51 protein-coding genes and 1 pseudogene are annotated in these 55,325 nt (G+C 60.0%); 26 read left to right on the forward strand and 26 right to left on the reverse strand.

Features of this window, described 5'->3' with window-relative positions; translation table 11 throughout:
- Positions 1-167 precede the first annotated feature (167 nt).
- The 4 genes from WLY71_RS09725 to lnt are packed head-to-tail and all read left to right on the forward strand — an operon-like array spanning position 168 to position 4,036.
- Positions 168-1,172, forward strand: a complete 1,005-nt coding sequence (locus WLY71_RS09725; RefSeq protein ID WP_347803390.1) for a PhoH family protein — start codon at positions 168-170, stop codon at positions 1,170-1,172.
- Entirely contained in the window at positions 1,165-1,659 is a 495-nt protein-coding gene (gene ybeY, locus WLY71_RS09730) for an rRNA maturation RNase YbeY (protein ID WP_347803391.1), read from the forward strand. Before WLY71_RS09725 ends, ybeY begins: the two co-directional genes overlap by 8 nt.
- A 5-nt stretch (positions 1,660-1,664) precedes the next feature.
- The gene (locus tag WLY71_RS09735) at positions 1,665-2,504 is read left to right on the forward strand and encodes a CorC family transporter (protein WP_347803392.1); all 840 of its coding nucleotides are present in this window, start codon (positions 1,665-1,667) and stop codon (positions 2,502-2,504) included.
- Positions 2,505-2,512: 8 nt separating this feature from the next.
- Positions 2,513-4,036, forward strand: coding sequence for an apolipoprotein N-acyltransferase (gene lnt / locus WLY71_RS09740; protein WP_347803393.1), 1,524 nt, complete (start codon positions 2,513-2,515; stop codon positions 4,034-4,036).
- 124 nt (positions 4,037-4,160) lie between these two features.
- Here lnt and WLY71_RS09745 read toward each other — a convergent pair whose 3' ends face one another.
- Positions 4,161-4,922, reverse strand: a complete 762-nt coding sequence (locus WLY71_RS09745) for a YdcF family protein (RefSeq protein ID WP_347803394.1) — start codon at positions 4,920-4,922, stop codon at positions 4,161-4,163.
- Between the two features lie 108 nt (positions 4,923-5,030).
- Positions 5,031-5,351, reverse strand: coding sequence for a hypothetical protein (locus tag WLY71_RS09750; protein ID WP_095130744.1), 321 nt, complete (start codon positions 5,349-5,351; stop codon positions 5,031-5,033).
- Between the two features lie 279 nt (positions 5,352-5,630).
- Here WLY71_RS09750 and leuS point away from each other — a divergent pair, with 279 nt between their 5' ends.
- The 5 genes from leuS (at position 5,631) to WLY71_RS09775 (ending at position 11,742) form a co-directional block, all read left to right on the forward strand.
- Entirely contained in the window at positions 5,631-8,237 is a 2,607-nt protein-coding gene (leuS, locus tag WLY71_RS09755; protein ID WP_347803395.1) for a leucine--tRNA ligase, read from the forward strand.
- 88 nt (positions 8,238-8,325) lie between these two features.
- Complete coding sequence (locus WLY71_RS09760) at positions 8,326-8,931, forward strand: LPS-assembly lipoprotein LptE (protein ID WP_347803396.1); 606 nt, start codon at positions 8,326-8,328, stop codon at positions 8,929-8,931.
- A 39-nt stretch (positions 8,932-8,970) separates the two neighbouring features.
- Positions 8,971-10,008 (forward strand): DNA polymerase III subunit delta, encoded by a 1,038-nt coding sequence (holA, locus tag WLY71_RS09765; RefSeq protein ID WP_008152842.1) that lies wholly within the window; start codon positions 8,971-8,973, stop codon positions 10,006-10,008.
- A gap of 184 nt (positions 10,009-10,192) precedes the next feature.
- Positions 10,193-10,357 carry an alternative ribosome rescue factor ArfA gene (arfA, locus tag WLY71_RS09770; protein ID WP_056744572.1) on the forward strand — a complete coding sequence of 55 codons (165 nt, stop codon included), beginning with the start codon at positions 10,193-10,195 and terminating at the stop codon, positions 10,355-10,357.
- 62 nt (positions 10,358-10,419) lie between these two features.
- Positions 10,420-11,742, forward strand: coding sequence for a lytic murein transglycosylase (locus tag WLY71_RS09775; RefSeq protein WP_347803397.1), 1,323 nt, complete (start codon positions 10,420-10,422; stop codon positions 11,740-11,742).
- Between the two features lie 125 nt (positions 11,743-11,867).
- Here the strand turns inward: WLY71_RS09775 and WLY71_RS09780 are convergent, their stop codons facing one another.
- The 13 genes from WLY71_RS09780 to WLY71_RS09840 all read right to left on the reverse strand — a co-directional run bounded on the left by WLY71_RS09780 (position 11,868) and on the right by WLY71_RS09840 (position 24,439).
- Positions 11,868-12,818: a S66 peptidase family protein gene (locus tag WLY71_RS09780; RefSeq protein WP_347803398.1), complete on the reverse strand. Its 951-nt coding sequence runs from the start codon at positions 12,816-12,818 to the stop codon at positions 11,868-11,870.
- Positions 12,819-12,981: 163 nt separating this feature from the next.
- Positions 12,982-14,007, reverse strand: coding sequence for a lipoyl synthase (gene lipA / locus WLY71_RS09785; protein WP_010467371.1), 1,026 nt, complete (start codon positions 14,005-14,007; stop codon positions 12,982-12,984).
- Between the two features lies 1 nt (position 14,008).
- Positions 14,009-14,656, reverse strand: coding sequence for a lipoyl(octanoyl) transferase LipB (gene lipB, locus WLY71_RS09790; protein ID WP_046048710.1), 648 nt, complete (start codon positions 14,654-14,656; stop codon positions 14,009-14,011).
- Complete coding sequence (locus tag WLY71_RS09795) at positions 14,656-14,931, reverse strand: DUF493 domain-containing protein (protein ID WP_129440902.1); 276 nt, start codon at positions 14,929-14,931, stop codon at positions 14,656-14,658. Before WLY71_RS09795 ends, lipB begins: the two co-directional genes overlap by 1 nt.
- 80 nt (positions 14,932-15,011) lie before the next feature.
- On the reverse strand, positions 15,012-16,169 hold the full coding sequence (locus tag WLY71_RS09800) for a D-alanyl-D-alanine carboxypeptidase family protein (RefSeq protein WP_347803399.1): 1,158 nt from the start codon (positions 16,167-16,169) through the stop codon (positions 15,012-15,014).
- Between the two features lie 181 nt (positions 16,170-16,350).
- On the reverse strand, positions 16,351-17,364 hold the full coding sequence (locus tag WLY71_RS09805) for a septal ring lytic transglycosylase RlpA family protein (RefSeq protein ID WP_347803400.1): 1,014 nt from the start codon (positions 17,362-17,364) through the stop codon (positions 16,351-16,353).
- A complete protein-coding gene (gene mltB / locus WLY71_RS09810; RefSeq protein WP_347803401.1) occupies positions 17,364-18,374 on the reverse strand; it encodes a lytic murein transglycosylase B in 1,011 nt (336 codons plus the stop codon). The genes WLY71_RS09805 and mltB overlap by 1 nt, the downstream gene beginning before the upstream one ends.
- A gap of 17 nt (positions 18,375-18,391) precedes the next feature.
- On the reverse strand, positions 18,392-19,495 hold the full coding sequence (gene rodA, locus WLY71_RS09815) for a rod shape-determining protein RodA (RefSeq protein ID WP_283184636.1): 1,104 nt from the start codon (positions 19,493-19,495) through the stop codon (positions 18,392-18,394).
- 31 nt (positions 19,496-19,526) lie between these two features.
- Positions 19,527-21,422 carry a penicillin-binding protein 2 gene (mrdA, locus tag WLY71_RS09820; RefSeq protein WP_347803402.1) on the reverse strand — a complete coding sequence of 632 codons (1,896 nt, stop codon included), beginning with the start codon at positions 21,420-21,422 and terminating at the stop codon, positions 19,527-19,529.
- Between the two features lie 10 nt (positions 21,423-21,432).
- Complete coding sequence (gene rlmH, locus WLY71_RS09825) at positions 21,433-21,900, reverse strand: 23S rRNA (pseudouridine(1915)-N(3))-methyltransferase RlmH (RefSeq protein ID WP_007937439.1); 468 nt, start codon at positions 21,898-21,900, stop codon at positions 21,433-21,435.
- Positions 21,901-21,909: 9 nt separating this feature from the next.
- Entirely contained in the window at positions 21,910-22,404 is a 495-nt protein-coding gene (rsfS, locus tag WLY71_RS09830; protein WP_347803403.1) for a ribosome silencing factor, read from the reverse strand.
- A gap of 72 nt (positions 22,405-22,476) precedes the next feature.
- Positions 22,477-23,166: a nicotinate-nucleotide adenylyltransferase gene (nadD, locus tag WLY71_RS09835; protein WP_259696405.1), complete on the reverse strand. Its 690-nt coding sequence runs from the start codon at positions 23,164-23,166 to the stop codon at positions 22,477-22,479.
- Position 23,167: 1 nt separating this feature from the next.
- Positions 23,168-24,439: a glutamate-5-semialdehyde dehydrogenase gene (locus WLY71_RS09840; RefSeq protein ID WP_111451174.1), complete on the reverse strand. Its 1,272-nt coding sequence runs from the start codon at positions 24,437-24,439 to the stop codon at positions 23,168-23,170.
- A 189-nt stretch (positions 24,440-24,628) separates the two neighbouring features.
- Here WLY71_RS09840 and WLY71_RS09845 point away from each other — a divergent pair, with 189 nt between their 5' ends.
- Together WLY71_RS09845 and WLY71_RS09850 are read left to right on the forward strand one after the other, a co-directional pair.
- Positions 24,629-25,324 (forward strand): DNA-3-methyladenine glycosylase, encoded by a 696-nt coding sequence (locus WLY71_RS09845; RefSeq protein ID WP_347803404.1) that lies wholly within the window; start codon positions 24,629-24,631, stop codon positions 25,322-25,324.
- Positions 25,325-25,372: 48 nt separating this feature from the next.
- A complete protein-coding gene (locus tag WLY71_RS09850) occupies positions 25,373-26,689 on the forward strand; it encodes a bifunctional DedA family/phosphatase PAP2 family protein (protein WP_347803405.1) in 1,317 nt (438 codons plus the stop codon).
- A gap of 93 nt (positions 26,690-26,782) precedes the next feature.
- On the opposite strand, the gene WLY71_RS09855 is transcribed toward WLY71_RS09850, so the two are convergent.
- Genes WLY71_RS09855 through WLY71_RS09865 form a run of 3 tightly spaced genes read right to left on the reverse strand, consistent with a single transcriptional unit; the run spans position 26,783 to position 28,459 of the window.
- Positions 26,783-27,373 (reverse strand): LON peptidase substrate-binding domain-containing protein, encoded by a 591-nt coding sequence (locus WLY71_RS09855; RefSeq protein WP_347803406.1) that lies wholly within the window; start codon positions 27,371-27,373, stop codon positions 26,783-26,785.
- 10 nt (positions 27,374-27,383) lie between these two features.
- Positions 27,384-28,100: an LrgB family protein gene (locus tag WLY71_RS09860; RefSeq protein WP_347803407.1), complete on the reverse strand. Its 717-nt coding sequence runs from the start codon at positions 28,098-28,100 to the stop codon at positions 27,384-27,386.
- Positions 28,097-28,459 carry a CidA/LrgA family protein gene (locus tag WLY71_RS09865; RefSeq protein ID WP_129440876.1) on the reverse strand — a complete coding sequence of 121 codons (363 nt, stop codon included), beginning with the start codon at positions 28,457-28,459 and terminating at the stop codon, positions 28,097-28,099. Before WLY71_RS09865 ends, WLY71_RS09860 begins: the two co-directional genes overlap by 4 nt.
- 195 nt (positions 28,460-28,654) lie before the next feature.
- Here WLY71_RS09865 and WLY71_RS09870 point away from each other — a divergent pair, with 195 nt between their 5' ends.
- From WLY71_RS09870 to WLY71_RS09880, 3 genes are all read left to right on the forward strand, one after another.
- Entirely contained in the window at positions 28,655-29,110 is a 456-nt protein-coding gene (locus WLY71_RS09870; RefSeq protein ID WP_008152797.1) for a MaoC family dehydratase, read from the forward strand.
- 112 nt (positions 29,111-29,222) lie between these two features.
- Positions 29,223-30,941 (forward strand): C13 family peptidase, encoded by a 1,719-nt coding sequence (locus tag WLY71_RS09875; RefSeq protein ID WP_347803408.1) that lies wholly within the window; start codon positions 29,223-29,225, stop codon positions 30,939-30,941.
- A gap of 27 nt (positions 30,942-30,968) precedes the next feature.
- A complete protein-coding gene (locus WLY71_RS09880) occupies positions 30,969-31,610 on the forward strand; it encodes an oxidoreductase (protein WP_347803409.1) in 642 nt (213 codons plus the stop codon).
- 85 nt (positions 31,611-31,695) lie between these two features.
- Here the strand turns inward: WLY71_RS09880 and WLY71_RS09885 are convergent, their stop codons facing one another.
- The 4 genes from WLY71_RS09885 to WLY71_RS09900 form a co-directional block, all read right to left on the reverse strand.
- Positions 31,696-31,980: a YceK/YidQ family lipoprotein gene (locus tag WLY71_RS09885; protein WP_046055560.1), complete on the reverse strand. Its 285-nt coding sequence runs from the start codon at positions 31,978-31,980 to the stop codon at positions 31,696-31,698.
- Positions 31,973-32,605, reverse strand: a complete 633-nt coding sequence (ubiX, locus tag WLY71_RS09890; protein ID WP_046048695.1) for a flavin prenyltransferase UbiX — start codon at positions 32,603-32,605, stop codon at positions 31,973-31,975. The genes WLY71_RS09885 and ubiX overlap by 8 nt, the downstream gene beginning before the upstream one ends.
- Entirely contained in the window at positions 32,602-33,951 is a 1,350-nt protein-coding gene (mpl, locus tag WLY71_RS09895) for a UDP-N-acetylmuramate:L-alanyl-gamma-D-glutamyl-meso-diaminopimelate ligase (protein WP_347803410.1), read from the reverse strand. The genes ubiX and mpl overlap by 4 nt, the downstream gene beginning before the upstream one ends.
- A 117-nt stretch (positions 33,952-34,068) precedes the next feature.
- Entirely contained in the window at positions 34,069-35,982 is a 1,914-nt protein-coding gene (locus tag WLY71_RS09900; protein WP_347803411.1) for a sigma-54-dependent Fis family transcriptional regulator, read from the reverse strand.
- Between the two features lie 382 nt (positions 35,983-36,364).
- Here WLY71_RS09900 and exaC point away from each other — a divergent pair, with 382 nt between their 5' ends.
- The 12 genes and pseudogenes from exaC to WLY71_RS31710 all read left to right on the forward strand — a co-directional run bounded on the left by exaC (position 36,365) and on the right by WLY71_RS31710 (position 47,557).
- A complete protein-coding gene (gene exaC, locus WLY71_RS09905; protein WP_033054129.1) occupies positions 36,365-37,885 on the forward strand; it encodes an acetaldehyde dehydrogenase ExaC in 1,521 nt (506 codons plus the stop codon).
- A gap of 116 nt (positions 37,886-38,001) precedes the next feature.
- On the forward strand, positions 38,002-39,450 hold the full coding sequence (gene eat, locus WLY71_RS09910) for an ethanolamine permease (RefSeq protein WP_074871226.1): 1,449 nt from the start codon (positions 38,002-38,004) through the stop codon (positions 39,448-39,450).
- A gap of 51 nt (positions 39,451-39,501) precedes the next feature.
- Positions 39,502-40,896, forward strand: a complete 1,395-nt coding sequence (locus WLY71_RS09915; protein WP_347803412.1) for an ethanolamine ammonia-lyase subunit EutB — start codon at positions 39,502-39,504, stop codon at positions 40,894-40,896.
- An 8-nt stretch (positions 40,897-40,904) separates the two neighbouring features.
- A complete protein-coding gene (eutC, locus tag WLY71_RS09920; RefSeq protein ID WP_347803413.1) occupies positions 40,905-41,729 on the forward strand; it encodes an ethanolamine ammonia-lyase subunit EutC in 825 nt (274 codons plus the stop codon).
- Positions 41,730-41,847: 118 nt separating this feature from the next.
- Positions 41,848-42,309, forward strand: coding sequence for a GNAT family N-acetyltransferase (locus tag WLY71_RS09925; protein ID WP_347803414.1), 462 nt, complete (start codon positions 41,848-41,850; stop codon positions 42,307-42,309).
- Between the two features lie 233 nt (positions 42,310-42,542).
- Positions 42,543-43,199, forward strand: a complete 657-nt coding sequence (locus WLY71_RS09930; RefSeq protein WP_347803415.1) for a DedA family protein — start codon at positions 42,543-42,545, stop codon at positions 43,197-43,199.
- Between the two features lie 6 nt (positions 43,200-43,205).
- Positions 43,206-44,018: a M90 family metallopeptidase gene (locus tag WLY71_RS09935; protein ID WP_347803416.1), complete on the forward strand. Its 813-nt coding sequence runs from the start codon at positions 43,206-43,208 to the stop codon at positions 44,016-44,018.
- A gap of 113 nt (positions 44,019-44,131) precedes the next feature.
- The gene (gene ppa / locus WLY71_RS09940; protein ID WP_028620880.1) at positions 44,132-44,659 is read left to right on the forward strand and encodes an inorganic diphosphatase; all 528 of its coding nucleotides are present in this window, start codon (positions 44,132-44,134) and stop codon (positions 44,657-44,659) included.
- 222 nt (positions 44,660-44,881) lie between these two features.
- Positions 44,882-45,634, forward strand: a complete 753-nt coding sequence (locus tag WLY71_RS09945) for a S24 family peptidase (RefSeq protein WP_347803417.1) — start codon at positions 44,882-44,884, stop codon at positions 45,632-45,634.
- Positions 45,635-46,024: 390 nt separating this feature from the next.
- On the forward strand, positions 46,025-46,276 hold the full coding sequence (locus WLY71_RS09950; protein WP_347803418.1) for a type II toxin-antitoxin system RelB/DinJ family antitoxin: 252 nt from the start codon (positions 46,025-46,027) through the stop codon (positions 46,274-46,276).
- Between the two features lie 247 nt (positions 46,277-46,523).
- A pseudogene (locus WLY71_RS31705) lies at positions 46,524-46,906 on the forward strand (DUF1016 N-terminal domain-containing protein); the annotation flags it as partial.
- A gap of 30 nt (positions 46,907-46,936) precedes the next feature.
- A complete protein-coding gene (locus tag WLY71_RS31710; protein ID WP_489685666.1) occupies positions 46,937-47,557 on the forward strand; it encodes a PDDEXK nuclease domain-containing protein in 621 nt (206 codons plus the stop codon).
- Between the two features lie 63 nt (positions 47,558-47,620).
- Here WLY71_RS31710 and WLY71_RS09960 read toward each other — a convergent pair whose 3' ends face one another.
- Genes WLY71_RS09960 through WLY71_RS09975 form a run of 4 tightly spaced genes read right to left on the reverse strand, consistent with a single transcriptional unit; the run spans position 47,621 to position 55,261 of the window.
- Complete coding sequence (locus WLY71_RS09960) at positions 47,621-48,424, reverse strand: YfaP family protein (RefSeq protein WP_347803419.1); 804 nt, start codon at positions 48,422-48,424, stop codon at positions 47,621-47,623.
- A 3-nt stretch (positions 48,425-48,427) separates the two neighbouring features.
- Positions 48,428-50,047, reverse strand: coding sequence for a DUF2300 domain-containing protein (locus WLY71_RS09965; RefSeq protein WP_347803420.1), 1,620 nt, complete (start codon positions 50,045-50,047; stop codon positions 48,428-48,430).
- A 1-nt stretch (position 50,048) separates the two neighbouring features.
- On the reverse strand, positions 50,049-54,614 hold the full coding sequence (locus WLY71_RS09970) for an alpha-2-macroglobulin family protein (RefSeq protein WP_347803421.1): 4,566 nt from the start codon (positions 54,612-54,614) through the stop codon (positions 50,049-50,051).
- Positions 54,611-55,261 (reverse strand): DUF1175 domain-containing protein, encoded by a 651-nt coding sequence (locus WLY71_RS09975; RefSeq protein ID WP_347803422.1) that lies wholly within the window; start codon positions 55,259-55,261, stop codon positions 54,611-54,613. Before WLY71_RS09975 ends, WLY71_RS09970 begins: the two co-directional genes overlap by 4 nt.
- Positions 55,262-55,325: the final 64 nt, after the last annotated feature.

Raw genomic sequence — 55,325 nt, forward strand, 5'->3', positions numbered from 1 at the left:
ACTTAAATGTTGAATGTCAGACCGTCATCGTCGGATCGCCGCCCGGACCAAGCTCGCTCCCACAGGGGTAGGTGTTCAACATTGGTCTGTATAAGACCTTTCGCACCCAGGCCACTGGCGTTATCCTTGATTTCATCTTAATTGCCCCAGGGCGGCTAAATACGACCTTGAACGCACCCATAGAACCACATCGTTTTATCCTCGAGCCTTTTGAAGCTCGCCGCTTCGCCAATCTGTGCGGGCAATTCGACGAGCATCTGCGCTTGATCGAACAGCGCCTGACCATCGAGATCCGCAACCGCGGAAACCAGTTCGAACTGATCGGCGACCCCAAGCACACCACCTCCGCGGAAAACCTCCTGCGCCGTCTGTACCGGGAAACCAAGGGTACCGAGCTGTCGCCGGACATGGTTCACCTGTTCCTGCAGGAATCGGCCGTCGAAGAGCTGGACAACGTCTCCCCCTCCGAACCTTCCGTCGCCCTGCGCACCAAAAAAGGCATGATTCGCCCTCGCGGCTTGAATCAGTTGCGCTACGTGAAGGAAATCCTCGGAAACGACATCAACTTCGGCATCGGCCCGGCCGGTACCGGCAAGACCTATCTGGCCGTTGCGTGCGCGGTAGACGCGCTGGAACGCGAGCAGATTCGCCGCATCCTGCTGGTGCGTCCGGCGGTTGAAGCGGGCGAAAAGCTCGGCTTCCTGCCCGGCGACCTGTCGCAGAAGATCGACCCGTACCTGCGCCCGCTCTACGACGCACTCTACGAAATGCTCGGCTTCGAACACGTCGCCAAGCTGATCGAGCGTCAGGTGATCGAAGTTGCACCGCTGGCCTACATGCGCGGTCGCACCTTGAACAACAGTTTTATCATCCTCGACGAAAGCCAGAACACCACCGTCGAGCAGATGAAGATGTTCCTGACCCGGATCGGCTTCGGCTCCACGGCAGTCATCACCGGTGACATCACCCAGGTCGACCTGCCGAAAGGCACCAAGTCCGGGCTGCACCATGTGATCGAAGTGCTCAAAGACGTGCCGGGAATCAGCTTCACTCATTTCAAGCCCAAGGACGTTGTGCGCCATCCGCTGGTGCAACGCATCGTCGAAGCCTACGAGCGTTACGAAAACCGGGTGACCGATGAAGCGCCAAAGGATAGCCGCCGCGATGCTTGAGCTTGATCTGCAACTGGCTACCGAAGCGCCTGCCCCAAGCGAAGCCGAGTTCCGCCAATGGTGCGAACTGGCGCTGCGCCAGCGCACAGCCGACTCCGAAATGACCATCCGTTTGGTCGATGAAGAGGAAGGTCGCGAGCTGAACCACACCTGGCGGCAAAAGGATTACGCCACTAACGTCTTGTCGTTTCCTGCCGATGTGCCCGACGAGTTTCTCGACATCCCGCTGCTGGGCGATCTGGTGATCTGCGTGGCGGTGGTCGAGCGCGAAGCAGCCGAACAAGGCAAGGCACTCAAGGCCCATTGGGCTCATCTGGTCATTCACGGCTGCTTGCATCTGTTGGGTTACGACCATATAGATGACGATGAAGCCGAAGAAATGGAAGCACTGGAACGAACGTTGCTTGCAGAGTTGGGCTATCCCGACCCGTATGCGGACGACGAAACAGACACATCCCCTATCGTTACAACAAAGGATTCAGAGTAATCGCTATGAGCGAAGATCGATCGAGCAACGGGCAAAAGTCATGGCTGGGTAAGCTCACCCAGGCTTTTGCCCACGAGCCGAAGAACCGCCAGGAGCTGCTGGAGCTGCTGCGCGATGCACACCAAAACAAGTTGCTGGACAGCGAAGCGCTGGCCATCGTCGAAGGCGCTATCCAGGTTGCTGACCTGCAAGTACGGGACATCATGGTCCCGCGCTCGCAGATGATCAGCATCAAGGCGACCCAGACACCCCGCGAGTTCCTGCCTGCCGTGGTCGACTCGGCCCACTCCCGCTACCCGGTGATCGGCGAAAGCCACGATGACGTGATGGGCGTGTTGTTGGCCAAGGATTTGCTGCCGTTGATCCTCAAGGAGAACGGCGACAGCTTCAACATCAAGGACCTGCTGCGCCCGGCCACCTTCGTGCCCGAGTCCAAGCGTCTGAATGTGCTGCTGCGCGAGTTTCGCGCCAACCACAACCACATGGCCATCGTCATCGACGAATACGGCGGTGTGGCGGGTCTGGTGACCATCGAAGACGTGCTGGAACAGATCGTCGGCGACATCGAAGACGAGCATGACGTCGAAGAAGACAGCTACATCAAGCCGCTGCCCAGCGGTGACTTCCTGATCAAGGCCCTGACGCCGATCGAGAACTTCAACGAGTTCTTCGACAGCCAATTCTCCAACGACGAATTCGACACCGTCGGCGGTCTGGTGATGAGCGCGTTCGGGCACTTGCCAAAACGCAACGAAATCACTGAAATCGGTCCGTATCGCTTTCGCATTTTGAACGCCGACAGTCGTCGAATTCATCTGCTGCGTTTAACACCTATTGCCCGTTAAGGATTGACATGCTCCGCGCAACCCGCCCCGGCTGGCCCGGTAACCTGCTGGCCGTGGTGGCCGGTGCAATCACCACCCTGGCCCTGGCGCCGTTCGATATCTGGCCGTTGGCGTTGCTGGCGGTCGGTTTCTTCTATGCCGGCTTACGCAAGCTGAACCCACGTCAGGCCCTGGGCCGTGGCTGGTGTTTCGGTTTCGGCCTGTTTGGCGCTGGTACCAGTTGGATCTACTACAGCATTCACCACTTCGGTGGTGCTTCGGTGCTGCTGGCCGGTTTCCTGATGCTGATCTTCACGGCGGCGATTGCCTGGTTCTTCGCCCTGCCCGCCTGGATCTGGGCGCGCTGGCTGCGCCGTAACGAAGCACCGTTGGCCGACGCCCTGGCGTTCGCGGCGTTGTGGGTCGGTCAGGAAGCCTTTCGCGGCTGGTTCCTGACCGGTTTCCCCTGGCTTTATTCCGGCTACAGTCAGCTCAACGGCCCGCTGGCCGGGCTCGCGCCAGTCGGCGGAATGTGGCTGATTTCCTTCACCCTGGCCCTGACGGCCGCGCTGATCTATAACGCTTTGCGTCTGGTGCGCACCGGCCGCAAAGGCTTCATCGCCGCGGGTGTGTTGCTGCTGGTCGGACCTTGGGTGGCCGGCATGGCGCTCAAGGAGCATGCCTGGACCAGCCCGGCGGGCGCACCGCTGAGTGTCGCGGCGATTCAGGGCAACATCGAACAGAGCATGAAGTGGGACCCGGCGCAGCTCAACGCGCAGTTGGCGCTGTACCGCGACATGAGCTTCAGCTCGAAACCGGTCGACTTGCTGATCTGGCCGGAAACGGCCATTCCGGTGCTCAAGGAGTCCGCCGAGGGCTACCTGAACATGATGGGAAACTTCGCCGCAGAGCGTAAGTCCGCGCTGATCACCGGCGTACCGATTCGCCAGGAAGTCCATCACGAGAAGAGCTTCTTCAACGGTATTACCGTGGCGGGTGAAGGCGATGGCACTTACCTCAAGCAGAAACTGGTGCCGTTTGGCGAATACGTTCCGTTGCAGGAAGTGTTGCGGGGGCTGATCGCTTTCTTCGACCTGCCGATGTCGGACTTTGCCCGTGGCCCTTCCGATCAGCCGATGCTGCAAGCCAAGGGTTATCAGATTGCGCCGTTCATCTGCTACGAAGTGGTTTACCCGGAATTCGCCGCCAGCCTTGCTGCGCGTAGCGATCTGCTGCTGACCATCAGCAATGACACCTGGTTCGGCACATCCATCGGCCCGCTGCAACATTTACAGATGGCGCAGATGCGCGCGCTGGAGGCTGGTCGCTGGATGATCCGCGCCACCAACAACGGCGTGACCGGTTTGATCAACCCGTTCGGTCAGATCACCGTGCAGATCCCTCAGTTTGAACGTGGCATTTTGTACGGTGAAGTGGTGCCCATGCACAACCTGACGCCTTATCTGGAATGGCGTTCGTGGCCGCTGATCATTGTTTGCGTGTTGTTGTTTGGTTGGGCGCTGGTGGCTAGCCGGATGGCCAAGACCGTTTAGGTATTGCGGCGCCAGTAAAAAGATCGCAGCCTCGTTTCACTCGACAGCTCCTACACAGCTCCTACAGAGTACGCAATCCCCTGTAGGAGCTGTCGAGTGAAACGAGGCTGCGATCTTTTGATCTTCAGCGGTAAAACAACGAATACCCCACCTGCCCCACCGCCTCATTCAACAACTGCCCGCTCTGCCAGATCGACTTGAATTCCGGCATCCAGCCGCCCAGTGGCCGGGCGTTATCCACGCCTAAAAACCCCACCGGCGCTGACACCACTTCAAATCCTGCCTTTTTGAAGCTCCAGACGGCTCGTGACATGTGCCAGGCCTGAGTCACGACGACCACGCGCTTGATCCCTTCCGGCAACAACACCTCGGCGCTGAACTGCGCGTTCTCCCAGGTCGTGCGGCTGCGCCCTTCCTGCCAACGCACGGCCACGCCGAAATCATCGCGCAACGAGTCCGCCATCAACTTCGCTTCGGTCGGTGGGGTGCCGTAATGCAGGCCTCCGCTGGTCAGAAGCGGCAAACCGGAGGCCTTGGCCAGCCGCGCCGCATAGCGCTCGCGTTCCAGGCCCACGCCCGTTGGCTGGTCAGCGCCCCATGCCAAATCGCCCCGCTCACGCCCCGAACCGAGCACCACGATCGCATCGGCGCGCTGACTCAGCGTTGCCCATTCATCGCGAGCCAGCGGCGCTTCACGCTCCATCGCCTTGGCGCCCCACTGCACCACCACCGGCAGACTCATCAGCCAGAAGCCGCCCACGCCCAACGCAAAGCAGAATCCGGCAAGGCGCGGCCTTGAGCGGCGCAACCACCAGGCAAGCACCAACAGCAGCAAAAGAATGCCGGGCGGCAACAGGAGTTGTTTAACGAAATATCGAAAAGGCATCGAGCATCTCCAAAAAGATGCCCGAAGCCTAAGTGGGTTGACGCAATGCGACAACAAATACGGAAGGACTATGCTTCACAAATACATCAGACATTGCTTCCAGTGTCCTTACTTGAATTGCAAAGACCGGACCTTTACCGCGTCCCTGCCGGGAACCTTGTCCTTGAGCCAGATGATCTTGGCCGAACGTGGTGCGTCGAGTTGCTTCACTGCTTCAGACAGGCATCCGTGTGTCTCACGTTCACTGCGATCGAGATACGCCTTGACCAGTGCAAACTCTGCGGGGCTCAGGCCACGCAATTCCAGCTCCAGCGGACGCTCATCGCGTAACCGGTCAGCGGTTTTGGCCGCGTCCAGGGCCATTCCCAGACGATCGATCAATCTTTCGTACAGCTCCGGTTTTGTAACTTTTTGCCGTGACTCAACCATCCCTCACCTCATTGAAGATAAGACTCACTCCCCATTTAGAGCTTAGCTTCCATGAACAAACCGGCTGAGCGCTGCGACCAACGGCCCTCGCAGCGGTTTTTGGGCGACCCGCAGCAGTAATCAGGGTTTCCCTCGGTAGAGTGCGGTCATGTATGCTACGGCGCTTCCTGTAACTCCACTTCCAGCTCGTCTGGGCACCGAAACGCCGATTTGGCGTGATCACCGTCCAGCGTTGCATTGAAGAGGATTAGGCCACCCCTATTCAGTTCAAAAGTAGCCATGCACGAACAATATCAGCCCCGTGAAATCGAAGCCGCCGCCCAGTCGTTCTGGGACGAGCAAAAGTCCTTTGAAGTCAGTGAACAGCCAGGCAAGGAGACTTTCTACTGCCTGTCGATGTTCCCTTACCCCAGCGGCAAGCTACACATGGGGCACGTGCGCAACTACACCATCGGCGACGTGATCTCCCGCTACCAGCGCATGCAAGGCAAGAACGTCCTGCAACCCATGGGTTGGGACGCCTTCGGCATGCCGGCGGAAAACGCCGCGATGAAGAACAACGTAGCGCCCGCCAAGTGGACCTACGAAAACATCGCCTACATGAAAACCCAGCTGCGCAGCCTGGGCCTCGCGGTGGACTGGTCCCGCGAAGTCACCACCTGCAAGCCTGATTACTACCGCTGGGAACAATGGCTGTTCACTCGCCTGTTCGAAAAAGGCGTGATTTACAAAAAAAGCGGCACCGTGAACTGGGACCCGGTCGATCAGACCGTCCTGGCCAACGAGCAGGTGATCGACGGTCGCGGCTGGCGTTCCGGCGCGCTGATCGAAAAGCGCGAAATTCCGATGTACTACTTCAAGATCACCGCTTACGCGGATGAGCTGTTGTCGAGCCTCGACGATCTGCCGGGCTGGCCTGAACAGGTCAAAACCATGCAGCGCAACTGGATCGGCAAGTCCCGCGGCATGGAAGTGCAGTTCCCGTACAACGTCGCTTCCATCGGCGAAGCCGGTGTTCTGAAAGTCTTCACCACCCGTCCGGACACCTTGATGGGCGCAACCTACGTTGCCGTAGCCGCCGAGCACCATTTGGCGACCCTCGCCGCGCAGAACAACCCTGAGCTGCAAGCGTTCATCGCTGAATGCAAGGGCGGCAGCGTCGCCGAAGCCGACGTCGCCACTCAAGAGAAAAAAGGCCTGCCGACCTCGCTGTTCGTCGAGCATCCGCTGACCGGTGAGAAACTCCCGGTGTGGGTCGCCAACTACGTGCTGATGCACTACGGCGATGGCGCGGTGATGGCGGTTCCGGCGCACGACGAACGTGATTTCGAGTTCGCCACCAAGTACAGCCTGCCAATCAGATCGGTAGTGCGCACCAGCTCCGGCGACACCAACCCGTCCCCGTGGCAGGACGCCTACGGCGAGCACGGCACGCTGATCAATTCCGGCGAGTTCGACGGCCTCGACTTCGAAGGCGCCTTCGATGCCATAGAAGTCGCGCTGATCAAGAAAGAACTCGGTGCCTCGCGCACTCAGTTCCGCCTGCGCGACTGGGGCATCAGCCGTCAGCGCTACTGGGGCTGCCCGATCCCGATCATCCACTGTAATGCCTGCGGTGATGTGCCGGTGCCGGAAGATCAGTTGCCAGTCGTATTGCCGGAAGACGTCGTACCGGACGGCGCTGGTTCGCCACTGGCGCGCATGCCCGAGTTCTACGAGTGCAGCTGCCCGAAATGCGGCGCACCGGCCAAGCGTGAAACCGACACCATGGACACCTTCGTCGAGTCCTCGTGGTACTACGCCCGTTACGCCTCCCCGCACTATGAAGGCGGTCTGGTGGAAAAAGCGGCGGCCGACCACTGGTTGCCGGTTGATCAGTACATCGGCGGTATCGAACACGCGATTCTTCACCTGCTCTACGCGCGCTTCTTCCACAAGCTGATGCGCGATGAAGGCCTGGTGAGCTCCAATGAGCCGTTCAAGAACCTGCTGACCCAGGGCATGGTGATCGCCGAGACTTACTATCGTCGCGAAGCCAACGGTGCTTACACCTGGTTCAACCCGGCGGACGTCGAACTCGAACGCGACAGCAAAGCCAAAGTAATTAGCGCCAAGCTGATCGCAGACGGCCTGCCGGTGGAAATCGGCGGTACCGAGAAGATGGCCAAGTCGAAGAACAACGGCGTTGACCCACAGTCGATGATTGACCAGTTCGGCGCTGACACCTGCCGCCTGTTCATGATGTTCGCCTCGCCACCCGACATGAGCGCGGAATGGTCCGACTCCGGAGTAGAGGGTTCGCACCGCTTCCTCAAGCGTGTCTGGCGTCTGGCTCAAGCCCACGTCACTCAGGGCCTGCCGGGCAAACTGGACGTCGCCAGCCTGAATGACGAGCAGAAAGCCATTCGCCGTTCGATCCACCAAGCCATCAAGCAGGCCAGCCACGACGTCGGCCAGAACCACAAATTCAACACCGCCATCGCTCAGGTGATGACGTTGATGAACGTGCTGGAAAAAGCCCCGCAAGGCACCGCACAGGATCGCGCGCTGGTTCACGAAGGTCTGGAAACCGTGGTCCTGCTGCTGGCTCCGATCACCCCGCACATCAGCCACGAGCTGTGGAATCAACTGGGTCACGCTGACCCGGTGATCGACGCCGCTTGGCCGGTGCTGGACGAAAGCGCGTTGGTGCAGGACAGCCTGACGCTGGTCATCCAGGTCAACGGCAAGCTGCGCGGCCACATCGAAATGCCCGCCAGCGCCAGCCGCGAAGAAGTCGAAGCCGCCGCACGGGCCAACGAGAACGTACTGCGCTTTGTTGACGGTCTGACCATTCGTAAAGTGATCGTAGTGCCCGGGAAACTGGTCAATATCGTCGCCAGCTAATTGGATCAGGCGCCAGGTCATACCTGGCGCCGAGTAAAACCTTTCGGGCCGCAAGATCGGCCCACATGGTTTCAAGGGGAGCAACAAGATGATCAAACGCAATTTGCTGGTGATGGGCCTTGCGGTCCTGTTGAGCGCCTGCGGTTTCCAGCTGCGCGGCACCGGCACCAATGAACTGGCGATCAAGGAACTCGACCTGAGTGCCCGCAACGCCTACGGCGAAGTCGTGACGCAACTGCGCCAGGTGCTGGAAAGCAGCGGCGTCAAGGTCTACAGCGGTGCACCTTACAAGCTGGTACTGACCGATGAGCAGGAAAGCCAGCGCATCCTCAGCTACGCAGGTGCCGGTCGTACTGGCGAGTATCAGGTAAGCACAGTGCTGAACTACGACATCCGTGGTGAGAGCAACTTGACGCTGCTGAGCGACAAACTTGAAGTGCAAAAAATCTTTATCCACGACGGCAGCAACCTGGTGGGCTCCGACCAGGAAGCCAACGATGCCCGCAAGGAAACCCGTCGTGAACTGGTTCAACGGATGATGCTGCGCCTGCAACAGCTCACTCCGGCTCAGCTGGATCAGATGCAACAGACCGCCAACGCCAAAGCCAAGGCTGAAGCCGATGCATTGGAAGCGGCGCAGAAGGCTGAAGCGCAAACGCCGCGCCAGTCGCCAATCGAACTGCCGCAGCAGTAAGACTTACGGGGCGCTCAGGCGCCCCGTTCGACCTCTCCGATGAAACTCGCCCCCGCCCAACTCGCCAAACACCTGCAAGGTGCCCTCGCGCCGGTCTACATCATCAGTGGCGATGACCCACTGCTGTGTCAGGAAGCCGCCGACGCCATTCGTGCCGCCGCCCGCCAACAGGGATTCGACGAGCGCCAGGTCTTCGCCGCCGACGCCAGTTTCGACTGGGGAACGTTGCTGCAAGCCGGCGCGAGCATGTCGCTGTTCGCCGAAAAACGTCTGCTGGAACTGCGTCTGCCGTCCGGCAAACCCGGTGACAAAGGCGCTGCCGCGTTTATCGAGTACTGTTCACGGCCCGCCGAAGACACGGTGTTGCTGATCAGCCTGCCGAAACTTGATGGCAGTGCGCAGAAAACCAAGTGGGGCAAGGCGCTGGTCGAAGGTCAGCAGACCCAGTTCGTGCAAATCTGGCCGATAGAGGCCAACCAGTTGCCGAGCTGGATCCGTCAACGGTTGTCCCAGGCCGGGCTTTCCGCCAGCCAGGACGCCGTCGAACTGATCGCCGCACGGGTCGAGGGCAACCTGCTGGCGGCAGCCCAGGAAATCGAAAAGCTCAAACTGATGGCCGAAGGTGGTCAGATCACCGTCGAAACCGTGCAAGCGGCCGTCGCTGACAGTGCACGCTTCGATGTCTTTGGACTGACCGACGCGATTCTCAACGGTGAAGCGGCTCATGCCCTGCGCATGCTCGAAGGGCTGCGCGGTGAAGGCGTCGAACCACCCGTGATTCTCTGGGCGCTGGCCCGGGAGCTGCGTCTGTTGGCCAACCTGTCGCTGCAGTACAGCCAGGGCGTGCCGCTGGACAAAGCCTTCAGCTCTGCCCGACCGCCGGTCTGGGACAAACGCAAACCATTGATGAGCAAAGCCTTGCAACGCTACTCGGCGCAACGCTGGGCGCAGCTATTGCTGGAAGCTCAGCGCATCGACGCACAGATCAAAGGCCAGGCCGCCGGTTCGCCGTGGATGAGTTTGAGTCGGTTGTCGTTGTTGATGGCCGGCCAAAGATTGTCGTTGCCTGCAGAATAAGATCAAAAGATCGCAGCCTTCGGCAGCTCCTACAGATGTACGCAATCCCATGTAGGAGCTGCCGCAGGCTGCGATCTTTTGATTTTTCTTCCTACAAATCACACCTGCATTTGCCCTATAGACAGAACCCTTGGTTCGGCCGATGATTTGCCCCGCAAAACCCACTCACTTGCGAGAAATCATCATGAGCAAAAAGCCATCGAAACATGGCCCCAACAAGGCCAAATCCATCATCGCCCAGCCTCTGTTCCGCAGCCGTCAGGAACCAGCCGGCAAGGGCAAAGGCAGCTACCGCCGCGAAGCCTTCCAGTCTAATAGCTGGGAGGCTTCTTACTTTCTGGCGGCCTGAAAGGCAAGCGCTCGCTCAACATGTTAAGGTCTGCACCTGATTCGTACTCCCTGGACCCGTGCATGCCCCTTTGTATTTCCCGTCGTTGGCCCCTGCGCCAACTGATCGCCGCCTCCAGCCTCATTTTGCTTGTTGCCTGCGCGGAAAAACCCACCGCAGCCGACGCCAAGCCGCTTCAGACCCTCCCCGTCGCGACAGCCCCTGCGGTCATTCCGCCCGTGGTTCCGACCGGTGAAAACCTCGACATCCAGCCCACCCAGACCTTCGCCGAATGGCAGGCGGGTTTCCGCAAGGACGCTCTGGCCGCCGGTATCCGCGCCGACCTGTTCGACCGCGCATTCGCCAATGTCAGCCTCGACACCAGCGTGATCCGTGCCGACCGCAGCCAGCCGGAATTCTCCCGCCCGGTGTGGGAGTACCTCGACGGCGCCCTTTCGCCGCTGCGGGTACACAAAGGCCAGGCGCTGGTCAGCCAGTACGCCGACATCCTGCAAAGCATCGAACAGCGCTACGGCGTCGATCGTCAGGCACTGGTCTCGGTGTGGGGCATGGAAAGTAACTTCGGGCAGTTCCAGGGCAACAAGTCGGTGATTAATTCCCTGGCGACCCTGGCCTATGAAGGTCGGCGTCCCGGGTTTGCCCACGCGCAACTGATCGCCGCCCTGCAGATCCTGCAACAGGGTGATATCGAGCCTGAGAAAATGCTTGGCTCCTGGGCCGGCGCCATGGGCCAGACCCAGTTCATCCCAACCACCTACAACACCCACGCCGTGGACTTCGATGGCGACGGCCGCCGCGACATCTGGGGCAGCCCGGCCGACGCGCTGGCCTCGACGGCGCACTACCTGCAAAGCTCAGGCTGGCAGAAAGGCCAGCCGTGGGGCTTTGAAGTGCAGCTACCGGGCAGTTTCAACTACGTCCTGGCCGATGGCACGACTCGCAAGAGCGTCGCCGAATGGCTGCAACTGGGCGTCACCCTGCCCAATGGCGGCCAGGTTCCGCCAGGCTCCGAACACCTGTCAGCCGCCCTGCTGCTGCCGGCCGGTTACCGTGGCCCGGCGTTCCTGGTCCTCGACAACTTCCGCGCGATCCTCAAGTACAACAACTCGTCGTCCTACGCCTTGGCCGTTAGCCTGTTGTCCGAACGTTTCAACGGCACCGGCCTGATCAACGGCACGTGGCCCAAAGATGATTTGCCGCTGAGCCGTACCGAGCGGATCGAACTGCAAAGCTTGCTGGGCGCGCAGAATTATGACGTGGGCAACGCCGACGGCATTATCGGCGCCAACACCCGCAAGGCGATCCGCAGCGCCCAGCAGTCGTTTGGCTGGCCGGCGGATGGGTATCCGACGCACAAGTTGCTCGAAGGCCTGCGTAACCGATAGTCAGCCGTATGGCGGATGCCGCCTTCACGCGAGCAAGCTCGCTCCCACATCTGGATCTGTGTTCGACCTAAATCCAATGTGGGAGCGAGCTTGCTCGCGATGACTGACTAACAGGCGACCACACTCTAGCGTCTGACCACCACATCCTGTTCCAACACCAATTCCTTGTTCCCCGCATCCAGCCTCACCAGCGCGCCCATCGGCAACGTCAGGTTCGGATCGCAATGCCCGCTGCGCCACCCGGCCAGCACCGGGATGCGCAACGGCTCAAAGGTCTGCTTGAGCAAACGCTCCAGCGCAACCCCATCTACCCCCGCCACATCCCCCACCAGAACCCCGCGCAGCTTGTGCAGCGTGCCGGCAAGACGCAGATGGGTCAGCAGCCGGTCTATTCGATACAACGGCTCGTTGATGTCCTCGATGAACAGAATGACGCCCTCGGCATCCATTTCGTAAGGCGTACCCATGGTCGCAGCGATCATCGACAAATTACCCCCAAGCAAACGCCCGTGAGCTATGCCTGGCCCAATCGTGGCCAGCGAGTAGGCCACCGGGTGCGCCAGCACGCTGCCCGCCTTCACCTGTCCTCTGAGCATGTTGAAAAACGAAGACTCGGTAGGTTTTTGCTTGTCACCCAGCAGGTCGGCGTTGAGCATCGGGCCATGAAAGGTCACGAAGCCCGCATAACGGCTGATCGCCAAGTGCAGTGCGGTGATGTCGCTGTAGCCGATGAACGGCTTGGCATTGTTGCGCAGCAATTCAAAGTCGATGCGATCGAGCAACCGCGGCGTACCGTAACCCCCGCGTAAGCAAATAATGGCGTCGACCTCACTGTCGGCGAACGCCCCGTGCAGGTCATTGAGCCGCACATCATCGCTTCCGGCCAGGTAATCGTCTTTCTCATACACGCCGGGAAAAACCCGCAGTGAATATCCGCGAGCGTGCATCCAGGCGATGGCCTTATCGGTGTCCAGCGCTGCGGGACCGGCGGGCGCGATGACGCCAATCAGTCCTTCCGACGGCAAAGCCGGAACGGGTGAGTGAGGACACAGCGTGTGAGTCGGTCGAACGGTCATCCATGAATCTCCCTGCGCAGAAAAGCTTCAGCACACAGTAGTCAGGAACGGGGGCAAACAGAAGAGGATCAGTCGCCCCGCAGGTTGCAGGAAAAGACTGTAGTGGCCGTAGACACGGCCAACAAAAACGCCCGCAAGGCTGAAAAGCCTTGCGGGCGCTTTGTTACAAGGACGACATCAATTCAGCTTTAACCAGTTTCGCCTGCTCGTCGGCGTGGTACGAGGAACGTACCAGCGGGCCCGAAGCGACGTTCTTGAAGCCCATTTTGTAACCTTCCTCGGCGAACCAGGCGAAGGTATCCGGGTGCACAAAACGCTCCACCGGCAAGTGGCTGCGGGACGGTTGCAGGTACTGGCCCAGGGTCAGCATGTCGATGTCGTGTTCGCGCATGCGTTTCATGACTTCGATCACTTCTTCGTCAGTCTCGCCCAGACCCAGCATCAGGCCTGACTTGGTCGGAATGTGCGGCATCATCTGCTTGAAGCGTTGCAGCAGGGTCAGCGACCACTGGTAATCCGAACCCGGACGCGCAGCCTTGTACAGGCGCGGTACGGTTTCCAGGTTGTGGTTGAACACATCCGGCGGCTCGGCAGCGGTGATTTCCAGCGCAACGTCCATACGGCCACGGTAATCCGGCACCAGGGTTTCGAGCTGCACGTTCGGCGACAGCTTGCGGATCTCGCGGATGCAGTCGGCAAAGTGCTGGGCACCACCGTCACGCAGGTCGTCGCGGTCAACCGAGGTGATCACCACGTACTTGAGTTTCAGGTCGGCGATGGCGATGGCCAGGCTTTCCGGCTCGTTGACGTCCAGTGGCTTCGGACGACCGTGGCCAACGTCGCAGAACGGGCAGCGACGGGTGCAGATGTCACCCATGATCATGAAGGTCGCGGTGCCGCCGGAGAAGCATTCGCCAAGGTTCGGGCAGGACGCCTCTTCGCAGACACTGTGCAGCTTGTGTTTGCGCAGCAGGGCCTTGATGCGGTCGACTTCCGGGGAAACCGGGATACGCACGCGAATCCAGTCAGGTTTCTTCGGCAGTTCGGTGGTCGGAATGATCTTCACCGGGATACGTGCAACCTTCTCGGCGCCGCGCAGCTTCACGCCGGCTTCAACCTTGGCACGCGGGGCCGGACGCTCGGTAACATCCAGCGTCGGGATCATGGTTTGCACTGCATCAGTAGTCATATCAGTCGATTCCGCCCGTTAGGGTCGTCTGCTCAGCATAGTCGAGGTGTTTGACGAGCTGCGCGCGCAGCCGGGCACTTACCTCGGCAAATTCAATCGATCCTGCGTGATCGCTCAGCTGGGTCATCGCCAGCCCGGCGTAGCCGCAGGGATTAATCCGTCGAAACGGTTCCAGGTTCATGTCCACATTCAGGGCCAGGCCATGAAAGGAGCAACCGTGGCGGATCCGCAGACCCAGAGAAGCGATTTTCGCCCCATTGACGTAGACACCCGGAGCATCCGGCTTGGCCACTGCGGTCACGCCATAGCTGGCCAGCAACTCGATCAGGCATTGTTCCATGCGGCTGACCAGGTCACGCACGCCGAAACCCAGCTTGCGTACGTCGAGCAACAGGTAGGCCACCAATTGGCCGGGACCGTGATAAGTCACTTGACCACCGCGATCAACCTTAACCACCGGAATATCCCCTGGGAGCAACACGTGCTCAGCCTTGCCGGCCTGCCCCTGGGTGAACACCGGTGGGTGCTCGACCAGCCAGATCTCGTCCGCTGCATCGCTGCCGCGTTCGTTGGTGAAGCGTTGCATGGCATGCCAGACCGGCTCGTAAGCCATCTGGCCGAGCTCGCGAAAGCCCACCGCGGCAGACATCACAGCACCATGTGCACGAAACCGGTAGCCCGCAACTCGCTGTTGATGTCGTACAGCTGTTCTTGACCGGTGGCGATGATGTGCAGCTGGATGGTCGTATATTTGCCGTTGGTGCTCTGGCGCTCGGCCAGGGTCTTGTGGTCAACGGTCGCGTGTTTCTCAAGGATTGCGATGATCTTGTCCTTGAAACCCACGCCGGTGTCGCCGATCACCTTGATAGGGTAATCCGCGCAGGGGAATTCGATTTTTGGCGCCTTTACTTCGTTGTCTGTCATGGCGTAACGGCCTCGTAAGCCGTGGCAACGGACATGGCCCCGTTCCGGATTGGAACAGGGCCATGCAAGTCCACACTAATTCAGTTGAACAAGCCGTAGAAGAATAGACGGATGCTATCCCACATGCGGCGGAAGATACCACCCTCGTCGACCGCGTCCAGAGCGATCAGGTCAGCGCTATGCACGACTTTGTCGTCCAGCTTCACTTCGACTTTACCGATTACGTCGCCCTTGGCGATTGGCGCAATCAGTTGCGGGTTCATGGTCATGCTGGCGGCGAGCTTTTTCAGCTGGCCTTTTGGCAGGGTCATGGTCAGGTCTTGGGCCAGGCCGGCCTTGACTTGATTGGTGGTGCCTTTCCAGACAGGAGCCTGAGCCAGCTCGGCGCCTTTCTGATAGAACGTCTGGGTTTCGAAGAAGCGGAAACCGTAGGTCAACAGCTTCTGGGTTTCGGAGGCGCGAGCCACTTCACTGTTGGTGCCGAACACCACAGCGATCAGGCGCATGCCATCACGTACTGCCGAAGACACCATGCAGTAGCCGGCTTCGTCGGTGTGGCCGGTTTTCAGGCCGTCGACCGTCTTGTCGCGCCACAGCAGCAGGTTACGGTTAGGTTGCTTGATGCCGTTCCAGAAAAACTCTTTCTGCGAGTAGATCGCGTAGTGAGCCGGGTCTTCGTGGATGATCGCGCGAGCCAGCACCGCCATGTCGTGAGCCGACGAGTAGTGCTCAGGGTTCGGCAGACCGGTCGGGTTCATGAAGTGGCTGTTGGTCATGCCCAGATCGGCCACGGTTTTGTTCATCATGTCAGCGAAGGCGTCTTCGCTGCCGGCGATGTGCTCGGAGAGCGCAACGCTGGCGTCGTTACCCGACTGAATGATGATGCCGTGCAGCAGGTCGCTGACAGTGACTTGCGAGCCGACCTTGATGAACATCCGCGAACCGCCGGTACGCCAGGCGTTTTCGCTGACGGTCACCGGGTCGTTTTCGCCGATCTGGCCACGACGGATTTCCAGGGTCGCGATGTACGCGGTCATCAGCTTGGTCAGGCTGGCCGGAGGCAGACGCTGGTCACCGTTGTTCTCCACCAGCACGTTGCCGCTGCTGGCGTCCATGAGTACATAGGCTTTGGCGGCCAGTTGCGGTGGCGACGGCATCATCTCGACCGCGAAAGCGGCAGGCGAGAGGAGCAGCGGGACTAGCAGACACAGGCATTTGGCAAAGGTGGTGATGTTCATCCGTCTCTCGAAATCGCTAATGGAAACTGCCCAAGGGCAAAACTAATCAGACAGCTTTCTAACGAGCTGTCGCGTGTTCAGTTGTTCACTCAGAACCCTTGCCGGGCTTTTGTTCTTTAACGAGCCAACAACCAGGTCCACCCCCCAAACCGCAAGCGAACCGTCAATCAAGTACTACGTATTACTCGGCAGTGACCAGGCTCGGCGAACCGAGATTGGCCATTCGCACGCTGTTCTGCACTTGCTGGATTTCACCCGGCGAGCCGATCGGCCCCAGGCGCACCCGATGCAGCGTCTGTTGATTGCGCACGATCGAACTGATGAACACCGGAGCGCTCACCATCCCGCTGAGCTTCGATCTCAGGAGTTCTGCAGCGTCCGGGTTGGCGAACGCGCCCACCTGCAGATACTGGCCAGAGGCTGGTACAGAAGCGTTTTTTTTTGCATCGATCGGCACGGGCACGACAGCGGCGGCGTGTTGCTGCGGCGGTGGCGTCCATTGCTCGACGGTGCCGGCCGAAGCCGTAATCGTCGGGGCGCTATTTTGCGCGACTTGCGGCTCGTTAAGCATCAAAGGCGCCGGACGGCCTTTGGCTGCCCACCATTGCTGCGGATCGATGCCTTCGACCTTGACCCGCGCGGTGCCGGTTTCGGCATAGCCGAGCTTTTTGGCGGCCGCGTAGGACAAGTCGATGATTCGGTCCGAGTAGAACGGCCCTCGATCGTTGACCCGCAGAATCACAGTCTTGTTGTTGTCCAGGTTGGTCACCCGAACGTAACTGGGCAGTGGCAAGGTCTTGTGCGCGGCACTCATGCCGTACAGGTCGTAAACCTCGCCATTGGCGGTGTTCTGGCCGTGGAATTTGGTGCCATACCAGGAAGCCGTGCCGGAGGCGATGTAGGACTTGGATTCCTGCTGCGGGAAGTAAGTCTTGCCCAGCACGGTGTACGGATTGGCTTTATAAGGACCGCTGTGCAGGGTCGGCGTGGCATCCGGGATGCGCGAGACGTCGACATCCCACCATGGCGCGCCATCCTTGTGGGCGCGGTTGATGTCCAGGCCTGGCGTTGCGCGCACGGCGGTGGGAGAAGACTTTTGCGCCGGCGCGCGGCTGGTCGAACAACTGGCGACCAGCACCGCCAACGCGGCGAATGCCATCAGCTTCAGGGGTTTATTCATAGGCAATGCCCGCATTACTTGACGCCCCGTGCTTGGACCAGCTGTTCAGACAGTTGATGTACGGCCATGGCGTACATCACGCTGCGGTTATAACGCGTGATCGCGTAAAAATTCGTCAGGCCCATCCAGTATTCGGGGCCATTGTCACCTTCCAGGCGGAAAGCCGTGACCGGCATATCATCGCGCAGCGCATCATGACTTGACCACCCCAGCGCCCGCAACTCCCCGACGGTTTTAGTCGGTTCGATGCCTGTGGTCAAACCTTCGTCCACCTGATCGCCACGCACATCGGCGCGGCTGACCACCGGTTCGCCGGCTACCCAGCCGTGACGCTTGAAATAACTGGCGACGCTGCCAATGGCATCGTCCGGATTGGTCCAGATATTAATGTGGCCGTCACCGTCGAAATCCACCGCATAGGCACGAAAGCTGCTCGGCATGAACTGCGGCAAACCCATCGCGCCAGCGTAAGAGCCTTTGAGAGTCAGCGGATCGACCTGCTCTTCCCGGGCCAGCAACAGGAACTCACGCAATTCCTTGCGGAAAAATTCGGCACGGGGAGGATAGTCGAAACCCAGGGTCGACAAGGCGTCGATTACCCGAAAATTGCCGGTATTACGGCCAAAAAAGGTCTCAACACCGATGATCGAGACGATTACCTGGGCCGGGACGCCGTATTCCTGTTCGGCTCGGGCCAGTACCGCCTCGTGCTGACGCCAGAAGTCCACGCCACGGGCGATGCGCGCGTCGGTGATGAACATCGGACGATACTCGTTCCACTGCTTGACCCGCTCGGCAGGTTTCGAGATCGCGTCCAGAATCGACTGCTTGCGCTCGGCTTCGCGGAACACGCCCATCAGTTGTTCACCGGCGAAACCGTAGTCGCGGGTCATTTCACCGACGAATTCGGCCACCTGCGGTGAGCCTTCGTAATCGCCGGCCAACGCTTCCTGCGCTGTGCCAAGGATGCTTACCAGGCCGACCCATGGCGCGTATCGAGTCGCCCAGCCACGCATTACTTGCATTGAAATCTTCACCTTATTCAAACCTGAGCGATCCACTTGCGATGGGTATGGATCGACATCAAAACCCCAAACGCTGACAGCAGCGTCACCAGCGAAGTTCCTCCGTAGCTAATGAACGGCAACGGCACCCCCACAACCGGCAACAGGCCACTGACCATACCGATGTTGACGAAAACATAAACAAAAAACGTCATGGTCAGGCTGCCCGCGAGCAATTTGCCGAACAATGTCTGGGCCTGGGCGGTAATCACCAGTCCGCGGCCGATCAACAGCAGGTAAATCAGCAGCAGTGCGCAGATACCCACCAGGCCGAATTCTTCGCCCATGACCGCAATAATGAAGTCGGTGTGGCTTTCCGGTAGGAAGTCCAGGTGCGATTGGGTACCGAGCAACCAGCCCTTGCCGAACACACCGCCGGAACCGATGGCGGCTTTCGATTGAATGATGTTCCAGCCAGTGCCCAGCGGATCGCTTTCGGGATCGAGGAAGGTCAGGATTCGCTGCTTCTGGTAGTCGTGCATGATGAAGTACCACATGCCGACCGCCACCGGCACAGCCGCGGCAATCACGCTGAGAATCCAGCGCCAGCGCAGGCCGCCCATGAACAGAACGAACGCGCCACCGGCGAGGATCAGCAGCGAAGTGCCGAGGTCGGGCTGACGCACAATCAGGATAAACGGCAAGCCGATCAGAAACAGACTGACGCCCACATGCTTGAGCTGCGGCGGCAAGGTGCGCTTGGACAAGTACCAGGCGATGGTCGCCGGCATCAGAATCTTCATGAATTCCGAGGGCTGGAAGCGGATCACCCCGGGAATGTTGATCCAGCGTGTGGCGCCCATGGCGTTGTGGCCCATGACGTCCACCACCACCAGCAACAGCACGCCGAGCACATAACCGACTGGCACCCAACGGGCCATGAAGCGCGGCTCGAATTGGGCGATGACGATCATCGACACCAGACCGATGCCGAACGAAGTGGCTTGCTTGGCCAGCAGATCCCAGCTTTTGCCGCTGGCCGAATACAGCACGAACAGGCTGCCGGCAGCGAGGGTCAGCAGCAGGATCAGCAACGGGCCATCAATGTGCATGCGTTGCAACAGCGTCGCGCGGCGACGCATCACATCTTCGCTGGAGAGGATGCGATCGAAATTACTCTTCACGGGCCGTAGCCTCCGCACTGATAGGGCTGGCGTATTCGGCCTTCAACCGACCGTCCTGGTCCAGAAGCCAGGCGTCCATGATTTGACGCACCACGGGCGCTGCAACGCCGGAACCGGACTCGCCGTTCTCGACCATCACCGACACCACGATTTGCGGGTTGTCGGCCGGCGCGAAGCCGACGAACAAGGCGTGGTCGCGATGGCGTTCCTGAACCTTGGAGCGGTCGTACTTCTCGCCCTGCTTGATCGCGACCACCTGGGCCGTACCACTTTTACCCGCGATGCGGTATTGCGAACCGATCGCCGCTTTGCGCGCAGTACCCCGGGCACCGTGCATCACCTGTTGCATGCCGTGATTGACCTTGGTCCAGTCGGACGGGTCACGCAGGACGATGTCCGGCATCGGGTTTTCGTCCTTCGGCTTCTCGCCTTCGACGGTCTTGGCCAGGTGCGGACGGTTCCAGACACCTTTGTTGGCGACCAGCGCGGTGGCCTGGGCCAGCTGCAACGGCGTGGACTGCATGTAGCCCTGCCCAATCCCGAGAATCAGTGTTTCTCCCGGGTACCAGGCCTGACGTCGGGTTGCACGCTTCCATTCCCGTGTCGGCATCAGCCCCGGTGACTCTTCGAACATGTCCAGCGAGACCTTCTGGCCGATGCCGAACTTGCCCATGTAAGCCGACAACCGATCGATCCCCAGCTTGTGGGCCAGGTCGTAGAAGTAGGTGTCGTTGGAACGCATGATCGCCATGTCCAGATCGACGTAGCCGTCGCCGGTACGGTTCCAGTTACGGTATTTGTGGTCGTAATTGGGCAACTGGTAATAGCCGGGATCGTAGACCCGACTCGACGCAGTCACGACACCCGCATCCAGCCCGGCAATCGCCACCGCCGGCTTGATAGTCGAGCCCGGCGGGTAGAGGCCGCGCAGCACGCGGTTGAACAGTGGCCGGTCGATGGAATCGCGCAGCTCGGCATAGGCTTTGAAGCCGATGCCGGTGACGAACAGGTTCGGGTCGAAACTCGGCGCACTGACCATCGCCAGCACTTCGCCGGTTTTCGGGTCCAGCGCCACCACCGCACCACGACGACCGCCGAGCGCTGCTTCGGCCGCTTCCTGCAATTTGATGTCCAGGCTCAGGACGATGTCCTTGCCGGGAATCGGATCGGTACGCTTGAGCACGCGCAATACGCGGCCTCGAGCATTGGTCTCGACTTCTTCGTAACCCACCTGACCGTGCAGTTCGGGCTCGTAGAAGCGCTCGATACCGGTTTTGCCGATGTGGTGGGTGCCGCTGTAATTGACCGGATCGAGTGACTTCAGCTCTTTCTCGTTGATCCGCCCCATGTAACCCACCGAGTGCGCAAAGTGCGCGCCCTGCGGATAGTGACGCACCAGCTGTGCGACCACTTCCACACCCGGCAGACGGAACTGATTCACCGCGATGCGGGCGATCTGTTCTTCGGTCAGTTCGAACAGGATCGGCACCGGCTCGAACGGCCGGCGCCCCTGACGCATGCGCTTCTCGAAGATCACCCGATCCTCGGGCGTCAGCGCCAGCACTTCGACGATCACGTCGAGCACTTGCTGCCAGTCGCCCGAGCGCTCACGGGTCATGCTCAGGCTGAAGCTGGGCCGGTTATCGGCCACCACCACGCCATTGCGGTCGAAGATCAACCCGCGAGTCGGCGGAATCGGCTGCACATGGACGCGGTTGTTTTCCGACAGGGTCGAGTGGTACTCGTACTGAATCACCTGGAGAAAATACAGCCGCGCGATCAGCACACAGATCAGCAACACCACCGCAATTGCCCCGAACACGACGCGGCCACGCACCAGACGGGCGTCTTTTTCGTGGTCCTTGATGCGGATCGGCTGGGGCATGAGGGCAGAACTACTTGTGGTAAGGGTGGCCGGACAGGACTGTCCAGGCACGATACAGCTGTTCGCCGATCAGGATTCGCACCAGCGGGTGCGGCAACGTCAACGGCGAGAGCGACCAGCGCTGATCGGCCCGGGCACAGACTTCCGGCGCCAGCCCTTCGGGGCCGCCGACCATGAAATTCACCGTGCGCGAGTCCAGCCGCCAGCGATCGAGCTCGACCGCCAGCTGCTCGGTGCTCCAGGGCTTGCCGTGGACTTCGAGGGTCACAACGCGCTCGTTCGGCCCGACCTTGGCCAGCATGGCTTCGCCTTCCTGACGGATGAAGCGTGCCACGTCGGCGTTCTTGCCACGGGTGTTGAGCGGTATTTCCACCAGTTCCAGCGCCAGCTCGGACGGAAGACGCTTGGCATATTCATGCCAGCCTTCTTCCACCCACTTGGGCATGCGTGAACCGACGGCGATCAGTCGCAGTCGCACAGCGGTCCCTTATTGCTGGTCTTTGTTGAGCTTGACGAAGTGCTCATGGGTGTTTTCCGGGCTGTGGTGAGCCGCGTTCAGAGCACGGCTCTGTTCTGCACCGGACCACAGACGCTCCAGGTCGTAAAACTGACGAGCCGAAGCGGTCATCATGTGCACGATGACATCATCCATATCCAGCAGGACCCAGTCGCTGTCGCCCTTGCCTTCTTCACCCAGCGGCTTGACGCCCAGGGCTTTGACCGCCTCGCGGACCTTATCCAGCATCGCGCCGATCTGGCGGTTGGACGTACCGGTAGCGATGATCATGAAGTCAGTGATGCTCTGCTTTTCACGAACGTCGATCACCTGAATGTCCTGGCCCTTGACGTCTTCCAGGGCCGTTACGGCAACCTTGACCAGCTCTTCGCCGCGCAGCTCAGGGCCGGTTGGAACCTCTACTGGCAGCGGGGCGCTCTTGAACGTGCCTTTGCGCTTTACTTTAGTTACGTCTTTGTCAGTCATATAAAACTCGTTTTGCTCGTATGTTCGGGCGCTTCGGTACACGCGTTCACGTGTTTTGAAGCGCTCCCTTTTTCAGTTCGACGCACGGTAGAGACCGTGCGCATCGATGTAGGCCAGGACCGCGTCGGGCACCAGGAAACGTACCGACTTACCGCTGGCCAGCAGTTGACGGATCTGGGTGGCGGATACCGCGAGCGGTGTCTGCCAGACGAATGCAATCTGTCCGCTCGGCCCTTTAAGGGCCAGCGGGTCGCTCACCGAGCGTGCCGCCAACAGATTGCGCAAGGCATCCGGCGGTTCGCTGTCGGCATCCGGGCGTTGCAGCACCAGGATGTGGCAATGCTGGAGCAACTCTTCCCAGCGGTGCCAAGTGGGCAGGCCGCAAAATGCGTCCCAGCCCAAAAGTAGAAAAACCTGGTCTTCAGCGGCCAGTTCGGCACGCATCAGTTCCAGGGTGTCGATGGTGTAGGACGGTTTGTCCCGCTGCAATTCGCGGGCGTCCACCACCAGCGGCGCCACACCGGCCACCGCGCACTCGACCATCGCCAGACGGTCTTTCGCCGATACCTGCGGCGTACCGCGATGAGGCGGTCTGGCACTGGGTGTCAGACGCAGCTCATCGAGCGCCAGCGATTCGGCGACTTCCAGCGCACTGCGCAAATGGCCGATGTGCACCGGGTCGAAGGTCCCGCCCAGCATGCCAATGCGCCGAGGCGCAGGCTCGCTGGCGGTGACCGGGGCTGACAGGTCGAGGTCGCCCAAGTCAGTCCGACGCCTGGCCGCGCAACTGGCCATCACCGACCACGATGTACTTCTCGCAGGTCAGACCTTCGAGGCCCACCGGGCCGCGGGCGTGCAGCTTATCAGTAGAAATGCCAATCTCGGCACCCAATCCGTATTCGAAGCCATCGGCGAAGCACGTCGGGGTGTTGATCATTACCGACGATGAGTCGACTTCCGCGACGAAACGCCGGGTGTCAGCAAGGTTTTCGCTGACAATCGAATCGGTGTGATGGGAGCCGTACTTATTAATGTGTTCGATGGCCTGGTCCAGCCCGTCGACCACACGGATCGAGAGAATCGGCGCCAGGTATTCGGTGTTCCAGTCTTCTTCGCTAGCGGCAACAGCCTCGATGATCGCCCGGGTGCGTTCGCAGCCGCGCAGCTCGACGCCTTTTTCGCGGAACTGTGCAGCCATCGATGGCAGGAAATCCTTGGCGACCGATTGGTCCACCAGCAGGGTTTCCATGGCACCGCAGATACCATAGCGGTAAGTCTTGGCGTTGAACGCGATGCGCTGGGCTTTCGGCAGGTCGGCATGAGCACTGACGTAAACGTGACAGATGCCGTCCAGATGCTTGATAACCGGCACGCGGGCGTCACGGCTAACGCGTTCGATCAGGCCACGGCCGCCACGGGGCACGATAACGTCGACGTATTCTGGCATGGTGATCAGCGCGCCAACGGCGGCGCGATCAGTGGTTTCGACCACTTGCACCACGGCGGCAGGCAAATCGGCTTCGGCCAGACCGCGCTGGATGCAGGCGGCAATGGCACGATTGGAATGAATCGCCTCGGAGCCGCCACGCAGGATGGTCGCGTTGCCGGACTTCAGGCACAGGCTGGCGGCATCGATGGTCACGTTCGGCCGGGATTCGTAGATGATCCCGATCACGCCCAACGGCACGCGCATCTTGCCAACCTGAATGCCCGACGGCCGAAAGCTCATGTCGCGGATCGCGCCGACCGGGTCCGGCAGAGCCGCTACCTGACGCAAACCGACGATCATGCCGTCGATGCGTTCAGGGGTCAGCGCCAGACGTTCAAGCAATGCCGGTTCAAGACCATTGGCACGGCCAGCGGCCAAATCCAGTTCATTGGCAGCCGTCAGCTCGGCGCGTGCAGCGTCCAACGCATTGGCAGCAGCCTGCAAGGCGCGGTTTTTCTGCGCGGTGCTGGCACGGCCGATGACGCGAGAAGCCTCGCGGGCAGCGCGACCCAGGCGGGTCATGTAGTCAAGAACGGACTCAGTCATGGTCTGGAGTGGTCTTTGCTAAGGTCTTGGTAAAGAGTAAAGCGGCAGATTATAGCTGTCGCGTCCCGGGACTAACAGCGGTGACGGGCGGATGGTCGAAATGGAGGGCAATTTGCCGACGTTCAGCCGTGATTAAGCTGCAAATTGTTATGATCACGACTCAATCAGCCCTAATAAACGCCGTTCATCATGACCAACCTGACTGTTCCCACGTCCGCGACGAGCCCGTCCAAGGGGCTCGCGGATGCATTTTTCGACAGAGACGCCCAAACGCTGGCCCGGGATTTACTCGGCAAAGTCATCCGTCACCGGGTCGGCGACCTGTGGCTCAGCGCCCGGATTATCGAGGCCGAAGCCTATTACTTCGAAGAAAAAGGCAGCCACGCCTCCCTCGGCTACACAGAAAAACGTAAGGCTTTGTTTCTGGATGGCGGCCACATCTATATGTACTACGCCCGTGGCGGCGATTCCCTGAACTTCAGCGCCAAAGGTCCCGGCAATGCGGTGTTGATTAAATCCGGTTATCCATGGGTCGATGAACTGAGCGGGCCGGCGAGCCTGGCGCAGATGCTGCTGAACAATCCCGACGCCCAAGGTCGCCCTCGCCCCTCGCAAAAGCTTTGCGCTGGACAGACTTTGCTCTGCAAGGCTCTGGGCCTGAAGGTGCCTGTCTGGGACGCCAAGCGCTTCGACCATGAAGTGCTGCTGGTGGAAGATGTAGGCCCGGCGCCTGTTCACATCATACAAACCACGCGTTTGGGCATTCCCCACGGCCGCGATGAGCATTTGATGTACCGTTTCGTCGATGCGGCTTACGCGCCGTATTGCACGCGCAACCCCATGCGACGGGGGCAGGTCGAAGGTCGCGATTATTTTTTGCTGTGAACACAATCCCCTGTAGCCGGGGTCAATTCATAAAATGGAGTTGTTTTTATGGGCCCATGGCTCGATAGCGTGACCGGTTGGTTGACGGTCAATCCGCAGTGGTTGGCCGCGGCAGTGTTCATAGTGGCTTGCGTTGAATGCCTGGCGATTGCCGGGCTGATCGTGCCGGGCACAGTGTTGCTGTTTGCGGTGGCGGTGCTGGCCGGCAGTGGCGCGTTGTCATTGGGTGAAACGCTGCTACTGGGTTTCCTCGGCGGCGTGCTGGGCGACATCGTTTCGTACTTTTTAGGGCGACATTTCCACCAGAACATCCGGCGCCTGCCAGGGTTGCGCCATCATCCGGAATGGATCGCCGGGGCCGAGGCATATTTCCAGCGTTACGGCATCGCCAGCCTGTTGGTCGGGCGTTTCATCGGTCCGCTGCGGCCGATGTTGCCGATGGTCGCGGGGATGTTCGACATGCCCTTCCCGCGCTTCGCCGCCGTCAGCCTGCTGGCCGCCGCTGGCTGGACCGTTGCCTATCTGCTGCCCGGCTGGGCCACGGGGGCGGCGATTCGCTTGCCGTTGCCGGATGGCTTCTGGCCTGAGGCCGGCGTCGTCGCCGGTAGCATCGCCCTCATGGTGGGCTTGAGCATCACCAGCAGCATACGCCGTCATCGCAAAGCGACGATGCTGATTACTGGAATGAGCTTCCTGATTTTGGCCGGACTGTTTATCGGCTATCCGCACCTGACCGCCCTCGATCAGGGCGTGATGACCCTGGTGCAGGAACACCGCAGCCCGCTGCTCGATGAAGTGGCGGTGACGTTCACGCTGATCGGCGAGTTCCGCAACATGCTGTTGTTCAGCGCCCTGCTGACGGGTTTGCTGTTGCTCACCCGGCAATGGCGCCAGGCGATTTTCGCCGGTAGCACCCTGCTGTGCACCGCGCTGGGCAACACCGTGACCAAACACTTTTTCGCCCGCGTACGCCCGGAAGTGTTGAGCGATCCTCTGACCAGCTACAGCATGCCCAGCGGCCACGCCTCGGGCTCTTTTGCGCTGTTTCTGACGCTGGCCGTGCTGGCCGGCCGCGGACAACCGCCGCGCATGCGCCTGACCTGGCTGCTATTGGGTTGCTTGCCCGCGCTGGCGATTGCCCTGTCGCGGGTGTACCTGGGCGCGCACTGGCCAACGGATGTGCTGGCCGGCGCCATGCTGGCAGCGTGCGTGTGTGCCGCGAGTTTGTGGCTGAATCAGCGCCCGGCGCCGCTAAACGCCATGCCACCCAAGGTCTGGTGGCTGGTGCTTCCGGCGCTGGTGGCGCTGTTCGGGTTCTTTGCGTTGCGGCACTTACCGCATGCGATGTTGCGGTATGCCTATTAGCAAAAGCAAAAGATCGCAGCCTTCGGCAGCTCCTACAGGATGTACACCGAACCCCAGTAGGAGCTGCCGAAGGCTGCGATCTTTTAGCGGGCGTCAGGCGAACAATTCGCCTTGCAACTCATCCAGCAGCGCCTGAATTGCATCCAGTCGCTGCTGCGGATCATCGAGTTGCAGCAGGTCGATCTTGTCCACTTCGGCAAACGGCAACAGGTACGCCAACTGATTGGCCAGCGATTGTTGCCCGCTCGCTTCAGTGCCCATGTTCAGCGCCTCGACCATCGGGTGTTCGGCCAACGCTTTAAGCAGCGCAACCAGGTCGGCATCCTCATCCTGCAACGGTTGCTCAGGCTCGTCCTCCAGCCACTCGACCTCGGCGACGGTCAGCTGATCGCGCTGAATCTCGGTGCGCAACACGTGGAAACGCCGTCCACCCTGCACCCGAATGCCCAGCAAGCCATTGTCCTGCTGTTTGAAATCAGTGATCAGCGCCTCGCATCCGACCAGCGCGTAGCCCGCCGGGGCGATGCCGACTTCTTCGCCGTCGAGGATGCACACCACGCCGAAGCCGCCGCCCTGTTTCATGCAGCGACTGATCATGTCCAGGTAGCGCGCCTCGAAGATCTGCAAATCGAGGATGCAACCCGGAAACAACACCGTATTCAGCGGAAAAAGCGGCAAGCTCATAGACATTTCCTTACACCACCATCGACACCGCCAACGGCAGGAAAACTGCCGTGGCCACGCCCATCAGACTCATCGCCAGCGCCGCGAAGGCGCCGCACTCATCATTTTCCTGCATCGCCACCGCCGTGCCGACCGCGTGAGCGGTCATGCCCAGCGCCATGCCGCGCGCCTCAGGGCTGTGCACACCCAGCCTGGTCAAAAGACTCGGCCCGAAGATCGCCCCGATGACCCCGGTAATCAACACGAACACTGCCGCCAGCGCCGCGACGCCACCGATCTGCTCTGCCACCAGCATGGCAATCGGCGACGTCACCGACTTCGGCGCCATGGTCATCAGGATCATGTGTTCGGCACCAAACGACCAGCCCAGCAATACGCCCATGCCGGTGGCAACGACGCCACCTATCACCAGCGTAGTAAATATCGGCCAGAACAACTGCCGAATGCGTCGCAGATTGAGGTACAGCGGCACTGCCAGCGCCACGGTCGCAGGCCCGAGCAGGATGCTGAGGATATCGGTGCTCTTACGGTACTCGGCATAGGTCAGGCCGCAACCCACCAATACGCCAATCACCAGCAGCATTGAGACCAGCACCGGCTGCAGAAAGATCCAGCGGGTTTTCTCGAACGCCGCCAGCACCAACTGATAAGCCCCCAGCGTAATACCGATACCGAACAACGGATGATGAATCACCGACGCCCAGGCGCCGTGCCAGTCGAAGATCATTGGCCGTCCTCACGATGAGCGTGACGCTTGACCATGCGCTGCATCAGCACGCCAGCGAAAGCCAGGGACAGCAACAGTGACAACACCAGCGCACCGACGATGGCCCAGAAATCCGCGGCAATGTCTTTGGCGTAGACCATCACACCCACGGCGGGCGGCACCAGCAACAACGGCAGGTAACGCAGCAGACTGCTGGCCGCGAGGTTCAGCGGTTCGCCGACCTGGCCACGGCTGATCAGGAACACCAGCAGCAACAGCAGGCCGACAATCGGCCCCGGCAGCACCGGTAAAAACAAGTGGTTGATGGCTGTGCCCAGCAATTGGAACAGCACCAGCCAGGTCAGGCCACGTAACAACATTCGTCATCTCCCGCCAATATCATCCCGCACAAGCGGGCCGAGCATTATAAGCACGCCAACGCTATAGACCGGCATTCGCCAAAATCATGGTCAGTTGACCGGAGCCATTTGCCATGTTGATCTAAAGTGGTAATCCGGGAGGTCAAATCCCCCCACCTCAAAACTATAAAACCGATGAACCCAAGGAGAGTCTCAATGCCCTATGTTCCAGTTGCAGAGCTCAAAGATTATGTCGGCAAGGAACTCGGACGTTCCGAATGGCTCACCATCGATCAGGAGCGCATCAACCTGTTCGCCGAAGCCACAGGGGACTATCAGTTCATCCACGTCGACCCGGTCAAAGCCGCGCAAACGCCATTTGGCAGCACCATTGCACACGGTTTCCTGTCGCTGTCGCTGATCCCCAAGCTGATGGAAGACATCCTGATCCTCCCTGAAGGGGCGAAGATGGTGGTCAACTACGGCTTGGATACCGTGCGTTTCATCCAGCCAGTGAAGGTCAATTCCAGGGTACGACTCAAGGTCGATATGAACGAAGTCACCGAGAAAAAACCGGGCCAATGGCTGCTCAAGGCCACCGCCACGCTTGAGATCGAAGGCTCGGACAAACCGGCCTACATCGCCGAGCCACTGTCTCTCTGCTTCGTGTAACCCATCCCGGAAGCGAAGCAGCTCACGCTGTTTCGCGCCCTCTCCTGTTTCCTGGCTATATAAGGTCAAAGAGCTGCGGCATACTCGGTCGCCTAATTGCCCGGATCCCGCTATGCGCCCACTTGCACTCCTCGCTCTGACCCTATTGCTCACCGCTTGCGGCGACGGCGAATCGCTGTTGCCCCCCGACGCCCGGTTGCCGGACGGCGGACGCTATCGCGGTGAACTGGTCAACGGATTGCTGCAAGGCCAGGGCCGTATCGATTACCCGAACGGCAGCTGGTACGCCGGCGATTTCGACAAGGGCCAATGGCATGGCCAGGGCGAATGGCACGGCAGTAACGGCGAAGTCTATCGCGGGGGATTCAATCTAGGGCTGTTCGACGGCAAGGGCTCACTGACCACCAGCGGCAGCAGCTTCACCGGCAGTTTCAAAGCCGGTCGACGGGACGGCGAAGGCACCCTCAAAGAAAACGGTATGACCTACCGCGGTGAATTCAAGGCCGATCAATATTCAGGGCTCGGTCGTCTCGAACTCGAAGACGGCAGTTCGTATCAGGGCCAGTTCGCCCACGGCAAACCCAACGGCGAGGGCCAGCGGGGCGACGCCAGCGGCAATCAGTTCACCGGGCATTTCGTCGACGGTCAGCTCGAAGGCAACGGGACTTTCAACAGCGCCGATGGCGATATCTATGTCGGCGGCTTCAAGAACAACCAACTGCACGGCAAGGGCCGCTACGAGAACGCCGACGGTGATGTCTGGCTCGGTCAATTCAAGGAAGGGTCGCTGAACGGCAAGGGCGAGTTGATCGGCGCCGACGGCAGCCATTACATCGGCCAGTTCAGTGACTGGCGCTTCACCGGCCAAGGTCGATTGAACCTGTCCGACGGCAGCTTCTACATTGGTCAATTCGACGGTGACAGTTACTCGGGGCGCGGCACCCTGGTGCTGACTGACGGCACGGTGCAAAACGGTACGTGGATTAATGGCGAGCGTGTTCGCGATGCCGATGGCAAGCTGCTGCCCGATAGCCTGGAACTCGGTTTGCTGGCCCAGGGCCGTTTGCTCGACGATGCACTGTCCAACGTGCCGGCTTCGACCCCGGCAGTCGAGTTGTACACCCTGACTCTCGGCGGTGACGGCAAGCAAAGCGTGTTCTTGCGCGAATCCGATTACGTCAGCAACATGCTCAACAGCCGCTTTGGTGCGTTTGGCCAGATCCGCCTGGTGAACCATCGCGACCACCTCGTCGACCGGCCGATGGCCACCCGGGAAAACCTGCGCCGCGCTGCCGCCGCCCTGGCCGAACGCAGTGGTCCGGAAGACTTGATCTTCATCTACATGACCAGTCACGGCACCAGCGAACACGAACTGGTGCTCGACCAGCCGCGCATGGAACTGTCCGATCTGCCGGCCGACGAACTCGCCGCAGTTCTCTCTCCGCTGAAAAACCGCGACAAGATCATCGTGATTTCGTCCTGCTACTCCGGTGGCTTCATTCCCGCGCTCAAGGATGAACGCACCCTGATCATGACTGCCTCGCGCGCTGACCGCGTGTCCTTCGGCTGCTCGGAAGAAGCCAACTTCACCTACTTCGGCGATGCGCTGTTCGCCCAGGCACTGAACCAGACCGACGACCTCGAGCAAGCCTTCAAACTGGCCAGGGCCACCGTTGCGGAACGCGAGCTGGCGGACAGCTTCGAAGCCTCTGAACCGCAGATCTGGGCGCCGAAAACCGTTCTCTCTCACTGGCAGCTGTTACGCAAACAGCAGGCACGAAAAGCACTACAAAGTGTCTCTATCAGCAACAAGGATGCAAAGAGCAACTAAGCTGAATAGTATCAAGGGGGAAACACTATGTACTTGACGCCTCAGCACGTATTGCTTGCCGGAGCTACCGGTTTGACCGGTGAACATCTTCTTGACCGTCTGCTCAATGAGCCCACGATCTCACGAGTATTGGCGCCCTCACGCCGGCCATTGGCCGAGCATCCCCATCTGGAAAACCCGGTCGGTGACCCTGCGGTGTTTCTGCCGCAATTGAATGGTCGCGTCGACATCGCCTACTGCTGCCTGGGCACCACAATCAAGAAAGCCGGCTCGGAACAGGCGTTTCGCGCGGTGGACCTGGACCTAGTGGTGGCGTTCGCCAAACGTGCACGGGAGATGGGTGCACGGCACCTGATCGTGATCAGTGCCTTGGGGGCCGATCGCAGGTCCCCTATTTTCTACAACCGGGTCAAAGGCGAGATGGAATATGCATTGCGCGCACAGGACTGGCCGCAACTGACCATTTGCCGACCTTCGTTGCTGCTGGGCGAGCGTATGGAACCGCGCATGGCTGAGCAATTCGTTGGGCCCTTGTCCCGTTTGATCCCCGGCAAATACCGCGGCATCGAAGCCTGCCAACTGGCCCGCGCCATGTGGCGACTGGCGCTGGAAGAGCAGGATGGGGTGCGGATTGTGGAGTCGGATGAGTTGCGCAAGTTAGGCAAGTAAGATCAAAAGATCGCAGCCTTCGGCAGCTCCTACAGTGGAATGTGTACACCTGTTGGAGCTGCCGAAGGCTGCGATCTTTTGCTTTTTACAATCCGCCCGTCGCCTGAAAACTTACCCCGATCACCGTGAGCACCGACAGCGGCAACAGCAGCGTGTCGAGCAACGCACTGGCCGGCAGGTCGACGCCGGGGTAGCTCGGGGCTTCGGCGCCGAAGCGGTCCATGGCGCAGCAGCCGCCATTCATGGCATACAAATCCAGACGCGTCCCCGAATACACCACTGGCGCCCCTGGCTTGGCGGCATCAAGCGTTCGCGCCGTGGCGCAGCCAGCCAATTGCAGCGCCAGCACAATCGCCAGCAGCTTATTCATCGCTGGTCAGATGGTGTTCGCCCCAGCGCGGCAGCATGTCCTGGGGAATGTTCAGTAGATTGAGAATTCGCGCCACGACAAAATCGATCAAATCGTCGATGGTTTGCGGCTGATGATAAAAACCGGGCGACGCCGGCAAAATCGTCACGCCCATGTTCGACAACTTGAGCATGTTCTCCAGATGGATGCTTGAATACGGCGCCTCCCGCGGCACCAGAATCAGCTGACGACGTTCCTTCAAGGTGACGTCGGCCGCACGCTCGATCAGGTTGTTGCAAGCCCCCGTCGCAATAGCCGACAAGGTCCCGGTGGAACACGGCACCACCACCATCGCTGCCGGCGCGCCGGAGCCCGAGGCCACTGGCGACATCCAGTCTTCCTTGCCATACACCCGAATCTGCCCAGCGGCAGCGCCGGTGTATTCGGTGAGGAAGGCCTGCATCATCTGGGTTTTCGGCGGCAACGTAACGTCAGTCTCGGTGGCCATCACCAGTTGCGCAGCCTTGGAAATCATGAAGTGCACCTCGCGGTCTTCACGAATCAGGCAGTCAAGCAGGCGCAAACCATATTGGGCGCCCGAAGCGCCCGTCATCGCCAGCGTGATGCGTTCCGGGCCGTTGTTCATTGCAGCGCCTCGGCGAGTTTGCCGTGCAGGCCGCCGAAGCCGCCGTTGCTCATGATCACCACGTGAGTGCCGGGCTGGGCCTGGCTCTTCACGCGCTCGATGATACCTTCCAGCGAATCGCTGACGATCGACGGCACTGTGCACAACGCAGCAGTAGCCCCCAGATCCCAACCGAGGTTGGCCGGCGCGTACCAGATCACTTGATCGGCATCGACCACGCTTTCCGGCAAGCCGTCGCGGTGAGCACCGAGCTTCATGGAGTTGGAGCGCGGCTCGATGATCGCAATCAACGGTGCATCGCCGATGCGCTTGCGCAGACCGTCGAGGGTCGTCGCAATAGCCGTCGGATGGTGAGCGAAGTCGTCATAGATGGTAATGCCGCGAACCTCCGCGACTTTCTCCATCCGGCGCTTGACGCTTTTGAATGCGCTCAGCGCAGCGATGCCCATGGACGGCACAACACCGACGTGACGGGCCGCAGCCAACGTGGCCAAGGCGTTGGCGACGTTGTGTTGGCCGGTCATGTCCCACTCGACCACGCCTTGGGCAACACCTTCGAACATCACTTCAAATTTCGAGCCGTCTTCGCTGAGCAGTTTGACCTGCCACTGACCGCCGGCGCCGGTGGTCTGCACCGGGGTCCAGCAGCCCATCTCGATCACACGCTGCAACGCAGGCTCGGTGGTCGGGTGGATCACCAGGCCTTCGCTCGGGATGGTCCGCACCAAATGGTGGAATTGCCGCTCGATGGCTGGCAGATCGGGGAAGATGTCGGCGTGATCGTATTCCAGGTTGTTCAGGATCGCCGTACGCGGGCGGTAGTGAACGAACTTGGAGCGCTTGTCGAAGAACGCGCTGTCGTACTCGTCGGCTTCGATCACGAAGAATGGGGTGTCACCCAGACGAGCGGACACCGAGAAGTTTTGCGGCACGCCGCCGATCAGGAAACCCGGGCTCATGCCCGCGTGTTCCAGCACCCAGGCGAGCATGCTGCTGGTGGTGGTTTTGCCGTGGGTACCGGCGACGGCCAGCACCCAGCGACCTTGCAGCACGTGATCCGCCAGCCATTGCGGGCCGGAGACGTACGGCAGGCCTTTGTTCAGCACGTATTCGACAGCCGGGTTGCCGCGGGACATGGCATTGCCGATCACTACCAGATCCGGTGCCGGATCGAGCTGCGCCGGGTCGTAGCCTTGGGTCAACTCAATGTCCTGAGCCTCAAGCTGAGTGCTCATCGGCGGATAGACGTTGGCATCGGAGCCCGTCACGTGATGACCCAGCTCTTTGGCCAGAACCGCCATCGAACCCATGAAAGTGCCGCAGATACCAAGAATGTGAATGTGCATTAGTCGACCTCGTAAAACATGGCCGCAGGTTAGCTTAGGGTGGGAAAATTCGCACTCTGTCTTTAATGATCGTCTCCACGCTGATCGTTCCCACTCTGGGCGGGAGCGATCAACGGCTTACCGCTCAATCCCATGTTTACGCAGCTTTCTATAAAGGGTGTTACGACTGACACCCAACTGTTCCGCTGTATGAGTCATATGCCAACGTGTCTGCTCCAGCGCATTCAGCAACGCCAAGCGCTCGGCATCGTCTAGCGGATGCTCGGACGCTTCCTCAACCGTCACTGCAACCACCGGCCGGATCTGACGAATCATCACCGGCAAATCCTCCAGCCCGATCCGCCCACCGTCGCACAACGCCGCTAACGTGCGCAGCACATTGCGCAACTGCCGCACGTTCCCTGGCCAGGCAAAGGCCAGCAACGCCTGGCGTGCCGGACCGTCAATCAATACGGTTTCCCCACCCGCCTCTTCGGCCAGCAAAAAGTCGAGCAGTTGGGATTTATCACTGCGATCACGCAATGCCGGCAGTGCAACTTCCAGCCCGTTGAGCCGGTAATACAAATCCTCGCGGAAGCTGCCGTCCTGCACCCGCTCCAGCAGATTGCGGTGAGTGGCGCTGATGATCCGTACGTTGACCGACTCCGGCTCGCCGCCGATCGGCACTACCTGACGATCCTCCAGCACCCTTAATAGCCGGGTCTGCAAAGCCAGGGGCATGTCGCCGATTTCATCGAGGAACAAAGTCCCGCCATCGGCCTGCTGCAACTTGCCACGCATGCCTTCCTTTCGCGCACCGGTAAAGCTGCCGCCGCGATAGCCAAACAGTTCGCTCTCGATCAGGCTTTCGGGGATGGCGGCGCAGTTGAGGGCGACGAAGGCTTTTTCTGCTCGCTGGCTGGCCTGGTGGACGGCTTTGGCAAACGCTTCTTTGCCGGATCCGGTTTCGCCGTTGATCAGTAGCGGTACGTCCCGCTCAAACACGCGTAAGGATTTACGGAAATCTTCCTGCAACCCCGTGTCACCCAGACAAATGCCCGATAGGCGCGAAGGTTCGGCGATCACCGCACTTGGCACCACCGGCACCGGAATGCTGCGTGGCTGCCCGCGCAACAGCGCAAACAGGCTCCGCCCGTCGCGCGTGCGCAACGGCCAACTGGCGCTGGCATTGACACTGGCGCGGCCGAGCAATTCATCCAGCGAACAATCGAAAAACGCCTCCACCGGTTTGCCCAGCAACCCACCGCGAATATGCCCCAACAGGTTCAGCGCACTCTGGTTGACAGCGCTGATCCGCCCTTCTCCGTCAAACGCCAGTAACCCTTCGCTGAACAACCCGACGGATTCGGCCTGAAGATGAAAACGCAGCAACCACTGATTGTCGAAGTAGCGCAGGAAATAGCAGCTCTCGATCATCTTCGCCGAAAGATTGACCAGGGCCATGGTGTGGAATTGGCTCTGACGCGAGACCTCGTGACGCGCCGAGGACACGTCGAGCACCGCCAGCAGTTCGCCATGCGGGTCGAACACCGGGCTCGCCGAACAGGTCAGGCCGGTGTGACGGCCGCGAAAATGCTCGTCCTGATGGATGGTCAGGGACTGACGCTCCACCAGACAGGTGCCGATGCCGTTGGTGCCTTCGCAGGCTTCGCTCCAGTCAGCACCAAGCCAGAGGCCGGCTCGCTCGAAAATCTTCCGCTCGGCAGGCGCGGTGACGCAATTGAGGATCACGCCGCGGGCGTCGGTCAGCAGGACCGCATGGCCGGCACCGGAGAGTTGCTGATGAAGGCTGGTCATTTCGCTGCCGGCGATGTGCAGCACCTGCTGCAAGCGCTCGCGGCTTTCCAGTACGCGGCCATGCTCCAGCACCGTGGGTGCCATGGTCAGGGCCGGGTCGAGGTGATAATCCTCAAGACAACGCAGCCAGGAACGGGCAATCGACGGATCGCTGCCGGGGCCGTGCAGGTGGGATTTTCCCTGAGTGACGGTCAGGACCTGCTGGGCATGGCGACTCAAATGGTTGTCGTGCATTTCTTATTGTTCTCCCCGAAAGGTGTACACGGCCCTGTAGGAGCTGCCGAAGGCTGCGATCTTTTGACTTTGATGGTTCGAGATCAAAAGATCGCAGCCTTCGGCAGCTCCTACGGTCCATCACAGACACCGAGCATCCTCCAGCCACCCATGCTTTGCAATGCTGGCAAGACCGCCCGGTCACAGGTTGCGCCAGAAGCGGTACAAAGTGTCACCAGGGCTGTACCGAAAGCGTCACAGGCAGCGTCCGTCGGTCCGGCAAAAACCGCGTAAAGCCTTGATTTGCCTGAGCTGCAAGGCAGTGGCCCGACCTTTGCTCTACGCTTATAGCAAGCGCACATGCGCTCTCCCTTATAAGCACAAAAGCCAAGGAGAAATCACTATGCGTTACGCTCACCCCGGTACTGAAGGCGCTATCGTTTCGTTCAAGAGCAAATACGGTAACTACATCGGCGGCGAGTTCGTCGCGCCTGTTAAAGGTCAGTACTTCACCAATACCTCGCCAGTGAATGGCCAACCGATTGCCGAATTCCCGCGCTCCACGGCCGAAGACATCGAAAAGGCCCTGGACGCTGCCCACGCGGCCGCCGATGCTTGGGGCGCCACGTCCGCCCAGGCTCGCTCGCTGGTGCTGCTGAAAATCGCCGACCGCATCGAACAGAACCTCGAAGTCCTGGCAATCACCGAATCCTGGGACAACGGCAAAGCCGTGCGTGAAACCCTCAACGCCGACATCCCGCTGGCGGCCGACCATTTCCGTTACTTCGCCGGTTGCATCCGCGCCCAGGAAGGCAGCGCTGCCGAGATCGATGGCAACACCGTGGCCTATCACATCCATGAACCGCTGGGCGTGGTCGGGCAGATCATCCCGTGGAACTTCCCGATCCTGATGGCCGCCTGGAAACTCGCCCCGGCCCTGGCCGCCGGTAACTGCGTGGTGCTCAAGCCTGCCGAGCAAACGCCACTGGGCATCACCGTGCTGATGGAGCTGATCGGCGACCTGCTACCGCCGGGCGTGCTGAACGTCGTGCAAGGCTTCGGCAAAGAAGCCGGCGAAGCGCTGGCCACCAGCAAACGCATCGCCAAGATCGCCTTCACCGGCTCGACCCCGGTCGGCTCGCACATCATGAAATGCGCTGCCGAAAACATCATTCCGTCCACCGTGGAGCTGGGTGGCAAGTCGCCGAACATCTTCTTCGCCGACATCATGCAAGCCGAAGAAACCTTCATCGAAAAAGCCGCCGAAGGCCTGGTGCTGGCGTTCTTCAACCAGGGCGAAGTCTGCACCTGCCCGTCCCGTGCATTGGTGCAAGAGTCGATCTACGACGACTTCATGAAAGTCGTGATGAAAAAAGTGCTGTCGATCAAACGTGGCGACCCGCTGGACACCGACACCATGGTCGGCGCCCAGGCGTCCGAGCAGCAATTCGACAAAATCCTTTCGTACCTGGAAATTGCCAAGGGTGAAGGCGCCGAACTGTTGACCGGCGGCAAGGTGGAAAAACTCGAGGGCAACCTGGCGACCGGGTATTACATCCAGCCGACGCTGCTCAAGGGCACCAACAAAATGCGTGTGTTCCAGGAAGAAATCTTTGGCCCGGTGGTGAGCATCACCACCTTCAAGGACGAAGCCGAAGCCCTGGCCATCGCCAACGACACCGAGTTCGGCCTGGGTGCCGGCCTCTGGACCCGCGACATCAACCGCGCCTATCGCATGGGCCGCGCCATCAAGGCCGGTCGTGTGTGGACCAACTGCTATCACCTGTACCCGGCGCACGCCGCGTTCGGCGGTTACAAAAAATCCGGCGTCGGTCGTGAAACCCACAAAATGATGCTCGATCACTATCAGCAGACCAAAAACCTGCTGGTGAGCTACGACATCAATCCGTTGGGCTTCTTCTAAAGCGTCTGTCGCAGGCAAGCCACTCTCCTTGTGGGAGTGAGCTTGCTTGCACATTGGGCCTTCGCGCCCACCCGGCAACCACGCCAGTCAAAAACAATAAGAACAGGTGAACCCCTATGCCTAGCGATCAAGCCAGCGTGCAGCCGGCTACCTCCTCTGTCGACTTTGAAAAAGTCGGCTCCGACTATTTCCAGCAACGGGAACTGAAAAAAGGTGCAGCAGGCTGGGTCCTGCTAGTGGGCCTGGGCGTGGCCTACGTCATCTCCGGCGATTACGCGGGTTGGAACTTCGGCCTCGCCCAAGGTGGCTGGGGCGGTATGTTTCTCGCCACGTTGCTGATGGCGACCATGTACCTGTGCATGTGTTTTTCCTTGGCGGAACTGTCTTCCATGATTCCTACCGCGGGTGGCGGCTACGGTTTTGCCCGTAGCGCATTCGGGCCGTGGGGCGGGTTTCTGACCGGGACCGCGATCCTGATCGAATACGCAATCGCCCCGGCGGCGATCGCGGTGTTTATCGGCGCCTATTGCGAATCACTGTTCGGCATCGGCGGCTGGATGATTTACCTCGCGTTCTACATCATCTTTATCGCCATTCACATTTTCGGGGTCGGCGAAGCCCTGAAACTGATGTTCGGTATCACCGCCGTCGCCGCACTGGCGCTGGGCGTGTTCCTGGTGTCGATGGTGCCGCACTTCAACGTCGCCAATCTGCTCGACATCCCGGTGACTGACGCCAAGGGCGCCAGCAGCTTCCTGCCCTTCGGCTACGTCGGCGTGTGGGCGGCAATTCCTTACGCGATCTGGTTCTTCCTCGCTGTCGAAGGCGTGCCGTTGGCAGCAGAAGAAACCAAAAACCCGAAACGCGACCTGCCCCGCGGATTGATCGGCGCCATGCTGGTGCTGGTGAGCTTTGCCCTGCTGATTCTGGTAATCGGGCCAGGCGGTGCCGGCGCCAATGCACTGCTGACCTCGGGTAATCCGTTGGTCGAAGCATTGAGCAAGGCGTATGGCGGCTCGACCTGGATGGGCCACTTCGTCAATCTGGTGGGCCTGGCCGGGCTGATCGCCAGTTTCTTCTCGATTATTTACGCCTACTCGCGGCAGATCTTCGCGTTGTCCCGCGCCGGCTACCTGCCGCGCAAACTGTCGGAAACCAACAAGAGCAAGGCCCCCGTACTGGCGCTGATTATTCCCGGCATTATCGGGTTCGGCTTGTCGCTGACCGGTCAGGGGGACTTGCTGATTCTGGTGGCAGTGTTCGGCGCGACCATTTCCTACGTCTTGATGATGGCGGCGCACATCACACTGCGCATTCGGCGCCCCAAAATGGATCGCCCATACCGCACGCCGGGCGGTATCTTCACCTCGGGTGTAGCGCTGGTTTTGGCTTGCATCGCCGTGGTGGCGGGTTTTCTGGTAGACCCACGCGTGGTGATTGGCGCTGCGATCATCTATGGAGTGTTAATTGCTTACTTTGCTTTCTACAGTCGGCATCACTTGGTAGCAGGCACGCCCGAAGAAGAATTCGCGGCCATTCAGAACGCTGAAAAAGCCCTGCACTAACGGCCAGAAAACACGGCGCAGGCCCTGTCTGCGCCGTCACGGAGAATCTGTATGGCAAGTTTTGCTCACACGGTCGGCGCCCAGACCTACCGTTTCGACAGCCTCAAGGACGTCATGGCCAAGGCCAGTCCGGCGCGTTCCGGGGACTTTCTGGCCGGCGTCGCCGCCCTCAACGATGGCGAACGGGTTGCCGCGCAGATGGCCCTCGCCAACATCCCGCTCAGCCACTTCCTGCAAGAAGTACTCATTCCGTACGAGGCCGATGAAGTCACCCGACTGATCATCGACACTCACGACAAACAAGCATTCGCCGCCGTCAGCCACCTCACCGTCGGCGGCTTTCGCGACTGGCTGCTCAGCGATGCCGCCGACGAACAGAGCCTGCGCGCCCTCGCGCCAGGCCTTACCCCGGAAATGGCCGCCGCCGTGTCGAAGATCATGCGCGTGCAGGATCTGGTGCTGGTCGCGCAGAAAATCCGCGTGGTCACCCAGTTCCGCGGCACGATGGGCCTGCGCGGTCGGCTATCCACCCGCCTGCAACCCAACCACCCCACCGACGAACCGGCCGGTATCGCCGCGAGCATTCTCGACGGCCTGCTGTATGGCAACGGCGACGCGATGATCGGCATCAACCCGGCCACCGATAGCATCGCCTCGATCTGCGCCATGCTGGAAATGCTCGACGCGATCATTCAGCGCTACGAGATCCCAACCCAGGCCTGCGTGCTGACGCATGTCACCACGTCCATTGAGGCAATAAATCGCGGCGTTCCGCTGGACCTGGTGTTTCAGTCGATCGCCGGCACCGAGGCGGCCAATGCCAGTTTCGGTATCAACCTGAACGTGTTGCAGGAAGGTTACGACGCCGGATTGAGCCTGAATCGCGGGACGCTGGGCCAGAATCTGATGTATTTCGAGACCGGCCAAGGCAGCGCCCTGTCAGCCAACGCCCACCACGGCATCGATCAACAGACCTGCGAAACCCGCGCCTACGCCGTTGCGCGACATTTCAAACCGTTCCTGGTGAATACCGTCGTAGGATTCATTGGCCCGGAATACCTCTACAACGGTAAACAGATCATCCGCGCCGGCCTCGAAGACCACTTCTGCGGCAAGCTCCTGGGCGTGCCCATGGGTTGCGACATCTGTTACACCAACCACGCCGAAGCCGACCAGGACGATATGGACACCCTGCTGACCCTGTTGGGCGTGGCCGGGATCAACTTCATCATGGGCATCCCCGGCTCCGACGACATCATGCTCAACTACCAGACCACTTCGTTCCACGACGCCCTTTACGCCCGCCAGACGCTGGGCCTGAAACCGGCGCCGGAATTCGAACAATGGCTGGCGAGAATGGGCATTTTCACCCAGGCAGACGGCAAGATTCACTTCGGCGACAGCCTGCCGCCGGCTTTCCGCCAAGCGATGGGGCAACTGGGATGAGTGTTGAAATGGACAAACCACCTGCTGACCCAGAGAACCCGTTACTGGAACTGCGCCGCCTGACACCGGCACGGATTGCCCTTGGTCGTACGGGCACCAGCATGCCGACCAGCGCGCAGCTAGACTTCCAGTACGCCCACGCTCAGGCGCGGGATGCGGTGCACTTGCCGTTCGACCATGCGGGGCTCAGCTCACAACTGGCTGAACGCGGGCGTGCCAGTTTGCTGCTACACAGCGCCGCTACGGATCGGAACAGTTATTTGCAACGCCCCGATTTGGGGCGAAAGTTGAGTGGTGAGTCGGCGCAGGCACTGCGCGATTACGCAATGGCCAATCCCGGCGGTGTCGATCTGGCAATTGTCGTTGCCGATGGGTTGTCGGCGCTGGCCGTTCATCGCCATACCCTGCCGTTTCTGGCGCGGATGGAAGATCAGATTGTGAGTGACGGCTGGTCCGTCTCACCGGTCATTCTGGTGGAACAGGGTCGGGTCGCCGTCGCCGACGAGATCGGCGAACTGCTGGGTGCGAAAATGGTGGTAATCCTGATCGGCGAACGCCCTGGCCTCAGTTCCCCGGACAGCCTGGGGTTGTATTTCACCTACAATCCAAAGGTCGGGCTGACGGATGCCTATCGCAACTGCATCTCCAACGTCCGACTCGAAGGTCTGAGTTACGGCATGGCGGCACACCGTTTGCTGTATTTGATGCGCGAAGCCTGCCGGCGGCAGTTGTCAGGGGTCAATCTGAAGGACGAAGCCCAGGTTCTGACACTGGAGTCGGACGCTGGAGCAGACATGAAAGGTAATTTCCTACTGAGTCTGCCGGATGCCTGAACCGTTTCCGCATTGCGTTTCTGATTCAGTTTCAGGCAGGATCGAAACACGGCTGCCCGAGTGAGAACCGTTCGCCGTCACAGTACGTGAAGACAGCCACTTGAAGACGAGACCTACCATGCGGATTATTCAAGCGACCCTCGAACACCTGGACCTGTTGACCCCGTTGTTCGTCAAATATCGCGAGTTTTATGGCTCCCTGGCTTATCCGGACTCGTCCCGGGCGTTCCTTGAAAAGCGCCTGCGTCGCAAAGAGTCGGTGATCTACCTGGCCCTGGCCGATGACAACAGCAACAAACTGATGGGTTTCTGTCAGTTGTATCCGAGCTTTTCGTCCCTTTCGCTGAAGCGCGTGTGGATCCTCAACGACATCTACGTCGCCGAAGAGGCTCGCCGCCAGTTGGTGGCCGACAACCTCATCCGCACCGCGAAGAAAATGGCCAAGGAAACCAATGCTGTGCGCATGCGCGTTTCCACCAGCAGCAACAACGAAGTCGCGCAGAAAACCTACGAATCCATCGGATTCAAGGAAGACACCGAGTTCAAGAACTACGTGTTGCCGATCAGCGACGAACTCTGATCCGCATCGAACATTGTGGGAGCGAGCTTGCTCGCTCCCACAGGAATCGATTGCAACTCCAACCGGTATGGATCCATAGACATCCCCCGCTACAAACTCAACGCGCTTTTCACCTCTCAGCCCGTATAATGCCGACCTTTCCGGCTTGTAAGAAAAACTACACCCGTCTGTAGCCTTTCGCGAAGTCATCCGCACAGGCCTGCCGAGTCGGGCCGTCACCTCAGGTGCTCTCCATGGATTTCAACCCGCTCGACCTTATCCTGCATCTCGATGTTTACCTCGATTTGCTGGTAAACAACTACGGGCCATGGATTTACGCCATTCTGTTCCTGGTGATCTTCTGCGAAACCGGTCTGGTGGTCATGCCGTTCCTGCCGGGCGACTCCCTGCTGTTCATCGCGGGTGCCGTTGCGGCCGGTGGCGGCATGGACCCGGTGCTGCTGGGCGGCCTGCTGATGCTGGCGGCGATCCTTGGCGACAGCACCAACTATGTGATCGGACGAACGGCGGGTGAGCGTTTGTTCAGCAACCCGAATTCGAAAATCTTCCGCCGAGACTACCTGCAGCAAACCCACGACTTCTACGACAAACACGGCGGCAAAACCGTGACCCTGGCGCGCTTCCTGCCCATCATCCGCACCTTTGCACCGTTTGTCGCCGGCGTGGCCAAAATGCCATATCCGCGATTTTTCGCCTTCAGCGTCCTCGGCACCATCCTGTGGGTCGGTGGCCTGGTGACCCTCGGTTATTTCTTCGGCAACGTACCGTTCATCAAGCAAAACCTGTCGCTGCTGGTGGTGGGCATCATCCTGCTGTCGTTGGTACCGATGATCATCGGCATCATCCGCAGCCGCTTCGGCAACGCCGCGTCCAAACCTCAATCGCGCTGATTCACCATGTGGTCCCTGAGCGCCTGGCGACGCCGGCGCACCTTGGCCAAACACCCGATTGCCGACGACATGTGGCAGCGGGTGCGTCATCACTTGAGTTTTCTCGATGGCCTCAGCGCCGCTGAAGACCGGTGGCTGCGTGAAGCCAGCGTGCTGTTCCTCCAGGACAAACACCTGACCGCCCTGCCCGGTGTCGAACTCCACCAGGAGCAGCGCCTGCTGCTTGCCGCCCAGGCGCAATTGCCGTTGCTACATCTGGGCGATCTGAACTGGTATCAGGGTTTCCACGAAATCGTCCTCTATCCCGACGACTTTCTCAGCCCCCAGCGCCATCGCGACGCCAGCGGTGTCGAGCACGAATGGGATGGCGAACACAGCGGCGAAGCCTGGCAGCAAGGCCCGATCATCCTCGCGTGGCCCGGCGTGATGGCCAGTGGTGGCTGGGAAGGCTACAACCTGGTGATCCACGAACTCGCGCATAAGCTCGACATGCTCAACGGCGACGCCAACGGCCTGCCGCCACTGCACGCCGACATGCGGGTCAGCGACTGGGCCAAGGTCATGCAAGAGGCCTACGACGACCTTGATCGGCAACTGGACCGCAATCCCGACGCTGACACCGCCATCGACCCGTACGCTGCGGAAAACCCCGCCGAGTTCTTCGCGGTCACCAGCGAATACTTCTTTAGCGCCCCGGATTTGCTGCACGAGGCGTATCCTCAGGTCTATGAACAGTTGAAGCTGTTTTATCGTCAGGACCCTCTGGACCGGCTGCGGCAACTTCTGGCCGAAGACCCGGTCTATCAGGCACGCGACTAAGGTCTCTACGACCCTTGGATCGTGGCATCGGCGGCGGAATATGCCTATAATCGCCGCCACTTTTTGGTCAATCCGGCCAAGTGTTTTTGGTCAACTAACGGGGGCACCGCCCAATGAGCTACAGCAAGATTCCGGCTGGCAAAGACCTGCCGAACGACATCTACGTCGCGATCGAGATTCCGGCCAACCACGCCCCGATCAAATACGAAATCGACAAAGACAGCGATTGCCTGTTCGTTGACCGTTTCATGGCCACCCCGATGTTCTACCCGGCCAACTACGGTTTCATCCCGAACACCCTGGCTGACGACGGTGACCCCCTCGACGTGCTGGTCGTGACCCCTTACCCGGTGGCTCCAGGTTCGGTCATCCGCGCCCGTCCGGTCGGCATCCTGCACATGACCGACGACGGCGGCGGCGATGCCAAAGTCATCGCAGTCCCACACGACAAGCTGTCCCAGCTGTACGTCGACGTGAAGGAATACACCGATCTGCCACCTCTGCTGCTGGAACAGATCAAGCACTTCTTCGAGAACTACAAAGACCTCGAAAAAGGCAAATGGGTGAAGATCGAAGGTTGGGGCGACGCAGAAGCCGCTCGCACCGAGATCATGAAGTCGGTTGCTGCCTATAAAGGCTGATAGCCGCTTCTCACGAACGGCTATAACGAAGAACCCCGGTTGATCCGGGGTTTTTTGTGGGCGTTTGAATATCATGTTCAACAGCACATTTAACTGGCGGGCAAGCCGGTTTTTCTTGTTTAATTTTTACAAAAGACGTCTTACATCAGGACTTAAATTTCACGCCAGATTTGAACGTTTTGTTGAATCAAAGCCTTATGCCGCAAGGCTAGACTCGTGTTTATGAAAAAGAACAAAACCTGCGGCCCACGATTCAGAATGCTCCTGAAAGAGCTACAAATCACGACAACGAGATTTGCCGAATTCCTGGGTATTTCCGACCCTCAAACTGTCCATAACTGGTATACCCGCGGAGTTCCTGACTACCGCATGGAAGATGTCGCCAGAAGACTGTCCGTGAACACTGAATGGCTGAAAACCGGTGATGGACCGCAAGACGCCAGGGCATTGCATCTGATCGACGCATCCGGCAACACCCTCGACGCCCAGTCAATCCGGGGCACCTATCGAGTCATCGACCCAGTCGATATCGAACTACCCTTTTACAAAGAAGCGGCCACCGCCCCCGGCTCCGACAAAACCCATGTCATCAAAGACCCCAGCGAATCGATCCGCCTGCCGCGCAGCGATCTTGACTCCCTGGAAATCAACCACGCCGATGCCATCTGCGCCCGCATGGTTGGCAACAGCATGGCCGAAAAAATTGAAGATGGCTCCATCGTCGCCATCGACCGCGGGCTCACGCAAATTGTCGACGGAGAGATTTACGCAATCGAGCACGACGGCATGTTGCGCATCAAATACCTGAGCCGGGTACCAGGCAATGCAATACGCATGCGCAGCCACAACAGCTCCGAATACCCGGATGAAGTCTTCAGACCTCCGCAAATCGAAGAACAACAAATAAGGGTGCTGGGATGGGTGTTCTGGTGGTCGACCCTGAATAAACGCAGGCCACCCATACCTTTTCTGTAAACACATAACTTTGTAGCAGCTGGCGAAGCCTGCTGCTACAAGGCACGGGATAGCTCTACCCCGCACACCACGCTGGGAATTCTGCAAAAAAATCAGTATGCTGCGCCCCACATTTGCGCATCGACCCGCCTCGCGGCTCAGATCGCACCGACAAGGCAGATGATTTTCTCGCCAAGTCCCACAGCCGGACGCAAGATCCGGGTGTACGTTTTGAAGGCTGGCGCGGTTTACCAAAAATGATCCAAGCCAGTCCCCGAGAAGCCGGCCACAAGCCGGCTTTTTAATGTCTGAAAGAAAGCATGCCTGTCATCTGAAACTCTGAACGAGGGGTTGTCGGGCCAGCGCCGCAATTGCCACCGTAACGACAAACGTCATTACAGGTATTTCACCATGGCTTCCCTCAACATCCGCATCGACGATGATCTGAAGCAGCGTTCATTTGCTGAGCTGGAAAAGCTCGAGGTAACGCCTTACGAACTCCTGCGCCAAACTCTTCAGTACGTCGCCGAACGCGGGAAACTGCCTTTCAAAGCAGCACTAATCAGCGAAGAGGATGAAGCCCTTATCGCCGTGGTCACCGAACGTCTTGCCGCCCCTCAGCGAGTCAAGGTAAGCCTGGATGACCTATACCCTCGAATTTGATCATCCCCCTTTGAAAGAGTGAAACAAGCCAAGCGAAAGATGCGCAGGATCAAATCAATCATCAATGCTGACCTATTCTTGCATTCGGCAACAGAAGCCTAAAAGTAAGCAACGTCCCTTTCTTCTGAAGGAAATATCCTTGAAAGCCCAACCTGCTTGCGCACGATAAATGCGCTGACTAATCTTCGCGCTCCACCGAAAAACCATAAGGGATAAAAGCATGAGCGACACCCCCGCTAGCCTGAGCATGCCCCCCGACGGCTACGGCGATTGGCTGATCGATCTTAAAAGCCGCATCCATAATGCCCAGCAGCGCGCCACTCTGGCGGTGAACCGCGAGCTGGTGCTGCTGTACTGGCAGATCGGTCAGGATATTTTGACCCGCCAAACACAGCAGGGTTGGGGGACTAAGGTCATCGACCGCTTGGCTCAGGATTTACGCGCGGCTTTTCCGGATATGAAAGGGTTTTCCCCACGCAACCTCAAATACATGCGCGCTTTTGCTGGCGCGTGGCCGGACGGGAATTTGTGCAAGAGGTGCTTGCACAATTGCCGTGGTATCACCAGAGAGCGCTTCTGGACAAATTGTCCAGTCCTGAAACCCGCCGCTGGTATGCCGCCCAGGCCATCGAGCACAACTGGTCGCGCAACATCTTGGTAATGCAGATCGAGACCCGTCTGCTGGAGCGCAGCGGCAAGGCCGTCAGCAACTTCGATAGCCAGTTGCCCAAACCGCAATCCGACCTTGCCCGCGAATCACTGAAAGATCCCTACCGTTTCGACTTCCTCGGCTTGACCCTTGATGCTCAGGAGCGCGAGATCGAAAACGCTCTGGTTAAGCATGTCACCGACTTCTTACTGGAACTGGGCGCCGGCTTTGCTTTCGTCGGCCAGCAAGTACTGTTGGATGTAGGCGGTGACGAGTTCTTCATCGATCTGCTGTTTTATCACCTCAAGCTACGCTGCTACGTGGTGATCGAACTCAAGGCTGGCAAGTTCAAACCTGAGCATTTGGGGCAACTGAGTTTTTACCTCACTGCAGTGGATGCGCAACTCAAACATCCGCAGGACGGCCCGACCATCGGCCTTCTACTATGCAAGAGCAAGAACAAGGTAGTGGCCGAATATGCGCTGCGAGATAACGCGCGCCCTATCGGCGTGGCCGAGTACCAGTTGGTGGAATCCTTGCCGGCAGAGCTTCAAACCAGCCTGCCCAGCATCGAACAGATTGAGCGCGAGCTGGCCAGTGATGACGCCTTCATGGAGGACGAATCGCAATAATCGGACAACCAAGGATCGGGGACTGCAGCTACGTAAAAACGCTGCGGTCGCTTTATTTCACGCTCACGGATAACTAAACCCCTTAACCAACGTCAACTCCCCCACCGCCCGCATCGGCACCAGGAACGTCTCCATTTTCTCGTTCGGCGTCCCTTCCTCCGTAATCACCGTCACCTGCGCCGTCGTCAGCGGCTGAACCGCCTCATCCTGCCCCTCATCATCACTCCGATACCCACCCCCAAAGTAGTTCACATACACCAAATACTGTCCCTTGATCGGCGCCGGCATGGCGAAGATTTCCGGGCCGTATCCTGTCGTCACGTCAACATCGAGCGCAGCACCATTGGGAACAACGCGGTCGCCGTACCAGATGTGGGCGCCGTCGGGTGTGATGAGGTGCAAGTCGAGGTCGGTGCCATCACTGTCCCAAGCCAGTAGCACCCGCAACTTGGCTGGAGTGGCCCCGCCGCTGGCGTTCAGGAACTGCGTGCGATGCCGTTGCTGCCCATCGGGACTACGGACTTCGACGCTGTTGCTGCCGTTGGGAAACGAGAACGGGCGATCAAAGCGACCAGCGGGGTCAATCTTCAGTGGCATGCTGACGCCGTTGACGATCAACCGGCCCGGCTCACCAGACTTGGGCGTCGCGTTGATCTGACCGGTGATGCGTGCAGTGTTGGCCTGCCCCACCGGGGTGTTCACCGAGGAGGCCGGGTAGTTAACGATCTGGCGAAAGTTTTCGCCTTCGCCTTCAGGCGCGCCAGTGCGCCAGCCGCCAACGGGTGTATCGAGTTCGGCGGCGAACGTCGTCGGCCATACGCAAAAGGAGCAGAGGAACAGGAAGACCTGTGGATAACGGAGTTTCATGGCCTATTCCAGCAAGAGGTGGCGGGCGAGCCCTTCGACGTAGGTTTCATCCTGGCCGTTGGGGTGTGCTTCGAAGGCCAGGTGCAGGTATTCGTGGGTCAGGTCGAGGCGGTCTTGCAGCGACAACACGCCGCGCACGTAGAGGCGCTGGCGTTCGCGGTCGACATAGGGGCGGCCGAAGGCCAGGTGGCAGACGGCGAAGGTGCTGACTTCGTTGTAGCCAACCTCGCTTTCCAACCGAGGACGCCAGCCTCGGCGTTGGTTCAGCAGCCAGTCTTGCGCGGCGGGGAGCGCTTCGCAGGAAGCGACTGGATTGTCCCAGCGGCTGAGGCTGGCGCGGGGATAGGCGTGGAGCAGGATGGCGTCGTAGCGTTGGCCGGCGTTGGCTTGTTCGACGGCTTGCTGCCAGGAGAGTTTGTCCGGGCCGGGCTCGTCGGAGTGGTAGGTGACAGTGCTGCCGGCGAGGACCAGGTCGCTGGTCCAGGCGGCGATGTTGCGTGATTCGGCGGTGGCTGGACGTGGGGCGACACGTTGCCGGCTGCTGCTGTCGTCGATGCTCAGGCAGTCGCCGTTGCGTGTAGCGTTTTGCAGCAGGTACGTGCGGATGGCGATGGCCAAAGCTTTGGCGGCTTCGGCGGGTTCGGGTCTGGCTTCGCGCTGGAGGACGCGGGCGACGTATTCTTCGCGGTCCAGACGGGCGATCAGTTTGTCTTTCACCAAAAACAGTTCGCCGTCGCTATGGATATCGAGTTGGTTGCCGTTGGTGAATTCGACGCGGTAGTCGCCCTGCAAGGGCCCGGACTCAACAACACGATCCCCCGCCACAACGCGCCCGATGGGATAGCGTGAAAACAGCCCCACCTCGACACAGCGTCCCGCATCCAAAGGCCAATCCACCGGCAACACCGAAGCCAACGCCCCACCGTAGTTACGCAAGACCATTTGACTGGTCCCACGCCCGCCAGCCCAAACCGGCGTGCCATCCACCGTCCACCCGGCAAAACCACCCTGACGCGACGAAGGGTCCTGATCCCCCAACCAGCTCCAGGTTTTCACCCGCAACCGGCCACCGAGTTCGCCCACGACATTGCCGTCAGCCGCATTCAACACCACATCCAGCAACACCCGCCGCGCTTGATCCTGCGCCGGCATCACGGCCAGCATTCGCAGCAACTCAGTCACTGAAACGCGCGTGGAAGGCTGCAACGAAGCCAAGTCCAGCAACCACTCCGGTGCCTGCCGCGCCTGCCAATACGCGCGCCAGTCAGCGCCATCAATGCCCAGCCGCTGCGGTTCAAAGTACAAACCGCACGACTGCACCAAGGCCTGATCGCGCTCAATCTTGCCGCCCGCCGTGCAGCAGTAAACCTCCTCTTTCGACTGACCGCGACATTCGTAAGCCGGCTCATGGGCATTGGTATCCAACAGCCAGCCGTACACAAACAACTTCCACACACTGCCCAGCGGAGTCTGCACATCAGTAGGCAACGGCTCGCGCGCGATCACCTGAGTCCGGCTCAACGACAGCAACTCACCTTTAAAAGCCAGCCGCAGCGGCTCCTCCTGCGCTGTCGTCAGCGCAGGGATCAAGCACAGCAGCCACCAGACCAGAGGTCGGGTCATGTCAGTTGACCGTGACCTGGCCGAGGGCCGGTTTCTGTTCCTGAGCCTGATGCTGCGGCGCGTAAACCTGAGTGAAACGCACCCGCGGCAGGTTGAACTGGCCTTTCTGCGAGAAGCGCACCAAATGACGCAGACGCAACTCGCCACTCAAGGCATCCACCGGAATCGCGTAAGCCATTTGCCCCGGCTCGAAACGCGCCTTCTCCAAAGCGGACGGTTCGGTGCCGGCCTTGCCCATGAGCTTGATGCCCCACGTGGTGCGTTCGACATCGGCACCTGGTGGCAGCGGCACTTCGAGCATGCCGTAGCGCAGCGGTTTGGCGACTTTGCTGGTGATGATCACTTCGTCCAGATACAGGCTGTCGCTGGACAACGGCTTGGTACCGACCGCTTCCAGTTTGAAGGTGAAGGCTTCATCGCCCGGCACCAGACGCGACAGGCGACGGGTGATGGTCACGGCCATCGGATCAACCAGCGGTTGTTTGGTCTGGAAGCTCAACGCCGCTCGCAGCGGACGCTCTTGCGCACCGGTCAGCGACAGCACCGCCGGCACTGGCGAAGCACCCTGCCACGTCCAATAAACCTCACCGGTATCACCGTGTTCTTTCTTCCAGCCCTCACCCGGTGCCAGTAAGAGGGTGGGCGAGGCCTGCTCGATGCTGCGTTGCAACCAGCTCAGCGCCAAAGCACGTTCCAGCGTCGATTGCTGCGGCAACAGTCGTTGCAACAACGCTTGCGCGTGAGCCTGATCGAAGGCTTGCAACGACAAGTTCAAGGCTTCGGCAAACGGCTGCGAACTGACCGTCAATCGTTGTTGCGCGTCTGGCAATTGACGATTGAATGCGTCCGGCAGAGTCACCTTCGATTGCTTCGCCAAAGAGGCCGTCAGCGCACGAGCGGCCGCCACACCCAGCGCCGAATCCGGATCGCTCATGACGATGCTGTCTTCGCCATCGTCCATCAGGTTCGCCGCATTGCCCTCGCCCGCTTTCGACAGATCATCCATCAAACCGCTGAGCAAAGTGTTCACCGGTAATTGCATCTGTTTGGCGAACGACAGGATCAGCGCTCTCTGCAACAGCGGCGTGTTTTTGGCCTGTTTCGAATAGACCTCCAGCACCCGCTGCCAATGCTCCGGCGGCAGACTCAACTCCAGCGCTTTGCTGGCGTGCCAGTCGGCGTAGTAAGCGTAAGCCGTGAGGAACGCATCCGGCTCACCGTCCATGCCCCACCAGGTGAAGCTCGCCGAAGGCCCGGCCATTTGCACCAGGCGCAGACGGCTGTTCTGCATGATCAGGCGCAAGCGATCGCGGATCTGCGGATTCGACGACAAGGTCGGATACGCAATGCTCAGCGGCAGCAAACGACTGGCCGTTTGTTCGACGCCGCCGTACGGATAACTCAACAAATCGTCGAGTGCCGAGCGGAACAGCGCTTGCGGACTGTCGTCCAAACGCAGGCGAATATCCGTGGCATCTGCCGGCAGAGTCAGCGGCGTATCACCGCTGGCAACGTCCAGGCTTTGGCTCTGAGTCACCTGCCAACCTTCGCCGGTCGCGGTCAGCCGCACAGTCAACGCATCAGCCGCTTTGCCGTCCTGCACCAGCTCAGCTGTCCACTCGCCACTGGCCAGCGCAAACGCCGGCAGCGCGATGTAGTTGATGCCGCTATTCAGCGTCACGGGGACGCGTTGTTCGGTACCGCCGAAATGAATCACCAACTCAGCCTTGGCCGGTTTTTCCGCTTGGCTGAAAGCAAACACACCGAGATCCGGTTTGTCGCCAGCGCGGAACTTGGTGGGTCCGCTCCACTTCAGGTACAGCGGTTTTTCCGAGCGTACGAATTGCTTTTTCTGCCCGACCTGACCGTCATCGGCGATGGCCCGGGCGGTGATGCGCCAGCGGGTCAGCGAGTCCGGCATCTTGAAGGTGAAACGGGTTTTGCCGTTGGCGTCGGTGATCAATTCCGGCTGCCACGCGGCAGTGTCGACGTCTTCACGACGCGGCCGCTCCAGCACTTTCACGCCTCGCTCGCTGCGATTGGCTTTGCCCGGCGCGCCTGGGCTGCCCGGCAATGCCACGTCGTAGCTGATGAACGACAGACTGGCGCTGGTGCGCACGTTGTTGCGACGCGGGTGGTAGAAAAACTGGTCGATGGTCGGCGCGACTTCCGGTTGCAGCGCGTAGACCATTTCGTCCACCACGCTGACCGTCAGGTGCGCTGGAACAGGCTTGCCAGCGAACTGCGTGGTCAAGTCCACCGACACGGTATCGCCCGGCTGATACGACTCTTTGTCGGTGGCAATCGCCACGTCGATCTGCGGCGCGATCACCTTGATGCCGGCGTTCTGGAAGCTGTACTGACCACCCTTGGTGTAGAGCACGGAGAAGGTCAGGTTCGGCGCAAAATTGTCCTTTACCAGGATCCGTGCGCGGTATTGGGTCTCGCTGAGTTTTTCCATCTTCAGCCAGTCGCCGCCCTTGGACAGCAGCGCTGTGGCCTCAACCTTGTCGCGCTCCAGCGACAGCAGTGCGTCGATGATCGGCTCAGGGAACGTGATCAATGCGAGGGCTTCGTCGCCGGCCTTGTACTCGGGTTTATCGAGGACGATTTCCACCGTGCCCGGCACGGCTTTGACGCCGTCGCCAGTGACCGAATGACCGGTGGCACCCACCACGCGGCCATGGTCATCCTTCAACGTCAGGTTGTAAGTACCCGGACGGTCGAAGGCCAAGGTGAAGCCTTTGTCTTTCGCGGCGAGTTTGCCCTCGCCGGTGGTCTGGTCTTCCAGGCGCACCCAGCTATAACTGCTCGGCGTGACCCCTTTGCTTTGCTCGCTGCCGCCTTCATTCAAATAACTGAACGCAACCTTGTCACCCACCGCGCTAAAGCGCTGAGGCGCGCGCAGGCTGAAACTCGCCGCGCCGCGGTCGATGAGGATTTCCTTGGTGGTCTTGACCCGATACGCCGCGCCGTCGCTGGCAAACACGGTGAGCATGTAACGGCTCGGCTTCTCGGCAGCTGGCAGATCCAGCGTCGCGTTGCCCTTGGAGTCGGTGGTCAGTTCGGTGCTGGTCAGCTCCACCGGGAATTGCCCGAGGTATTGCAGCTCGTTGTCGACCATCGACAGTTGTTGGGCCCGCAGGCTCAGGGTCAACTTGGCGTTGGCCACCGGTTTGCCGTCCGGGTACAGCAGCACGAGGCTGCCCTTCACGGGTTCGCCGGTGCGGTAATCCTGCTTGGCCAGGTTCAGGGAAATCTCGAAGTGCGGCTTGATGTACTCGGCGACACGGAAGGCGCTGCTGTAGGTCTGATCCTTGTAGCTGAAACGCAGCTCATAACCGCCCGCGACCGCGTTGTCCGGCAACTGAAAGCGGCCTTGAGTGCCAGCCTTGGAATCGAGTTTCAGCGCCAGCGATTGCAGCGCCGTGCCAGTGGCATCGAGCACGGTCACGTTGACGTCGGCAGCGGTCGGCAGCACAGAGTCGCGGGCGTTCTTGAACTCGCGCCCGACGATCTTCAGCGACACCCAATCCCCCGGCCGGTACAGCGGCCGGTCGGTGAAGGCATAGAGTTTGGTGTCGTAGATTTCGCTGTCGTAATAGAAGTTCTCGGAGACAAACACCCCGCCCTCTTCGTCCTCGCCAATCACGAACGAACGCTCCGGGCTGACGTGTTTCAGACGCAGCAAACCATCGGCATCGGTGGCGCCACTGCTCATCACGCCGAGGCCATCGGTCCACAGCACATTCACCTTCGGCACCGAACTGCCTTCGTGTTTGCGCGCGGCCCACACCAGCAATTCATCACCGGCAATCTTGCTCACGGCTACGGTGTTGGAGACGAAGACCATGGTGGTCGCACGGTACTTACCGATCAGCGCTTCCACCAGGTACAGACCAGGTTTCAGATTGCCCAACGGGATGTACACGTTGCCCGGTGCGACACTGACGAACTCACTGGAAGATCCGGCCAGGTTCACGCCTTCCGGTGGCTGGATCGGTTTGGCTTGCCACAGCGGATAACGGAATTGACTGACCACCGGCAAGCCCGGAATCAGCGCGAATTGAGGTTGAGCGTCATAGGGCGTTGGCGCGGCCATCGCGGTGCCCATCTTCAGCTCTGGCACTTCCTCGGTGACTTGTTTACGCGATTCGTAGGAGAACGCCCGCTGCATCACCCGACGGGATTTGCGGTACCAGTTGTCCCACAGGTACGCGAGGGTGTTCGACAGGCCTTCGCCCTTGAACTGGCCGTCGCTGACCACGCGGTGCAGGTTCTTCTGGCGCTTGAGGAAATCCAGTGGCTTGTCGATGCGGTACACGCGAATGTCCGCGCCGCCGTAAGGCTCCATGCGGAACCGACGGTAGTCGCGACCCGGCGCTTCGAGGCGAACCATCGCCTGTTCGTCGCTGGCAAAACTGCTGTCGGCCAGCAGGAAAAAGCTTTCACCGGCCACTGGCGTATAGCCGCTCGGCTCGACGGTGTCTTCGGCGTGGACCGCCGAAAAAGGCAGCACTAAGACCAACAGCAGAGGCAGAAAACGCAACATGCGGGCACCGATCATTGGGAGAGAAAGTTCAGTCGATAGACGCCGATGAAGTTGGGGTTGGCTGCGTCGGGTATCCATCGGGTGTCCTTCCATGTCATGAGTTGCTGCAGGCTTGCGGAGCGCATGCCGTTGTCAGTCGGGGTGGTGGTGCCGGTGTGATAGGCGATGTAGCGGCCCATCCAGATCATCAGGTGCTGGTCGTCGCCCTGATCGAAAAACATCAGGTCGCCGGGCCGGGCTTGCGCTAAATCGCGGCCGACCAAATGGCTGTTGAACTGAATCAGTTTGATCGCGTTGACGTACGGCCCAACCTTGCCACCACCCTGCTGCCATTGCTGGGCGAGGCCGCGCTGGGCCTCGCTCAGTTGCAGCTCTGGCGGCAGGTAACGGTTGGACAGGCCATTGCTGCGCAGCCATTTATCGTCATGAACTTTCAGCGCTTCGTTGGCGGCGAAACGGACCAGGCCCGCGCAGTCCTGCTGATACCAGCGCGGGCTTGGGCCTTGGGTCAGTTGTTCCTGGGCGATGCGCACGAACCAGGCACGGAATACCTGGGATTGCTGCACGTCCAGCGGCGGCGCGTCAGTGGCAAATGCCCGGGTCCCCAGCAGCAACGCCAGCAGGCCGAGGCCTCGGATGAGTGCTGTCACAGGGCTTTCCATTCCAGCGGCAGCCATTGCCAGTGGCCGTCGGGTTCGCTGCCTTCCGGCAAGGTCAGGGCGTACT

Source organism: Pseudomonas rossensis, assembly GCF_039888995.1.
GTDB lineage: Bacteria > Pseudomonadota > Gammaproteobacteria > Pseudomonadales > Pseudomonadaceae > Aquipseudomonas > Aquipseudomonas rossensis.

Coding starts and splice junctions, on each gene's coding strand:
- ybeY (WP_347803391.1), top strand. CDS start 1,165: ATGCTTGAGCTTGATCTGCAACTGGCTACCGAAGCGCCTGCCCCAAGC.
- WLY71_RS09735 (WP_347803392.1), top strand. CDS start 1,665: ATGAGCGAAGATCGATCGAGCAACGGGCAAAAGTCATGGCTGGGTAAG.
- lnt (WP_347803393.1), top strand. CDS start 2,513: ATGCTCCGCGCAACCCGCCCCGGCTGGCCCGGTAACCTGCTGGCCGTG.
- WLY71_RS09745 (WP_347803394.1), bottom strand. CDS start 4,922: ATGCCTTTTCGATATTTCGTTAAACAACTCCTGTTGCCGCCCGGCATT.
- WLY71_RS09750 (WP_095130744.1), bottom strand. CDS start 5,351: ATGGTTGAGTCACGGCAAAAAGTTACAAAACCGGAGCTGTACGAAAGA.
- leuS (WP_347803395.1), top strand. CDS start 5,631: ATGCACGAACAATATCAGCCCCGTGAAATCGAAGCCGCCGCCCAGTCG.
- WLY71_RS09760 (WP_347803396.1), top strand. CDS start 8,326: ATGATCAAACGCAATTTGCTGGTGATGGGCCTTGCGGTCCTGTTGAGC.
- holA (WP_008152842.1), top strand. CDS start 8,971: ATGAAACTCGCCCCCGCCCAACTCGCCAAACACCTGCAAGGTGCCCTC.
- arfA (WP_056744572.1), top strand. CDS start 10,193: ATGAGCAAAAAGCCATCGAAACATGGCCCCAACAAGGCCAAATCCATC.
- WLY71_RS09775 (WP_347803397.1), top strand. CDS start 10,420: ATGCCCCTTTGTATTTCCCGTCGTTGGCCCCTGCGCCAACTGATCGCC.
- WLY71_RS09780 (WP_347803398.1), bottom strand. CDS start 12,818: ATGACCGTTCGACCGACTCACACGCTGTGTCCTCACTCACCCGTTCCG.
- lipA (WP_010467371.1), bottom strand. CDS start 14,007: ATGACTACTGATGCAGTGCAAACCATGATCCCGACGCTGGATGTTACC.
- lipB (WP_046048710.1), bottom strand. CDS start 14,656: ATGTCTGCCGCGGTGGGCTTTCGCGAGCTCGGCCAGATGGCTTACGAG.
- WLY71_RS09795 (WP_129440902.1), bottom strand. CDS start 14,931: ATGACAGACAACGAAGTAAAGGCGCCAAAAATCGAATTCCCCTGCGCG.
- WLY71_RS09800 (WP_347803399.1), bottom strand. CDS start 16,169: ATGAACATCACCACCTTTGCCAAATGCCTGTGTCTGCTAGTCCCGCTG.
- WLY71_RS09805 (WP_347803400.1), bottom strand. CDS start 17,364: ATGCGGGCATTGCCTATGAATAAACCCCTGAAGCTGATGGCATTCGCC.
- mltB (WP_347803401.1), bottom strand. CDS start 18,374: ATGCAAGTAATGCGTGGCTGGGCGACTCGATACGCGCCATGGGTCGGC.
- rodA (WP_283184636.1), bottom strand. CDS start 19,495: ATGCGTCGCCGCGCGACGCTGTTGCAACGCATGCACATTGATGGCCCG.
- mrdA (WP_347803402.1), bottom strand. CDS start 21,422: ATGCCCCAGCCGATCCGCATCAAGGACCACGAAAAAGACGCCCGTCTG.
- rsfS (WP_347803403.1), bottom strand. CDS start 22,404: ATGACTGACAAAGACGTAACTAAAGTAAAGCGCAAAGGCACGTTCAAG.
- WLY71_RS09840 (WP_111451174.1), bottom strand. CDS start 24,439: ATGACTGAGTCCGTTCTTGACTACATGACCCGCCTGGGTCGCGCTGCC.
- WLY71_RS09845 (WP_347803404.1), top strand. CDS start 24,629: ATGACCAACCTGACTGTTCCCACGTCCGCGACGAGCCCGTCCAAGGGG.
- WLY71_RS09850 (WP_347803405.1), top strand. CDS start 25,373: ATGGGCCCATGGCTCGATAGCGTGACCGGTTGGTTGACGGTCAATCCG.
- WLY71_RS09855 (WP_347803406.1), bottom strand. CDS start 27,373: ATGAGCTTGCCGCTTTTTCCGCTGAATACGGTGTTGTTTCCGGGTTGC.
- WLY71_RS09860 (WP_347803407.1), bottom strand. CDS start 28,100: ATGATCTTCGACTGGCACGGCGCCTGGGCGTCGGTGATTCATCATCCG.
- WLY71_RS09865 (WP_129440876.1), bottom strand. CDS start 28,459: ATGTTGTTACGTGGCCTGACCTGGCTGGTGCTGTTCCAATTGCTGGGC.
- WLY71_RS09870 (WP_008152797.1), top strand. CDS start 28,655: ATGCCCTATGTTCCAGTTGCAGAGCTCAAAGATTATGTCGGCAAGGAA.
- WLY71_RS09875 (WP_347803408.1), top strand. CDS start 29,223: ATGCGCCCACTTGCACTCCTCGCTCTGACCCTATTGCTCACCGCTTGC.
- WLY71_RS09880 (WP_347803409.1), top strand. CDS start 30,969: ATGTACTTGACGCCTCAGCACGTATTGCTTGCCGGAGCTACCGGTTTG.
- WLY71_RS09885 (WP_046055560.1), bottom strand. CDS start 31,980: ATGAATAAGCTGCTGGCGATTGTGCTGGCGCTGCAATTGGCTGGCTGC.
- ubiX (WP_046048695.1), bottom strand. CDS start 32,605: ATGAACAACGGCCCGGAACGCATCACGCTGGCGATGACGGGCGCTTCG.
- mpl (WP_347803410.1), bottom strand. CDS start 33,951: ATGCACATTCACATTCTTGGTATCTGCGGCACTTTCATGGGTTCGATG.
- WLY71_RS09900 (WP_347803411.1), bottom strand. CDS start 35,982: ATGCACGACAACCATTTGAGTCGCCATGCCCAGCAGGTCCTGACCGTC.
- exaC (WP_033054129.1), top strand. CDS start 36,365: ATGCGTTACGCTCACCCCGGTACTGAAGGCGCTATCGTTTCGTTCAAG.
- eat (WP_074871226.1), top strand. CDS start 38,002: ATGCCTAGCGATCAAGCCAGCGTGCAGCCGGCTACCTCCTCTGTCGAC.
- WLY71_RS09915 (WP_347803412.1), top strand. CDS start 39,502: ATGGCAAGTTTTGCTCACACGGTCGGCGCCCAGACCTACCGTTTCGAC.
- eutC (WP_347803413.1), top strand. CDS start 40,905: ATGGACAAACCACCTGCTGACCCAGAGAACCCGTTACTGGAACTGCGC.
- WLY71_RS09925 (WP_347803414.1), top strand. CDS start 41,848: ATGCGGATTATTCAAGCGACCCTCGAACACCTGGACCTGTTGACCCCG.
- WLY71_RS09930 (WP_347803415.1), top strand. CDS start 42,543: ATGGATTTCAACCCGCTCGACCTTATCCTGCATCTCGATGTTTACCTC.
- WLY71_RS09935 (WP_347803416.1), top strand. CDS start 43,206: ATGTGGTCCCTGAGCGCCTGGCGACGCCGGCGCACCTTGGCCAAACAC.
- ppa (WP_028620880.1), top strand. CDS start 44,132: ATGAGCTACAGCAAGATTCCGGCTGGCAAAGACCTGCCGAACGACATC.
- WLY71_RS09945 (WP_347803417.1), top strand. CDS start 44,882: ATGAAAAAGAACAAAACCTGCGGCCCACGATTCAGAATGCTCCTGAAA.
- WLY71_RS09950 (WP_347803418.1), top strand. CDS start 46,025: ATGGCTTCCCTCAACATCCGCATCGACGATGATCTGAAGCAGCGTTCA.
- WLY71_RS31710 (WP_489685666.1), top strand. CDS start 46,937: ATGCAGATCGAGACCCGTCTGCTGGAGCGCAGCGGCAAGGCCGTCAGC.
- WLY71_RS09960 (WP_347803419.1), bottom strand. CDS start 48,424: ATGAAACTCCGTTATCCACAGGTCTTCCTGTTCCTCTGCTCCTTTTGC.
- WLY71_RS09965 (WP_347803420.1), bottom strand. CDS start 50,047: ATGACCCGACCTCTGGTCTGGTGGCTGCTGTGCTTGATCCCTGCGCTG.
- WLY71_RS09970 (WP_347803421.1), bottom strand. CDS start 54,614: ATGATCGGTGCCCGCATGTTGCGTTTTCTGCCTCTGCTGTTGGTCTTA.
- WLY71_RS09975 (WP_347803422.1), bottom strand. CDS start 55,261: ATGGAAAGCCCTGTGACAGCACTCATCCGAGGCCTCGGCCTGCTGGCG.